This window comes from Delftia sp. DLF01 (assembly GCF_014852125.1).
Classification (GTDB): domain Bacteria; phylum Pseudomonadota; class Gammaproteobacteria; order Burkholderiales; family Burkholderiaceae_C; genus Comamonas; species Comamonas acidovorans.
Map to the genome: position 1 here is coordinate 337,028 of NZ_JACVAZ010000002.1, position 57,030 is coordinate 394,057.

Here is a 57,030-nt window from a genome sequence, read left to right on the forward strand (position 1 = left end):
GAAGCGAAGGGGTCGCGGACATCCGGGTCGCCTTTTCTTGGCCTACGTTCTTTTGGCGAAGCAAAAGAAGGTAGGTCGGCTGCCGGGCCGAGACCCGGCCTCGAAAAACCACCACCCGGCAGGGTCAAAAACTAACCCGTTGCAGGGAAAAAACCAGCTCACTGCAAAGAGGGCCGCGCCCTCTCAGGCACCCGAGCCCCCAACGCAGCCGGCACATAAGCCGCATCAAAACTACACCCCACCCCAAACTTGGCCTCATTCCCCACACAAGCAGCAGCAATCCCCGCCGCAGTCGGCTTCACCCCCGCCTCCACCCACTGCATCAACGCAGTCATCAACGTGGGATAGGTCGCATCGCTGATATAGCTGTGCGTCCCCTGCCGCGTAAAGGTCTGCACCAGCCGGTCCCCACTGCCGCCCTGCTGCATCACCGCACGAAACCGCGCATCCAGCTCCACGAAGGCCGTGGGGTCGCTGATCCACTTGGCCGAGAGGACCGGCACGCCAATCTTGCCCACGGGGTCGGTGTCATCGGCGAACTTGCGGTAGGCCGCAGGGTCGGCGCGGTAGCGCAGCACGCCGGCATTGAGTGCGGCATCGTCGGCCGAGCCGGCATAGACCGCACCCTCGTTGCCGAAGGGGCTGGCGCCGCCCGTGCGCTTGGCCGAGATGTCCTGGAAGTGCATGGTTCCCCAGTTCATGTGCGACTGAATGGCGCTTTCGGGGATCTTGATGACCTTGGTGATGGTGTCGATCTTCGATTGCTGCGCGGCCGTGCGCTGGGCGGCGGGCTTGTCCAGCGCCAGGCATTCGTTCACGCGCAGGGCCACGTCGGCCTGGCGCATCTTGGCGTCTGCGGGCAGGCCCAGGTTGAGCGCGTACTGCGGCTCATTGGGGCGCGGGTGGTTGCCGCACAGGTACTGGTAGACCACGCGCAGGTCGGTGCGGAAGTCGTAGGCATGGGTGCCGCCGCCCAGCACGCCGCTGGTCAGCAGCACGCCGTCGTAGGGGCGCTCGCCCACGGTCTGCTCGTTGAACATTTCCGCGCCCTTGGCCGCCACGCCCGCACCCCAGGACTGGCCGTGCAGGATGGTGCGCTGCGGCTTGGCCACATGCTGGCGGAAGATGCCGCGCAGGCGCTCGGTGTCCTCGGCGGCGGCGCGCACTTCCACGCCGCCCTGGCGGTAGGTGGAGCCGGCCCAGGCATAGCCTGCGCGCACCATGATGGACCAGCGCACCAGGTCTTCGGCCGCACGGTCGGCGGTGGGCGCGGCCAGGTCCGGGCCGCCGTGGGCGTGCAGCACCAGGGTGCCGTTCCACTGCGCGGGCTTGGCGATCAGGTAGTAGGCGCCCTTGGAGTCCTGCCCGGCCCAGCAGCTGATGCCCGCAGGAATCTCGGCAGGGCAGGCCGTGCTCTTGGGCGCGGTCTCGATGGAGGTGACCGGCCCGTGCAGCACGGCCGAGCCGCCGCCGCAGCCGGCCAGGGCGAGCGCGGCCAGCAGCGAGGCGCTGGCGGGACGCAGGGGGAAATACGCGGATGCTTGCATGTCTTGTCTCCTGTCTTGGCTTCTTGTTGGAAGTCACCTGCCGCGCCGCGGCAAGCGGTCGCATCGGTGACTGGATGGGATTCTGTAGAGGCTTGTCCAATATTTCAAAGATTTTTAGGATATCGGCTGGATACTTTTCACATATATGGAACTGCGCCATCTCCGTTACTTCCTGGCCGTGGCCGATACCGGCCACATCACGCGCGCGGCCGAGCTGCTGGGCATGCAGCAGCCGCCGCTGTCGCAGCAGATCCGCGCGCTGGAGGAGGAGCTGGGCATTGCCCTGTTCCGGCGCCACCCCAAGGGCGTGGACCTGACCGACGCGGGCCTGGAGCTGCAGGGCGAGGCCACGCGGCTGCTGGCCGACTTCACCGCCATGCGCGACCGCATGCAGGCCTTTGCGCGTGGCGAGCGCGGGCGCATCCATGTGGGCTTCACCAGCTCGGCGGCGGCCCATGCCTTCACGCCCGAGGTGCTGCGCCTGTGCCGTGGCCGCCATCCCGACATTGCGCTGGATGTGAGCGAGAACAATGCCGCCGAGATCACCGAGGCCGTACAGGCCGGGCGCATGCACTGCGGCTTTCTGCGCGTGCCCGTGGCCCGGCCCGAAGGCCTGGTGTTCGAGACGCTGCTGCAGGAGCCCGCGCTGCTGGCCATTCCCGTGGACCATCGCCTGGCGCGCGATGCATCGAAGCCCGTGGCGCTCAGGCAGCTCGATGGCGAGCGCCTGATCCTTGTGCGGCGCACGGGCGCGCCGGGGCTGTATGCGAACCTGCTGGCGCTGTGCGCCCGGCACAAGGTACAGGTGGAGGTGGCCGCCGAGGTGGAACGCATGATGACCAATGTGAACCTGGTGGCGGCGGGCGTGGGCCTGTCCATCGTGCCGGCCTCGGTGCGCGGCGCCCATCCCGAGGCCGTGGTCTACCGCGCCTTCGAGCCCGCCGTGCGGCTGAGCGCCCCGCTCACCCTGGTGCACCGCGAGGCCGGCACGGAAACCGGCGGCGCAGGACCCGCGGCCACCTTCATCGCCCTGGCGCGCGAGCTGGCGCAGCGCCACCAGGCCCCGGGCGGCTGAGGCATGCGGGCACCGCAAGGCACCGATACCGGCCGGCGCGCCCTGCTGGCGGCGGGTGCCTGCGCGCTGGCCTGGCCCGCCCAGGCATTGCCGGCCCGGCCCGCCTGGCCGGGCGCCAGCGTTCGGATCGTGGTGGCCTACCCCGCAGGCGGTGTCAGCGACATGGTGGCCCGCGCCCTGGCCGAGCAACTGGCGCAGCAATGGGGCACGCCCGTGATCGTGGACAACCGCCCCGGCGCCAGCGGCACCGTGGCGCTGGAGCTGCTGGCGCGCAGCGCGCCCGACGGCCGCACCCTGGTCTTTGCCGCCGCCACCGCCGTGGGCCTGGCCGCAGCCTCCGTGACGCCCGTGGCCGGCGTGATGCGCACGCCCATGCTGCTGGTAGGCACGCCGGCGCTGAAGGCCGCAGATTTCGAGGGCATGCTGGCCGAGGCGCGCGGCATGCCCGGCGGCATACGCTGGGCCACCACGGGCGAGGGCACGACGGGCCACGCCGTGCTGCAGCGCATAGAGCAGGCCACGCGCATTCCCATCGTGCATGTGCCCTACAAGGGCGGCGGCCAGCAGCTCAACGATGCGCTGGCCGGGCATTTCGAGCTGCTGTCCACCAATGTGGCGCCGCTGCAGCTGCAGGCGCTGCGCGCGGGCCGCCTCAAGGCCCTGGCCGTGGGCGCGCCGCAGCGGCTGGCAGCCCTGCCCGATGTGCCCACGCTGGCGCAGCTGGGCCATGCGCAGGCCAACCTGGATTCGCTGTTCGGCCTGTTCGCGCCGCCGCAGATGGCGCCAGCGCTGGCCCAGCGCATCAATGCCGCGGTGGCCCAGGCGCTGCGCGCGCCGGCCATCCGCAGCCGGCTGGAGGCGGCCAGCAACCAGCCGTTCGAGGGTTCGGCCGCAGAGTTCGCGCAGCAGGTGATGCGCGAGGCCGGGCGCTGACCGCCCTGCATCGCTCCCCCCGCACCACGCCCCGCACCACGCCGGACGGGCTCAGCGCGCGTACTTCTTCGCCCCGGCCACGCAGACCACGGCGGCCATGGTGACCAGCACCATGCCCCAGCTCACCTGCTCGTGCAGCAGCAGGGCCGCCAGGCCCAGGCCCATGAAGGGCTGCAGCAGCTGGATCTGGCCCACGGCCGCAATGCCGCCCTGGGCCAGGCCCCGGTACCAGAACACGAATCCGATGAGCATGCTGAACAGCGAGACATAGGCCAGGCCCAGCCATGCGGGCCGGCCCACATCGGCCAGCGATGCCGGCATGCTGATCAGGGCGGCCGGCAGCATGACGGGCAGGGCCAGCACCAGCGACCAGCTGATGACCTGCCAGCCGCCCAGCGTGCGCGACAGGCGCGCGCCCTCGGCATAGCCCAGGCCGCAGACGATGATGGCGGCCAGCATGAGCAGGTCGCCGCGCAGCGAGCCCCCGGCCCCGCCCACGGCCGCATAGCCGGCCACGAAGGCCGCGCCCGCCAGCGAGAACAGCCAGAAGGCCGGGCGCGGGCGCTCGCCGCCGCGCAGCACGGCGAACACGGCCGTGGACAGGGGCAGCAGGCCCACGAAGACGATGGAATGCGCCGAGGTGACGTACTGCAGCGCCAGCGCGGTCAGCAGCGGAAACCCCACCACGCCGCCCAGCGCGCTCAGCGCCAGCGAAGGCATGTCGGCACGCGCGGGCCGGGGCTGGCGCAGCGCCAGCAGCATGGCCAGGGCCAGCAATGCCGCGATGCTGGCGCGCGCACAGGTCAGGAAGGTGGGGTCCAGGTCGGCGACCGCCACGCGGGTGGCCGGCAGCGATCCCGCAAAGATCGCCACGCCGATGAATCCGTTGATCCACCCGCTGCTTGTCTTGTCCATCAAAAAGCTCCTTGGTTTGCAGCAGGCAGTGGGCCATTGCACGGCCGGATCTTCCATAGACAGTCCAATACAATTCAAAAGAACTGTTATGCACACAAATCCACTACAGAAGAGAGAGCAGCCATGCGCAGCGGCACACGCATCCAGGCGGTGATGGAAGAGATCCAGTCGCGCATCGCCGCGCGCACCTACCTGCCCGGCACGCGCCTGCCCTCGGTGCGCGCGCAGGCGCAGGCCATGCAGGTGTCGGTGTCCACGGTGGTGGAGGCCTATGAGCGGCTGGCGGCCGAGGGGGTGATCGTCTCGCGCCCGGGCTCGGGCTTTTTTGTGGCGGGGCCGGTGGCGCCGCTGGCGCTGGGCGGTATCGGGCCGCGCGTGGACAGGGAGGTCGACCCCCTGTGGCTGGCCCGCCAGTCGCTGCAGGCAGATGCCCACGCGCTCAAGCCGGGCTGCGGCTGGCTGCCGCCTTCATGGCTGTACGAGGAAGGCGTGCGCCGCGCGCTGCGCTCCCTGGCGCGCTCGGGCACGCTGGAGCTGACGGAGTACGCAACGCCGCTGGGCCACCCGGCACTGCGCCGCCTGCTGGCGCGGCGCATGGCCGCCATGGGGCTGGAGACCTCGCCCGAGCAGATCCTGCTGACGGAGTCGGGCACGCACTCCATCGACCTGGTCTGCCGTTTCCTGCTGGAGCCCGGCGATACGGTGCTGATCGACGACCCCTGCTATTTCAATTTCCATGCGCTGCTCAAGGCGCACCGCGTGCAGGCCGTGAGCGTGCCCTACACACCGCAGGGGCCCGACGTGGCCCGGTTCGCCGACGCGCTGCAGGCCCATTCGCCACGCCTGTACATCACCAATTCGGCCATCCACAACCCGACGGGCGCCACGCTGTCGCCACTGGTGGCGCACCGCATCCTGAAGCTGGCCGACAGCTCGGACCTGGTGATCGTGGAGGACGACATCTTCTGCGACCTGGAGACCCATGCGGCGCCCCGGCTGGCGGCCTTCGACGGCCTGTCGCGCGTGATCCAGATCGGCAGCTTCTCCAAGACGGTGTCGGCCTCGCTGCGCTGCGGCTTCATCGCGGCGCGGCCCGACTGGACGCAGGACCTGGCGGACCTGAAGATCGCCACCAACTTCGGCGGCGGGCGCATGGCCGCCGACATCGTGCTGCGCACGCTGACCGACAGCGGCTACCGCAGGCACATGGAGTCCGTGCGGCTGCGGCTGGCGCAGGAAATGGAACGCACGGCCGCGCGGCTGCAGGCCCTGGGCATGAAGCCCTGGCTGGTGCCGCAGGCCGGCATGTTCCTGTGGTGCCAGTTGCCCGGGGGCATGGATGCCACGGCGCTTGCGCGCACCTGCCTGGAAGATGGCGTGGTGCTGGCGCCCGGCAATGCCTTCAGCCAGTCGCAGAGCGCGGGCGACTTCCTGCGCTTTAATGTGGCGCAGTGCTCGGATGCGCGGATCTTCGAGGTGCTGGCGCGGGCGCTGAAGGGCTAGGCCGTTTCAGCCTGCAGCAGGCCGCGCACCCGTGCCTGCACGTGTTCCAGGGACGGCGGCAGGTCGAACAGCACGCGGTAGACGATGGGCGCGGCCAGCGCGTCGATCAGGGTGTCCGCAGCGGGCATCGCCTCGCCACGCCGCGCTGCGCGCTCGCCGATCTGCGCCAGTTGCCCGCGCAGGATTTCCACGCAGGCGCAGGGCGTGTGCTCGTTGCCCGCTGCGGCGGCCATGTCGCGCAGCATGGTGCGGCCCAGCGGCGAGGCCGATTCCTCCAGGAACTGCTCGGCCCAGGCCAGCAGGTCGCCCTCCAGCGTGCCCGTGTCCAGCGGCGGCGCCGTGGGCCGGATGATTTCCACGGCCACATCGGCCAGCAGCTGCTGTATGTCGCCCCAGCGCCGGTAGAGGGTGGACGGCGTCACGCCCGCCTGGGCGGCGATGAGCGGAAAGCTCAGTTCCTCGCGCGGCATGGTTTCCAGCAGGCCCTTGACGGTCTGGTAGACCGTGGCCTGGATGCGCGCGCTGCGTCCGCCGGGACGGGCGGGACCGCCTGTTTTGGAAAGGGATGGGACTTGCGTGCTCATGGTTATTAAAGCTAAAAATTTGCGTTAACAGCGCACAAGCGCAGAATTCGCTAACGCAAAAACTTTGCATTAATTGTGCAGCAGGGCTCTTAACCATGTCGGTACTGCAACCATCCAACTCCACTCCCGCTGCCCGGCCTGGCCGCAGCCTGGCCGTCCTGGCCTTCGGCCTGGGCAGCTTCTTCGCGGCCTCCAGCGCGCCCACGCCGCTATACCGGCTCTACCAGCAGGACTGGGGCTTTTCCTCCGGCATGCTGACCCTGGTCTTCGCGGTCTATGCGCTGAGCCTGCTGCTGGCCCTGCTCACCACGGGCGCGCTGTCGGACCACCTGGGCCGCAAGCCCGTGATCCTGGCGGCGCTGGTGCTGGAGATCGTCTCGCTGGCGGTGTTCGCCCGCGCGGGCGACGTGCAGGCCCTGGTGCTGGCGCGCGTGCTGCAGGGCTTTGCCACCGGCATGGCCAGTGCGGCCATGGGCGCGGCGCTGCTGGACCTGCACCGCGAGCGCGGCACGCTGGTGAGCACCATGGCGCCCATGGTCGGCATGGCGGCGGGCATTGTCGTGGCGGGCGAGTTCGCGCAGCTGTGGCGCCAGCAGCTGGGCCTGGTGTTCTGGCTCATGGCGCTGATCTTCGTGGCCGTGGCCGCCGCCATGGCCGTGCTGCCCGAGACGGGCGCACGCCGCCCCGGCGCACTGGCCGCCATGCGCCCGCGCGTGCGCATTCCGGGCCAGGCCCGGGCCGACTTCATGCGCGTGCTGCCCATGAGCATCACGGTGTGGGCGCTGGGGGGCTTTTACCTGTCGCTGGGCCCGTCGATGATCCGCTCGGTCACGGGCTCGGAGATCGCCGCCAGCTTTGCCGTGTGCATCAACACGCTGAGCGCCGCCGCCGCCATCTGGACGCTGCGCAGCCGCGCGCCGCGCGCCATGCTGCAGTTCGGCGGCAGCGGCCTGCTGGCCGGGGTGGCCCTGCTGCTGGTCGGCGCCCATCTGCAAAGCCTGCCCCTGGTGCTGGGCGCCTCGGTGGTGGCGGGCGCGGGCTTCGGCGTGGGCTTCCAGGGCGCGCTGCGCAGCGTGATCCCGCTGGCCGAGCCGCACGAGCGCGGCGCCCTGATCTCGGCCATCTACATCGCCAGCTACCTGGCGTTCAGCGTGCCGGCCATCGCGGCGGGCATGGCCGCCGCGCGCTTCGGCCTGTTGCCGGTCACCTATGCCTACGGCCTGATGCTGATGCTGTTCGCGGGCCTGGCGCTGGCGGGGACGCGCCAGCCCAGGCCGGTGGTGGTGTCCTGAGGCATTGGTCGAAAATAAAACCATAGCAATCCAGCCTTATTCCACCTGGTGATAAACGGGAAATAACGGAGAAAATCTCAGCGGCAGCGCAAAAAAAGTCCAGCCGAACTTGCAGGATCGGCAGGGCTTGTTCGGCATACGGGGAGTCACACCACTTTTCCCAGCCCCATGCCCCGCACCTACCCCCACCAGCCCCAGGACGGCCTTGCAGCCGCACGGGGCTGGCCTGCGTCCATGGGGATGGCTGGGGTGGCAGCGGTGCTGGGGGTGGCGATGCTGGTTGCCACGGCAACGGACTGCGTCCATGCGGCGCCGTCCGCCCAGGCCGCCCAAGCCGGCCAGCGCAGCTTTTCGATTGCGGCCGGCCCGCTCACGCATGTGATCGCGCAGTACGCCAACCAGGCTGGCGTTGCGCTGTCGTTTGATGCCGCGCAGCTGGGCCGGCTGCAGTCCCCGGGGCTGCAGGGCAGCTATGGCGTGGAAGACGGTTTTGCCAGGCTGCTGCAGGGCACGGCGCTGCAGGCCGTGCGCGAGTCCAGCGGCGTCTATACGCTGCGGCCGCTGCCAGCGGCGGCCTCGGGCACGGGCGGGCAGACGCTGGGCACGGTCACGGTCCGGGCCACGGCGCCGGCCAGTGCCACGACCGAGGCATCGGACAGCTACGCGGCCAGCCTGGTCACGGGCTACAAGGGGCTTCAGTCGGTGCGCGACATCCCGCAGCCCGTGACCGTGCTCACGCGCCAGTGGCTGGACGAGCAGGCCCTGCCCGACCTGCATGCCGTGCTGCAGCACACGCCGGGCGTGACGGTGGAGTACATCGACAGCGAGCGCATCGCCTATTACTCGCGCGGCTACCAGATCGATTCGCTGCAGGTGGACGGGCTCAATGTGAACCAGGTGGCCTCGGCCTCCACCTTCATCCAGCCCGATACGGCCATGCTGGACCGCGTGGAGGTGCTGCGCGGCGCCACGGGCCTGCTGCGTGGCGCGGGCTCGCCCTCGGCCATGGTGAACATGGTGCGCAAGCGGCCCACGGCGCAATGGCAGGGCTCGGCCGCGCTGACGCTGGGCTCCTGGGACCGCCAGCGCATGGAGGCCGACCTGTCCGGCCCTCTGAACGCAGCCGGCACGCTGCGCGGCCGGCTGGTGGCGCTGGCGGACGACAAGGCATCGTTCCAGACCGCGCGCAAGGAAAAGCGCCTGGGCCTGTACGGCGTGCTGGAGGCGGACCTGGGGCCGCGCACCACGCTCACGGCCGGCCTGCAGCACACGGACCTGCAGGCCACTGGCTCCTGGGGCGGCCTGCCCGCCGCTGCCGACGGCAGCCAGCTCGGCCTGCCGCGCAGCACCTACCTGGGCACGCCCTGGAACACCTGGGACCGCCACAACCAGCAGGCCTTTGCCGAGCTGGAGCACCGGCTGGACAGCGGCTGGCAACTGAAGGCCCAGGCGGCGCACACGCGCTTTCGGTCGGACGGGTTCAAGCAGACCTCGTTTTCCAGGGCCAGCGACAGCAATCCCTACCTGTTCGACGTGAGCACCTCCATCTATGGCGGCGACGGCAGCACGCAGAACGCGCTGAGCCTGCTGGCCAGCGGCCCCTTCGAGGCCCTGGGCCGCAGGCACGAGCTGTCGCTGGGCGCCGACCTGCAGCGCATCCGCAGCACGGGGGCCACGGGCTACTGGGGCGTGAGCCCGCTGCGCAATGTGGACATCCGCGGCTGGAATCCGTACACCAGCTACCCCGAGCCGTTCTACAGCGAGGGCAACGGCAACGCCTATTCATCGCCCGTGTCCCACATCCACCAGTACGGCGGATTCGCGCGGGCCCGGCTGTCGCTGACCGACTCGCTCACCGCCATTGCCGGCGCGCGCCTGAGCTGGTGGAGCTATCTCGAACCCGGCAATGCCCAAAGCGGCTACAGCGTGCGCCGCGAGCTGACGCCCTATGCGGGCCTGGTGCATGCGCTGTCGGACACGCTCGACGCCTATGCCAGCTACAGCGAGATCTTCAGCCCCCAGGACAAGAAGGCCGCCGACGGCAGCATCCTGGCGCCCGCCCGGGGCGAGGACCTGGAGGCCGGGCTCAAGGGCAGTTTCATGGACGGCCGGCTGCAGGCCAGCGTGTCGGTGTTCCGCATCCAGCGCGTGGGCAGCGCCATGCAGGACACGGCATCGGCCATGCCCTGCCTGCCGTACTACCCGACCAGCCACTGCTTCATGGCCGGCGGCAAGAGCCGCAGCCAGGGCTGGGAGCTGGAGCTGTCCGGCGAGCCCGCGCCAGGCTGGCAGGTGCTGGCCGGCTACACCTACACCCAGGCCAGGTACCTGCGCGACACCTCCGAGGCCAACGTGGGCCAGCCGCTGCGGCCCGTGGACCCGCGCCATGCGCTGCGCCTGTTTGCCAGCCACCGCTTCAAGGGGCCCTTGCAGGGATGGACCGCAGGCGCCGGCGTGCGGCTGCAAAGCGATGCCTACGCCAGCGTGGGCGATGTCACCACCCGCCAGGGTGGCTATGCGCTTTTTGACGCGCTGCTGGCCTACCGCCTGGACGACACCTACTCGCTGCAGCTGAACGTGAGCAACCTGCTGGACAAGCGCTACTACGCCAAGTTCTCGCCCAACAGCACCTACTTCAACAACTACTACGGCGATCCGCGCAACGTCACGGTGTCGCTGCGCGCGCGCTTCTAGGGCCACGGCCGGCCTGCCCTCCTTTCCCGGCTTTTCTTCCCCGGTTTTTCCTCCCGCTTTTTCCAACCTTTGCACATGACTGCCATGACGCACCACAGCACTCCTGCGGACTTCCGCTTCGCTCCCCACCCCCTCACGCGCCTGATCCGCCAATGCCTGGGCGCCGGCCTGGCCCTGGCCGCCGTGGGCGTGGCGGCCCAGACGGCCGAGGGCCCGGCCCTCAAGGAGGTGACGGTGAGCGACCAGGCCGAGGCCATTGGCGGACTGCAAAAGACCTATGCCGGCGGCCAGATCGCGCGCGGCGGCGACCTGGGCATTCTGGGCAAGACCGACCAGATGAACGTGCCCTTCAGCACGACCAACTACACCTCGGAGCTGATCGAGAACCAGCAGGCGCTGACCATCGCCGACGTGGTGATGAACGACGCCTCGGTGCGCACGCTGCAGGCGCGCGGCGGCTATGGCGATGACTTCCAGGTGCGGGGCTTTTCCCTGTCCATGCGCGATGTGTCGGTGAACGGCCTGTACGGCCTGTCGCCCTCCACGCGCCTGCCGCTGGAGGTGATCGAGCGCGTGGAAGTGCTCAAGGGCCCCGGCTCGCTGACCAATGGCGTGGGCCCCAGCGGCAGCATCGGCGGCAGCATCAACGTGGTGACCAAGCGCGCGGGCGACGTGCCGCTGAACCGCCTGACCGCCACCTACATGGGCAAGGCCCAGTTCGGCACCCACCTGGACGTGGGCCGCCGCTTTGGCGAAGACAACCAGTGGGGCGTGCGCGTGAACGGCGTGTGGCGCAATGGCGAAGGCAACATCGACGGCGGCCGCCAGCGCCTGGGCCTGGCCTCGGTGGGCCTGGACTACGAAGGCCAGGGCCTGCGCTGGTCGCTGGACGCGCTGACCACCAGCGGCAAGACCACGGAGTTCCGCCCGCAAAGCGCCTTCCTGGCCGGCATCACCCAGGTGCCCGCCGTGCCCGACAGCCGCACCAACTTCAACCCGGGCACGGAGCTGCTGGACAAGGCCAAGACCGTGATCTCGCGCGTGGAATACGACATCAACGCCAACACCTCCGTCTACGGCGGCGTGGGCTACAGCGATGTGTCCAGTGACCAGAGCTTCCCCACGGCCGTGCAGCGCATCGACTCGCTGGGCAACTTCACCGTGCGCAACGGCTTCTACGACGAGTTCAACAAGACCACCTCGGCCGACGTGGGCATGCGCACGCGCTTCAAGACCGGCGCCATCGGCCACACCGTGGTGGCCGCGGCCAACTACATGGACCGCGAGAGCGGCTACTTCTACCAGCTGACCACCAAAGCCGTCCCCTCCAACATCTACAACCCCTCGCCCCTGCCTGCCATCGACTTCGTGCGCGGCGCGCCCACCAAGAATGCCGAGCTGACGCAGCACAGCCTGGCGCTGGCCGACACCATGGCGCTGTTCAGCGACCGCGTGCTGGTGACCGTGGGCCTGCGCGACCAGACCATCGAACAGAAGAACGCCAGCGGCACCACGCTGTACAAGGCCAGCGCCGTGACGCCGCTGGCCGGCGTGGTGTTCAAGCCGCAGAACAATGTCTCGGTCTACGCCAACTACACGGCAGGCCTGTCGGCAGGCGGCACGGCCGGGCCCAACACGGCCAATGCCGGCCAGGTGTTCGCGCCGCAGAAGTCCAAGCAGTACGAAGTGGGCGTGAAGGTGGACTGGGGCCGCATGACCACGCAGGCCGCGCTCTACCAGATCCAGCGCCCGGGCTCCATGACCGACCCGGTGACCAATGTCTACAGCTTCGGCGGCGAGACGCGCAACCGCGGCCTGGAGCTGACCGCCTACGGCGAGATCCAGAAAGGCCTGCGCCTGCTGGCCAGCGCGGCCTTCAACAACGCCAAGCTCTCGCGCACGGCAGGCGGCGTGAACCAGGGCAACGATGCCAACGGCGTGCCCGAGCGCACCTTCAACCTGGGCCTGGACTGGGATACGCCCTGGGTGGAGGGCCTGAGCCTGAGCGGCCGCGTGATCCACACCTCGTCCATGTACTACGACGCGGCCAACATCCTGCGCATGCCCGGCTGGACACGCCTGGACCTGGGCGCACGCCTGCGCACCCATGTGGCCGGCAAGCCCGTGGTGCTGCGCGCCAGCCTGGAGAACGTCAGCAACAAGAGCTACTGGGTGACTGCCGCCGGCTACACCACCACGGGCGCGCCGCGCACGCTGATGCTGTCGGCACAAGTGGACTTCTAAGCCCCCGGCCACCGGCAACCGCCCCGCCCCCGGCATGGCGCCGGGGGCGCGGTGATGGCGGGGGCCCCAGGCCCCCTTCTGTCAGAGAAAAAAACACCCCATGCAAAGCCACACGATCAAGACCTGGGCCTGGTTGCACAAATGGAGCAGCCTGGTCTGCACCGTCTTCATGCTGCTGCTGTGCCTGACCGGCCTTCCGCTGATCTTCCACCACGAAATCGGCCACCTGCTGGGCACCGAGGTGGAGGCCCCGCCCATGCCCCAGGGCACGCCCCATGCCAGCCTGGACAAGGTGCTGGAGGTGGCCCGCGCCCAGCACCCGGACCGCGTGGTGCAGTTCGTCTCCAAGTCCGACGACACCGACGACCTCTGGTTCGTCACCATGACGCCCACGCCGGCGCCCACGGACGATTTCCGCTCCGTGGTCATCGATGCGCGCACGGCCGAGCTGCTGGCCCAGCCGCGCTTCGACCAGGGCTTCATGTGGGTCATGTTCAAGCTGCACGTGGACCTGTTCGCGGGGCTGCCGGGCAAGCTGTTCCTGGGCTTCATGGGGCTGCTGCTGCTGATCGCCATCGTCAGCGGCGTGGTGCTGTACGCGCCCTTCATGCGCAAGCTCGATTTCGGCACCGTGCGCCGCACGCGCCAGCCGCGCCTGAAGTGGCTGGACCTGCACAACCTGCTGGGCATCGTCACCCTGGTGTGGCTGTTCGTGGTGGGCGCCACCGGCATGATCAATACCTGGGCCGACCTGCTGATCAAGTACTGGCAGCATGACCAGCTCAGCAGCGTGCTGGCGCCCTACCAGGGCCAGGACACGGTGCCGGTGGCGGAGCGCGCCTCGCTGCAGCAATCGCTGCAGGCCGCCCAGCAGCAGGTGCCAGGTACCAAGCTGTACTTCATCGCCTTCCCCGGCACCACGTTCTCCAGCCCGCACCACCACACCTTCTTCCTGCGTGGCAACGAGCCCCTGACCTCGCGCCTGTTCCTGCCCGTGCTGGTGGACGCCAAGACCGCCCAGGTCACGGCCGCGCCCGCCCTGCCCTGGTATCTGACGGCGCTGCTGGTGTCCCAGCCGCTGCACTTCGGCGACTACGGCGGGCGGGCCATGCAGATCCTCTGGGCGCTGCTGGACATCGCCAGCATCATCGTGCTGGGCACGGGCCTGTACCTGTGGGTCAAAAAGGGCAAGAGCGTGCCGGCCCCGCAGCCCGCGCCGCGCGGCAAGGAGGTCTCGGCATGAGCGGCGCGCAACACCGGGGCTTTCTCGCCCTCTGGGGCTGGCCCATCGCGCTGGGCGTGCTGACGGCCATCGGCCTGGTCTCGGCCCTGTTCAGCGACGGCGGCCTTGGCGACATGCTGGCCGGCGTCTGCCTGGCCATTCCCACGGCGGCGGGAATCTGGCACGGCTGGGTGCGGCGCAGCCCGCCGCAATGACGACTGGATGGCGGAATAGCGGGCGCGGTGTCAGCCGCGCCGGGGCAGCTGGCCCGCGCCGTCCAGCATTCCCAGCAGGGCCGCGCCCAGTTGCCGCCAGGCATCGGTGGCGCCCGCCCAGTCGCTGGCCAGGCAGGCCTGCTCCAGCGTCTGCGCCAGGCCGCTGGCCTGCTCGTGCCCCAGCAGGCGCAGCACGCTTTTGAGGTTGTGCGCCAGCCGGCGCAGCGCCGCGGCGTCGCGCGCGGCCAGCAGGTTTTCGCCCAGCGCCACATCGTCGGGCAGCTGCGCAAGACAGCTGGCGCGGTAGCTGTGGAACAGGGCGGCATCGCCGCCGAAGTAGCTGGAGACGGCGGCCGGGCCGCCATCCGCCGGCATATCCGACGGCATATCCGACGGCATATCCACCGGCACATCCGCATCGGCAGCCTGCACGCTGGCCGGCGCGGGCGAGCCGGCCGGTTGCGCCGCCAGCACCGATTCCACGCAGTCCACCAGTTGCGCCACCGACACGGGCTTGCGCAGCACGCCCCAGACCTGCAGTTGCTCCAGCCGCAGCGCCACGTCGGCCCGCACGCCGGCGCTGAAGACCACGGCGCTGCAGCCGGCCTGCGGGGAGCTGCGCAGCCATTCGATGAGCTCGACCCCGGAGGCGCCGGGCAGCATCAGGTCGGTGATCAGCAGGGCAAAGGGCTGGCTCTGCAGCAGGCTCTGCGCCTGCTCCGCACTCGCGCAGGACACCAGGTTGAGGGGCATGCCCTCCAGCGCCAGCGTGACGAATCGCGCAATCGAGGCATCGTCCTCCACCAGCAGGACCGCAGGATGGGCCGGATTCACGCTGCCTGCCTGCCCAGCAGTTCGCCCAGCGCCTCGGGCAGCTCCTGCACGAGCTGGGGTTTGTGGATCACGCGCGCGCCGCCCAGTGCAAAGGCGTAGGCCTCGCGCTCTGCCGCATCCAGCGAGGTAACCACCAGCAGCTTGCAGCGCGCGAACTGCTCATGCGTGCGCAAGGTGGTGATGAGGGCGGCGCCGTCGATGTCGGGCAGCAGGATGTCCACCAGCAGCACGTCGGGCTGGATCTGCCCGTACAGCGCCATGCCGGTGATCCCGTCGTGCGCCACGTGCAGCTGCACGTCGGGAAAGTGGCGCTGCACCAGCAGGCGCACCAGGTTCTGGAAGTGCACGGAGTCCTCGATCAGCAGCACGCGCGGGCCCGTGCCGGCCTGCGCGGGAGCGGGCGCGGGGGCCGCAGCCGGCGCCCCGGACGTGGTGGCCGCATCGCCCTGCCTGCCGCGCCAGCGCTCCACAGAGGCGCGCGTGATGCGCCGGTGCCCCCCGGGGGTCTTCCAGGCCTCCAGATCGCCGCGATCGACCATGAGCTGAACCGACCGCACCGCCATGCCCAGCAGCTTGGCCACCTCAGCGGTCGTGTAGTGCGGAATTTGGCCTGGTGGGGTGCTGTTCTCGGACATGGCAGCAATTTTGCATCAAATACGATTAAAAAATTCAATACAAATTTGATGAATTTGATATTTATGATTGAATCCAACGCAGAACCCTTCAACTGCGTTGCGAAAGGCCCGCCATGAAGAAGATACTGATCGCCGAAGACCAAGCCGACATCCGCAAGCTGTTGCGCATGACGCTGGAGTCCAGCGCATACGAAGTCATGGAGGCGCCGACCGGTGACGAAGCCTGGGCCCTGGCCCAGCGCAGCCAGCCCGATGTCGTGCTGCTGGACATGATGATGCCGGGGACGCTGGACGGCCTGGAGGTGTGCTGCCGCATCAAGACCTCCTACGACCTGCGGCACACGCGGGTGATCCTGCTGACGGCCCGGGGCAGTGCGCAGGACCGCGAGGCGGGCTTCAATGCCGGTGCCGACGAATACCTGCTCAAGCCCTTCAGCCCGAACCGGCTGCTGGAGACCCTGGCCAGTCTTTACAGGAGCGACTGATGACGATGCACACGCAGGCCGCCGCGGGCCGATGGCAGATACCGTCCGGGAACGCCGCGCGCCTGTCCGCGCTGGTGCGGGCCGCCGTGCAGGCCGTTGTGCTGCCCGCTGTGCAGGCGCTGCTGCTGGCACTGGTTCCGGTCTGGGTGGCGGTGCTGGCCATGGGGCCTGGCGCAGCACGGGCCGGCGAGGTGCTGGACCGCGTGGCCAGCAGCCACACGCTGAAGGTCTGCATCTGGCCCGACTACTACGGCATCACCTACCGTGACGCACGCACGGGCAGGCTCACGGGCATCGACGCGGAGCTCTCGGCAGAGCTGGCCAAGGACCTGGGCGCGCGGCTGCAGCATGTGGACTCGTCCTTCTCGCGGCTGGTGCCCGACCTGCTGGAGTCGCGCTGCGACGTGGCCATGTTCGCCGTCGGCATCCTGCCGCAGCGCCAGCAGCAGCTGCGCTTCACCCAGCCCTACCTGAGCAGCGATATCTACGGCATCACCACCAAGAGCAACCCCGCCGTGCGCAGCTGGGCCGACATCGACCAGCCCGGCGTGCAGGTGGCCGTGCAGCGCGGCACCTTCATGGAGCCGGTCATGCGCGAGTCGCTCAGGCATGCGCACCTGGTGCTGGTGGAGCCGCCGCAAACCCGCGAAAAGGAACTCATGGCCGGGCGCGTGGACGTGTTCATGACCGACTACCCGTACAGCCGCAAGCTGCTGGACAGCTCGGACTGGGTGCAGCTGATCGCGCCGCCCCAGCCCTTCCATGTGCTGCCCTACGGCTATGCGGCCAGCCCTGCCGACGCCCAGTGGCTGGCGCGCCTGAACCAGTTCGTCTCGGACATCAAGCGCGACGGCCGCCTGGCCAGGGCCGCGCGCCACAACGGCCTGACCGCCATCGTCGCGCCCTGAAACTTCCGATGGAGCACCTTCATCATGTCTGAACGAGCTGCCGCGCATCATTTTCTCGGAGCCCGGCGCAGTGCCCACATCAAGGCGCTGGTGCTGACCTTTGCACTGTGCGTGCTCGCCGGACTGGTGCTCTTCGTCTGGAGCCAGCTGCATGCCGATGCGGACCAGAGCAAGTCCCAGGCCTCGCTGCTGGCCCGCGTGCTGGAGGACCAGACGGCCAAGACCTTCGAGAACACCGAAATGGCCCTGGCCAGCCTGGCGCACAACCCGGCCATCGTGGCCGCAGGCAGTGGGCGCGGCACGCGCGAGGCCGCCATGGCCCTGCTGATCGCCCAGTTGCCCTACCTGCGCAGCATGGCGCTGATCGACGACAAGGGCCTCATCCTGGCCAGCACCCAGGCCGGGGAGGCCGGCCAGCAGATCAACACGCAGGATCTGCTGCACGACAAGGCGGCCGTCCTCGTCCCCGGCAAGCCCCAGCTGGGCCGGCTGGTGCCCGGCCGCAGCCTGTCGTCGCTGGCGCCACGGGCGCATCCGACGCCGCGCGGCGTGTCCTTTCTGCCGCAGTTGCTGACCTTCCACCAGGACAACGGCATGCCCGCCGTGCTGGTGGCCCTGATCAATCCCGACGCCGTGGCCAACTTCTACCAGTCCACGCTGGAGACCCTCAGCTACGAGGCCGTGCTGCTGACCTATGACGGCCGACCCCTGGCCAGCACCAATGAGGGCACGGGCGTGCAGGCGGCCGCCGCGCTGCAGACGCCGCTGTTCCAGGAATGGCTGCCGCACAGCGAATTCGGCTCCTACATCGGCGCGGGCATGCTGGGGCGCCACCAGATCGTGTCGTTCCGCACCGTGCGCAACTGGCCGCTGCTGCTGGTGGTGGAGGAGCCCTATGCGGCCATGGTGGCGCGCTGGCGGGACAACGCCTTTGCCTTCTTCGTGGCCGGCGTGGCCCTGCTGGCCCTGGTGCTGGGACTGAGCTGGTCGGTGCTCAAGACCCGCAGGGTCCAGAAGTCGGCACTGCAGGCCATGGAGCAGGCACAGGCGCGCCTGGCGCGCAGCGAGCATGAGATGGCCGTGCTCATGCGCAGCGTGCAGGAGCTGATCTTTCGCACCGACAGCCAGGGACTTCTGACCTTCGTGAACGCGCGCTGGGAGCAGCTGACCGGCCAGCCCAGCGCCGAGGCCGTGGGCCAGCCGCTGGAGAACATCGTGGACGGCTCGTACCTGGCGCAGATCCAGGCCCTGCTCGATCCCCTGGCCCGGCTGGCACCGCGCAACTGCCAGGCCATGTTCCGCCTGCCGGGCAACCGGGAGATGCTCTGCGACATCGCCGTGGTTCCCCTGCTGCGCGACGGCCGGCTGGTGGGCTTTGCCGGCAGCGCCGTGGACGTGACCGCCCGCTGGAAGGCCCAGCAGGAGCTGCAGACCCAGCTGGCCTTCCAGCATCTGCTGTTCGAGACCACGCCCCTGCCCATGCTGGTCACCGACGCGGACCAGCGCGTGGCCCTGGTCAACAAGGCCTGGGAGGACTTCTTCGGCCGGGGCCGCTACGCCGTGCTCGGCCACGAGATCAAGGGCCTGCACGCGCGCGACGATGCCCTGCTGCAGATGCGCAGCAACCAGGTCGTGATGCGCTCGGGCCAGCGCATGATGGTGGAGGCCCGGCTGCCCCATGTGGACGGCAGCTACCGCGATGTGCAGATCTCCAAGGCAGCCGTCAAGAATGCCCAGGGCCAGATCACCGGCGTGCTCAGCATTTTTGTGGACGTGAGCGAATTCCGCGCAGCCGAGCATGCCACCCGCGAAGCCCGCGACGCGGCCGAAGAGGCCTTCCGCGTGAAATCGGAATTCGTGGCCAACATGAGCCACGAGCTGCGCACCCCGCTGCAGTCCATCATGGGCTTTGCCGAGCTCGGCGGCCTGCGCTCTCGCGGCAATCCCGCCATGGCCGACATGTTCAACGACATCCACGAGGCCGGCATACGCATGCTGGCCTTGGTCAACGACCTGCTGGACGTGGCCAAGCTGGAAAGCGCCGTGGGCACCATCCACGTGGAGCGCACCGACCTCAGGAGCCTGATCCGGCCCGTGGTGCGCGAGCTGGAGCCGCAGCAGCAGCAAAAGCTGATCGACCTGCGGCTGGAGCTCGACGACACGCCGCTGATCGCCAAGGCCGACCCCGTGCGCTTTCAGCAGGTGGTGCGCAATGTGCTGGCCAATGCCATCAAGTTCTCGCCCATTGGCGGGCGCATCGATGTGCAGGGCCGCATCGATGAACAGGGCGATATCTGCATCGCCGTCTCCGACCAGGGGCCGGGCATTCCGCCGCAGGAACTGGACAAGATCTTCCAGCCCTTCGTGCAGTCCAGCAAAACCCGCAACGGCTCGGGCGGCACCGGCCTGGGCCTGGCCATCTGCCGCAAGATCATCGACGCCATGGACGGCACCATCGCCGCCAGCAACCGCTCCGAAGGCGGGTCGCTGTTTCGCATCACCCTGCCCTGCCGCACCGGCGCATCGGAGACGCGGCCGGCGGAGTTGCTGTAGCGGAGCCAGACAGGGCTGAGAGCGCGTGGGCATTCGGCAACAAATGAGAAAAAGTCTCATTTAGAATGCCACAACCCTGCTCCCTGAACCTGCCGGTCGGCACGCCCGGCCTCCATTCCCGTTCGTATGACACGCCATCCGACTCCCGCAGCCTGGCTGGGCCTGGACCTGCGCTGGGCCTACGGCAGCCTGCTGCCCGCCATCTGGCGCAGCACGCGCTGCATCCACCGTGCGCAGGATGTGCTGCATGACGCCTTCGTGCGCTACGCCCTCAGCGGCAGGCATGAAGGCATCGCCCAACCGCACGCCTATCTGCGCGTGGTGGCGCGTACCGTGCTCGCGGACCAGATGGCGCATGAACGCCGCTTCGTGCCCCTGCCCGACCTGGCAGGCGAGCCGGACTCCACGGCCCCCGGCAGGCGCGCGGACGCCATCGCCGTGCAGGAAGCATTCACCGCGCCTTCCGCCGAGGTGCTGGCCGATCTGCAGCAGCGCCTGGCCGCTGCGCAGCGGGTCATCGAAGGGCTTCCCCCGCGCTGCCGCGAGGTGTTCTGGCTGTGCAAGGTGGAAGGCCATTCCCAGCCCAGGATTGCCGCCACGCTGGGCATCAGCCTGAACATGGTGGAGCGCCACCTGATGCGCGCCCTGCTGGACCTGCGCGCCGCGCGCGAGCTGCTCGCGCCATGACCACGCCGCGCGAAGAGGCCGCGCGCTGGTTCATACGCATGCACCGGGATGCGGGAGCGCAGCCCGGCGCCGCCGACGCCGCCGCCTGGCGCACCTGGATGGACGCCGACCCGCGCCACGCCGCCGAATACGCCGCCTTCGAGGCGCTGTGGCAGGACTTCGACTCCACGCCCCGCACCGAGGCCCTGGCCACGGCCGTGAACACCGCCGCACGCCAGCGCCGCAACACGCGCCGCGCAGCCATCACCCGCGGCGTGCTGGGCGTTGCCGGCCTGGGCACGGCGGGCCTGCTGGCATGGCGCGGCTGGCTTGAATGGCAGGACACCACCGTGTTCGCCCTGGCCCGCGACAGTGCGATTGGCGAACGCATCGTGCTGAACCTGCCCGACGCCAGCGTGCTGACCCTGGGACCGGCCAGCCGCATCGCCACGCGCTACACGCGCCGCCAGCGCGCCGTGGTGCTGGAGCAGGGCGAGGCCCTGTTCGACGTGGCCAGGGATGCAGACCGCCACTTCACCATCGACGCAGGCCAGGCGCGCATCACCGTGCTGGGCACGCGCTTCACCGTCAACCGGCTGCCGGGCCTGGTGCGGGTGAGCGTGGAGCATGGCACGGTGCGTTTGGCGGTGAAAGGTGCTGAAGGAGCACCGTCCTTGCTGCTGCAGGCGGGCGAAGTGGGGGAACTGCCGGACGAAAGCGCCGGTGCCGCACCCGGTGCCGCACCCGGTGCCGATGGCGCCCACGCCAGCCCCCGCCCCCGTCGCGTGCAGCGCGATGCGCGCGACAGCTTCTCGTCCATCGAACGCGGTCTCATCGTCTTCGACAGCGCCGGGCTGGGCGAGATCGCCGCCACGCTGTCGCGCTGGCGCCGCCAGCCCGTGCGTGCGGCCGTAGCCGACGGCACGGGCGGGCCGCGCATCACGGCCGCCGTGCAGCGCGCCGATGTGGAGAGCTTCCTGGACGCGCTGCCGCGCATCGCCGCCGTGCGCGTGCAGGAGCGCGACGGCGCCACCTGGCTGGCCCCGCGCAGCACGGCGCCGGAAAAAATCCGGAAAAACTGAAAAAAAGCGGTCAACACACATCAGGGATCCGGCGGGCTGCCCCGTCATACAGGCGAGCACAACCGATTTCCAGGAGAACGTTCCCGCCATGCCCGCCCGCCCTCTTTCCTCCCGCCCGGCACGCGCCTGCCTGTCCCTGCTCGCCTGCGCGGCGGCACTGGCCTGCACGCCAGCCCTGGCCGCCCCTGCCGACATCGACCTGCCGGCCCAGCCGCTGTCCGACGCCATCAAGGCCCTGGCGCGCGCCACCGGCACCAGCATCGCGGCCGACAGCGCCCTGCTGGCAGGCAAGACCGCGCCCGCCGTCCAGGGCCGCCTGGAGCCGGCCGAGGCACTGCAGCGCCTGCTGGCCGGCAGCGGGCTGCAAGCCTCTGCCCAGCCCCAGGGCGGCTGGCTGCTGCGCCCCGCCCCGGCGCGCCCGCAGACCGCGCTGGACGAAGTGCGGGTGACGGCCACGGCCCTGCGCGACGGCCGCACGGAAGGCACGGGCAGCTACCGGGCGCCCTATGCCAGCGCGGCCACCAAGATCGAGCTGACGGCCCGGGAGACGCCGCAGTCCGTGTCCGTGATCTCGCGCGCGCAGCTCGATGACCAGAACTTCGTGGAGCTCACCGAAGCCGCCAAGGTGGTGCCCGGCATCGTCGTGCGCCGGCAAAGCAGCACAGGCGGGCGCAGCGACATCCTCTCGCGCGGCTACCAGTCGTCCACCTACCAGTTGGACGGTCTCACCGTCAGCGGCAACCCGGCCACCCAGGAAACGCTGGACCTGGCCCTGTTCGACCGGGTCGAGGCCCTGCGCGGGCCGGCCGGGCTGTTCTCGGGCGCGGGCGAGCCCAGCGTCATGCTCAACCTGGTGCGCAAGCGCGCCCTGCCGGACTACCAGGGCCAGGGCGCCATCGGCCTGGGCTCGCGGGGCCGCAAGCGGGCCGAGGTGGATGTCACCGGCCCGCTGTCCGAAGATGGCCGCCTGCGTGGCCGGGTGGTGGCGCTGCACGAGAACTTCGGCAGCCCCGTGATGGCCATGGACGGCCACAAGCAGGCCCTGTATGGCACGGTGGAGCTGGACATCACTTCCCAGAGCACGGTCTCGGTGGGCGCCACCTGGCAGCGCGGCCGGGGCAACTACGACACCGGCCTGCCCGCCCACGCCGACGGCAGGCTGGCCCCCATTCCGCGCGACGTGGCCATTGCCGCCGACTGGGGCCGAGCCGCGCCCGAATCGCTGGCCGGCTTCATCGAGTCGGAGACGCGGCTCGACGGCGGCGGCCTATTCAAGGTGGCCGCGCGCCGTGTGCTGCGCCAGCAGCGCGACAAGTACATCAACGGCTACTCGGCCGTCTCGGACACCGGCATCAGCCGCTTCACCCAGGCCCAGACCGTGGACCGCGACTACGCCGACACCACGGCCGACATCTACTACAGCACGCCCTGGCAATGGGCCGGGCAGACGCACCATTTCATCGCGGGCGCGGACTACCGCAGCTCCAACATGCACCTGCGCATGCTGCGCGGCGCCATGAACACGCCGGCCGACCTGTTCCACTACGACCCCTCCTCCATCCCCGAGCCCAGCTTCAAGCCCTTTGCCGACGACATCACGCGCACCAGCCTGCGCGGCGTCTACGGCCAGTTGCGCATCAAGCCCACGCAGGCCCTCACCCTGGTGGCGGGCGCGCGCAAGAGCTGGTGGAAGACAGAAACCTCGGACCGGCTGCAGAACACGCGCTCGGGCTACGAGGTCGATGGCCAGTTCACGCCCTTCGGCGCCGTGCTCCTCGATCTGAACGACAGCTGGACGCTCTACGCCAGCCAGTCGCGCATCTTCCAGCCGCAAAGCGGGCGCCTGGCCGGCGGCGGCCAGATCGCCCCGCGCGAGGGCCGGCAGGTGGAGGCCGGCATCAAAGGCAGCCTGCTGGACGGACGCCTGAGCGCCACCGCCGCCATCTACCGCATGCAGGACACCAACCGCGCGCTGGCCGATCCTGGCGATGCCGCCTTCGTCATCCCCGCAGGCAAGGTGCGCTCCGAAGGCTTCGAGGCCGAAGTGGTCGGCTCGCTGTCGCCGCGCTGGGACGTGGCGGCCAGCTACGCCTACATGCGCTCCAAATACCTGCAGGGCACCGTCACGCAGACGGGCACCGACTTCAGCACCATGTCGCCGCGCCACAGCGTGAACCTGTGGGCGCGCTACCGCGTGGCCGGCCCCGTGGCCCAGGGGCTGGAGCTGGGCGCGGGCGTGCGCGCCGTCAGCGAGTTCTACGACACCCTGGGCACCGTGCGCTGGCGCGCGGGTGGCTACGGCGTCTGGTCCGTCTATGCCGCCTACCCGCTCACCCCCAAGGTCAAGCTGGCCGTGAACATCGACAACCTCTTCGACCGCGTCTACTGGGAGCGCGTGGGCACGGCCACGCGCAGCAACTACTACGGCCTGCCGCGCAGCATCATGGTCACGCTGCGCAGCAGTTTCTGATCCCGTCGCCAGAGGGCGTGCGCCGCAGAAGGCTGCCGCGCCCCCTGCCTGCCGCGCAGGCATTCAATACATCGATACCATCGAATGATTTCTCACAAATAATTCAATAGATCCACACAATGCATGGATTTACGCTTGTGTCCATCGCCGGCAGCCGCCGCCAGCCAAGACACACGCCATTGCCATGCAAGACCGTTTCCTGATCGAGCGCATCGAGGCGCGGATCCTCGACATTCCCACCATCCGTCCGCACAAGCTGTCGTTCGGCTCCATCAGCCGGCAAAGCCCGGTGATCGTGCAGCTGTGGCTGCGCAATGGCGCCACGGGCTTTGGCGAGGCCGCCACCATCGGCGGCCCGTCGTGGAACGAGGAATCGCCCGAGAGCATCCACCACGCCATCACCAACCACCTGGCGCCCAGCCTGATCGGCCAGGACGGCGCGCGCTTCGAGGCCTGCCTCTCGCGCATGGACCTGGCCTGCAAGGGCAATGCCTTTGCCAAGAGCGCCGTGGAAATCGCGCTGCTGGACGCCGTGGCGCGCAGCCTGCAGCTGCCGCTGTGGCAATTGCTGGGCGGCAAGCAGCGCGACAGCCTGCCCCTGGCCTGGACGCTGGCCAGCGGCGACATCGAGCGCGACCTGGCCGAGGCCCATCTGCGCCTGGAACAAAAACGCCACCGCATCTTCAAGATGAAGATCGGCGCGCGCACGCCCGAAGCCGATGTGGCCCATGTGAGCGAGATCGCACGCGGCCTGCAGGGACGCGCCACGCTGACCGTGGACGTGAACCAGGCCTGGGACGGCGCCACGGCGCGGCGCTTTCTGCCGCAGCTGATCGATGCCGGCGTGACCCTGATCGAGCAGCCCGTGGCCGGCTGGAACGTGCCCGCGCTGCGCGAGCTGACGGCCACGCTGCAGGGCGCGCTGGTCATGGCCGACGAGAGCGTGTGCACGCCCTACGACGCCATGCGCCTGGCGCGCGAGCAGGCCAGCCATGTGTTCTCGCTCAAGGTGGCCAAGCACGGCGGCCTGCTGCGCACGCGCAAGGTGGCGGCCATTGCCCAGGCGGCCGACATCGGCTGGTACGGCGGCACCATGCTGGAGACCTCGATCGGCTCGGCCGCCTCGGCCCATGTCTTTGCCACGTTGGGCGGGCAGCACTACAACTGCGAGCTGTTCGGCCCCCAGCTGCTGGTGGACGACATCGTCACCGAGCGCATGGCCATCAGCGACTTCGAGCTGCAACTGCCCGACGGGCCCGGCCTGGGCGTGGAGATCGACCTGCAGCAGCTGGACCGCTTCGACCGCGCGCTGGCCGGCAGCCAGCCGCAGCACTTCGACATGGGGCAGGCCCGGACCGGGGCTGCGACCTGAATTCCTTTCATTCCTCCTGGAGACAAACATGCTTTATCTGGTCCGCATGGACGTGAAGATCCCCCACGACCTGCCCGCCGACGTGGCAGCCGAGATCAAGGCCCGCGAGAAGGCCTATTCCCAGCAGCTGCAGCACGACGGCCGCTGGCCCCACATCTGGCGCGTGGTGGGCGAGTACGCCAACTACAGCGTGTTCGACGTGGCCTCCAACGACGAGCTGCACGAGCTGCTGCAGGGCCTGCCGCTGTTCCCCTACATGGACATCCAGGTCACGCCGCTGGCCCGGCATCCCTCGGCCATCGCCTGAGCACAGCCCAGACCAAGACCAAGACCAAATTTTTCGGAGACAACTGAAGTGAATGTGAAACGCCGTTTTCTGACCGCCGCAGCCGCAGGCCTGTGCCTGTCCGCCGTGATGCCCGCCGCGCACGCCCAGGCCCCCGAGGCCAACTGGCCCAGCAAGCCCATCCGCTGGATCGTGCCCTTCCCGCCGGGCGGCGCCATGGACGCCATTGCGCGCACCCTGGGCGAGAAGGCCGGCCGCACGCTGGGCCAGCCCTTCGTGATCGAGAACCGTCCCGGCGCCGGCGGCAACATCGGCGCCGACTTCGTGGCCAAGCAGCCCGGCGACGGCTACACGCTGATGATCACCTCCATCGGCATGGCCACCAACAAGCCGCTGTACCGCAAGCTCAGCTACGACCCGATCAAGGACTTCGCCCCCGTGGGCGTGCTGGCCGTGGTGCCCAACATCCTGGTCACCAACTCCACCCAGCCCAACGTCAAGAGCGTGGCCGACGTGGTGGCCGCCGCCAAGGCCTCGCCCGGCAAGCTGACCTATGCCTCGGCCGGCAACGGCACCTCCATCCACCTTGCAGGCGAAGTGTTCAACTCGCTGGCCGGCGTGGACATCCTGCACATCCCCTACAAGGGATCGGGCCCGGCGGTGTCCGACCTGCTGGGCGGACAGGTCAACTACATGTTCGACTCCATCACCTCGGCGCGCCCGCACATCCAGTCGGGCAAGCTGCGCGCCCTGGCCGTGACCACGGCCAAGCGCTCGTCCAGCATGCCCGACGTGCCCACCATGGAAGAGGCCGGCATCAAGGGCTACGAGGTCTCGCCCTGGTTCGCCGTCTTCATGCCCGCCAGCACGCCGCCGGCCATCGTCAAGAAGCTCAACCAGGTCTTCGTGGCAGAGATGAAGCAGCCCGACGTGCTCGAACGCTTCAAGGCCATCGGCGCCGAAGTCGTGGGCTCCACGCCCGAGGAAGCGGCCAAGCACCTGCAGGCCGAGTCCGTGCGCTGGACCAAGGTGATCACGGAGCGCAACATCAGCATGGATTGAGCGCTTCTCTTTTCCAGGACATCCCATAAAACCACGAGGAGACAAACATGTCCGAACTGTCCCAGGACCAGCTGCTGAATCTGGTCAACAGCAAGCAGATCGCCCCTGGCAGCGACCGCGTGCGGGCGCTGACCCAGCGCATCGTCAGCGATCTGTTCCACACCATCGACGAGATGGATGTCACGCCCGACGAATTCTGGGCCGCCGTGGACTGGCTGGGCCGCCTTGGGAGCAGCGGCCAGCTGGGCCTGATCACGGCAGGCCTGGGCTTCGACCGGCTGCTGGACATCCGCAGCGACGAGGCCGATGCGCGTGCCGGCCGTGCGGGCGGCACGCCGCGCGCCATCGAAGGCCCGCTGTTCGTGGCCGGTGCACCGCTGTCGCAAGCGGAGGCGCGCCTGGACGAGGGCGAGCCCCAAGGCGAGGTCTTCGTGATGGAAGGACGGGTGCTGGACCTTGACGGCCAGCCTCTGCCGCATGCGCTCATCGATGTCTGGCATGCCAATGTCCAGGGCGGCTACTCGCACTTCTTCCCGGGCATGAAGCCCTACGAGCTGCGCCGCCGCATAGAAGCCGACGACCAGGGCCGCTACCGCTTTCGCAGCTATGTGCCGCCCGGCTACTCCATACCGCCGAACAGCCCCACCTCGGAACTGTTCGACGCGCTGGGACGCCACGGCCATCGTCCCGCCCACATCCACTTTCTCGTGGTTGCACCCGGCATGCGCACGCTGACCACCCAGGTCAACCTGCCCGGCGATACCTACCTGGACGACGACTTCGCCTTCGCCACGCGCGACGGCCTGATCGTCGAGCTGGAGCGCGGCGTGGCGCCGGCCGGCTATGAGTCGCTGGGCGTGAACGCGCCTTTCGTACGCACGCGCTTCGACTTTGTGCTGCAGCCCGCAGTCAGCGAAGGCGAGTCCTTGCCGCTGACACGCATGGAGCGTGTGCGCGCCTGAGGCTCCGCCACCTTCCGGGGCCTTCCGGCCTGCCATTTTTTCGATTCGTCCGTTCCACAGCAGGCCGCCCCTTGGAGTGCGGCCTGCTTCACCGTACCCGCTTCCCGCACCATGTCCAGCCTGCATCGCATCGCCGCAACCCTGCTGACCGCCACCGTGGCCCTCGTGCCCGCCCTGGGACACGCCCAGGCTCCGGCAGCCTTTCCTTCCAAGCCGGTGAACATCGTCGTGCCCTACGCGGCCGGCGGCCCCGTGGACAACCTGGCACGCGCGCTGGCCACGCGCCTGAACAAGGTCTGGTCGCAACCCGTGGTCATCCTCAACCGCACAGGCGCCAACGAGATCATCGGGGCCGAGTACGTGGCCAAGAGCGCACCCGACGGCTACACGCTGTTCGCCGCGACCGAAGCGTCGCTGACCATGAACCCGCACCTGTACAGGAAGCTGCCCTACAACCCGCAAAAGGACTTCGCCCCCATCTCCCGCCTGATCAGCGTGCCCATGGTCTTCTTCGTGCCCCAGAGCTCCAAGGCCGGCACGCTGCAGGAGTTCATCGCTCAGGCACGCCAGGCAGGCAAGACCAAACCGCTGACCTATGGCTCATCGGGCGCGGGCGGCATCGTGCACCTGCCGCTGGCCATGTTCGCCAAGCAGGAAGGGCTGGAGATGGTGCACGTGCCCTACAAGGGCGCTGCACCGCTGATCCCCGAAGTCATCGCCGGCCAGATCGACGCAGCGGTGCTGGGCGTGTCGGTGATCGAGCAGCACATCAAGTCGGGCAAGCTCAAGGCCCTGGCCGTGTCCTCGGAGACACGCAGCATCGCCTTGCCGGATGTGCCCACCTTCAAGGAAGCCGGCGTGCGCGACATCCAGGCTGTCTTCAACATCGGCCTGCTGGCACCGGCTGGAACGCCGGCTCCCCTGGTGGAGAAGATCGCCGCCGATGTGCGCCGCGTGCTGCTGGAGCCCGAATTCCGCAAGACCCAGGTGGACGCGTTCTCCTACGTGGCCGTGGCCTCCAGCCCCGCCGAATACCGCGACTTCCTGGCGCGCGACTACCAGGTGCAGGGCGAGCGCGTGCGCACCTCGGGCGCCTCGCTGGATTGAACCGGACGGGGTCCGTTCAGCTCTGGACTGCGGTGCGCTTGGCAACCACGTGCACCGCAGCCGCAGGCCTGCGCCCCCAGTTCATCAGCGCCGTGCCGGCCACGGCCATGCCGCCGCCCAGCACGATGCTGGCATCGATGCTCTCGCCCAACCACAGCGCCGACAGCGCCACGCCGATCACGGGCACCAGGGTGATGTAGCCAGAGGCCGCGCCCGCGCCCAGCGCCTTGACGCCATCGAAATACCAGGCATAGGCAAGCGCCGTGGCGCCGAAGGCCAGGAAGGCCAGCGCACCCCAGGCGGTGCCGTTGCCAAGCACGGCAGCCTGCAGGCCGGCCGGCCCCTCGACCACCAGACTGGCCACCAGCAGCATGGCCGCGCCCATGGTCGAGGTCACGGCCGTGGCCGACAGCGCATCGACACCCGTGAGCAGCCAGCGGCCGATCAGGGTGTAGGTCACCCAGCACACCACGCAGCCCAGGATCAGCAGCTCTCCGGCGCCCACCGATCCCTGCAGCAGCGCCAGCGGCTGGCCATGCGAGATCACCACCACGGCGCCGCAGGCCGCCAGCGCCATGCCCAGGGCAATGGTGCGGTTGAGCCGCTCGCCGAACAGCCATACCGCCAGCGCCAGCGTGAGCACGGGGTTGAGCGTGATCACCAGGGCCGCCTTGCCGGCCGGCACATGCTGCAGCCCCATGAGGAAAAAGGCCGCATAGCCGAACACGCCCGTCGCGCCAGCGGCCGCCATGCCCAGCCAGCGTTTGGCGCTCCAGTGCCTGAGACCGGCCATGCCACCGGCCCAGTACAGCCACGGCAGCAACACGGCGGCGGCCAGCAGGAAGCGCAGGCTGGCGGCTGCCAGCGGCGGCATGTTCTGTGCCACCACGCGGCCCGCAGGCCAGGAAGCGCCCCACAGCAGTGCCATGCCGACAAGCCGCAGGTGGGGACCGAAGAAGCGTTGAAAATTCATGGCGCGTACTATGTGCTCATATCGATTCATAGACAAATGAGCGAATGCTCATGACCTGGACACCGTGATCCCATGACCTTCACCCAGCTCGAAGTGTTCGCGGCGCTGGCCCGCGCCGGCAGTTTCTCGCGCGCGGCCGCGCTGCTGGGCATTACCCAGAGCGCCGTCAGCCATGCCCTGCGCGCGCTGGAAGGCGAGCTGCAGGTGCAGTTGGTGCGGCGCGAAGGCCCTCACTCCCCGCTGACCGACGCAGGCACGCGGCTGCTGCAGCGCGCCAACGACATCCTCCAGCAAAAGGAGGCCTTGCGGCAGGAGGCCGATGCCGAGCGCGGCATGGCGCGCGGCACGCTGCGCGTGGCCTCGTTCGGCGCCACCTCTTCGCTGCGTCTGCTGCCCCCGCTGATCACCGAATACCGCCGCCGCCAGCCCGCCGTGCTGGTGCAGATCGACGAGCAAAACGACGACACCGTGGTCAAGTGGCTGCTGGAGCGGCGTGTGGAGATCGGCTTCGTCGTGCTGCCCGACGAGCGCTTCGAGACCGTGCCCCTGGTGGAAGACGAACTGGTGGCGCTGCTGCCCGCATCGCACCGGCTGGCGGCCCAGCGCAGCATCCGCGCAGCCGATCTGCAGGGCGAGGCCTTTGTGCGCACCTCGGCCGGGTCGGGCGCGCACATCGACCGCTTCCTGGCCGAGGCCGGCGCCCAGCCTGCGGCCATCTACCACTTCGAGCAGATGTCCTCCATGCAGGGCTTCGTGGCCCAGGGCCACGCCATTGCGATTGCCGCACGCCTGGCCGTGCCCGAGCAGGCGCCTGAAGGCATGGTCTACCGCAGCCTCGCGCCCCGCCAGCGCCGCGTCACCGGCCTGGCCGTGCGCAGCATGGAGCGCCTGTCGCCGGCCGCTGCCGGCTTTGTGGAGCTGGCGCGGGAGATGGCGAAGAAGAAGCGGTTTGGCTAAGCCTGCGCCGCCGACGGCAAGGTCAGCGGATGCAGCACCAGCGCCTCGCGCACGATGGGCTTGAGAGCCTGGGCCTCGTCGGGGCTGGCCAGCACGCGGGCCAGTTCGGCGCGCATGCGGGGCTCCCAGAATTTGCGGATGTGTTCGGCGATGCCCTGCAGGGCCTCGTCACGCTCGGGCATGGCCTCGAAGAACTCGCCGATGCGGTTGGCCATGCGGACCAGGTTGGCGCTGTCCATCACTTGCCTCCCGCCACGGCCATGCTGCCTGCCTGCGCGGCTTGCAACAGGCCGATCTGCTCTTCATGCATGCGCGCAAAGCCGCGCTGCCAGTCGGACGGCTGGGCGTGCTGGGGGACGGGCAGCACCTGCACGGCCGTGACCTTGTATTCGGGGCAGTTGGTGGCCCAGTCGGAGCTGTCGGTGGTGATGACGTTGGCGCCGGATTCGGGAAAGTGGAAGGTGGTGTAGACCACGCCGGGCTGTATGCGCTCGGTGACGGTGGCGCGCAGCACGGTCTCGCCCGCGCGGCTGGCGATGCCGACCCAGTCGCCGTCGCGTATGCCGCGGTCCTCGGCGTCATGCGGATGGATTTCCAGCCGGTCCTCGCTGTGCCAGTGGCTGTTGTGCGTGCGCCGGGTCTGGGCGCCCACGTTGTACTGCGACAGGATGCGCCCCGTGGTCAGCAGCAGCGGAAAGCGCTGGGTGACCTTCTCGTCGGTGGCCACGTACTGGGTGATGATGAACCGGCCCTTGCCGCGCACGAAGCGGTCCCTGTGCATGATGGAAGTGCCGGCCTCTTCGGTGCTGTCATTGCAGGGCCATTGCACGCTGCCCAGCCGGTCGATCTTGTCGTAGTTCACACCTGCAAAGCTGGGCGTGAGCGCGGCGATCTCGGCCATGATTTCGCTCGGGTGCGTGTAGTGCATGGCGTAGCCCAGCGCATTGGCCAGCAGCTGGGTGACCTCCCAATCGGCATAGCCGGCCAGCGGCGCCATGACCTTGCGCACGCGCGAGATGCGGCGCTCGGCATTGGTGAAGGTGCCGTCCTTTTCGAGGAAGGAAGCGCCCGGCAGGAAGACATGGGCGTACTTGGCGGTTTCGTTGAGGAAGATGTCCTGCACCACCACGCATTCCATGGCCGAGAGCGCGGCCGTCACATGCTGGGTGTTGGGGTCGGACTGCACGATGTCCTCGCCCTCGCAGTACAGGCCCATGAAGCTACCGGCCAGGGCCGCCTCGAACATGTTGGGAATGCGCAGGCCGGGCTCGGGGCTGAGCGCCACGCCCCAGGCCCCCTCGAACTCGGCGCGCACCGTGCTGTCCGAGATGTGGCGGTAGCCGGGCAGCTCATGCGGGAAGGAGCCCATGTCGCAGGAGCCCTGCACATTGTTCTGGCCGCGCAGCGGGTTCACGCCCACGCCTTCGCGGCCCACGTTGCCCGTGGCCATGGCCAGGTTGGCAATGCCCATGACCATGGTCGAGCCCTGCGCATGCTCGGTCACGCCCAGGCCGTAGTAGATGGCCGCGTTGACGGGGCGGCCCGCTGGATGGTCCTCGGCGCCCAGCGCATACAGGCGCGCGGCGCCGCGCACCAGGTCAGGCGCCACCCCGGTGACCTCGGCCATGGCCTCGGGCGAGTTCTCGGGCCGGGCCACGAATTCCTTCCACTGCGCGAAGGACTTGGCATCGCAGCGCTCGGCGATGTAGTCCTCGGCCAGCCAGCCTTCGGTGACGATGACATGGGCCAGCGAGGTGATCATGGCCACGTTGGTGCCGGGCCGCAGTTGCAGGTGGTAGTCGGCGCGGATGTGGGGCGACTTGACGAGCTCGATCTCGCGCGGGTCGATGACGATGAGCTTGGCGCCCGCACGCCGGCCGTCGCCGCGCAGGCGCTTTTTCATGCGCGAGCCGAACACCGGGTGCGCGGCCGTGGGATTGGCGCCGATGACCATGACCACGTCCGTGTGCTCGATGGACTTGAAGGTCTGCGTGCCGGCCGAGGTGCCATAGGTCTGGCCCAGGCCATAGCCCGTGGGCGAATGGCACACGCGCGCGCAGGTATCGACGTTGTTGTTGCCGAAGGCCGTGCGCACCAGCTTTTGCACCAGGTAGGCCTCTTCGTTGGTGCAGCGCGAGGAGGTGATGCCGCCAATGGAATCCTTGCCGTGCTTCGCCTGGATGCGGCGGAACTCGCTGGCCGTGTGGGCAATGGCCTCTTCCCAGCTCACTTCGCGCCAGGGGTCGGTGATCTTCGCGCGGACCATGGGCCGGGTGATGCGGTCCTTGTGCGTGGCATAGCCCCAGGCAAAGCGGCCCTTGACGCAGGCATGGCCCTCGTTGGCCTGGCCGTCCTTCCAGGGCACCATGCGCACGACCTGCTCGCCCTTCATCTCGGCCTTGAAGCCGCAGCCCACGCCGCAGTAGGCGCAGGTGGTGATGGCGCTGTGCCCGGCCTGGCCCAGCTCGGTCACGGTCTTTTCCTGCAGCGTGGCCGTGGGGCAGGCCTGCACGCAGGCGCCGCAGCTGACGCAGTCGCTGTCCATGAAGCTGCCGCCCTGCCCCGCCGTGACGCGCGACTCGAACCCCCGGCCCGAGATGGTCAGCGCAAACGTGCCCTGCGTCTCCTCGCAGGCGCGCACGCAGCGGTTGCAGACGATGCACTTGCTGGGGTCGTAGCTGAAGTACGGGTTGGAGTCATCGACCTCGGCGCGCGCCTGGCCCTTGAAATGGTTGGCGCCGTCGAAGCCGTAGCGCACCTCGCGCAGGCCCACGGTGCCGGCCATGTCCTGCAGTTCGCAGTCGCCGTTGGCGCTGCAGGTCAGGCAGTCCAGCGGATGGTCGGAGATGTACAGCTCCATCACGCCGCGGCGCAGCTCCTGCAGTTGCGGGCTTTGCGTGCGCACCTTCATGCCCGGCTCGGCCGGCGTGGTGCACGAGGCCGGAAAGCCCTTGCGGCCTTCAATCTGCACCAGGCACAGGCGGCAGGAGCCGAAGGGCTCCAGGCTGTCGGTGGCGCACAGCTTGGGCACGCTGACGCCGCCTTCCATGGCCGCGCGCATCAGCGAGGTGCCCTCGGGAACGCAGACCTCGCGGCCGTCGATCTCCAGGGTGATCAGGCGTTCGGACGGGCTGGCGGGCGTGCCCCAGTCGGCTTGCTTCAAATGGTCGAGCATGGTGTTCTCCGTTCAGGCAGCCGCTGCGGCCGTGGTGGACTCGATGCCGAAGTCCTGGGGGTAGTGGTTCAGCGCCGAGCGCACGGGATACGGCGTCATCCCGCCCATGGCGCACATGGAGCCGTGCTGCATGGTGTCGCACAGGCTTTCCAGCAGGGCCACCTGGCCGGCGTGGGCGGCAGGGTTGCTGCCGGCGCGCACGATGCGGTCGATGACCTCCACGCCGCGCGTGGAGCCGATGCGGCAGGGCGTGCACTTGCCGCAGGACTCGATGGCGCAGAACTCCATGGCGTAGCGCGCCAGCTGCGCCATGTCGGCCGTGTCGTCATGCACGACGATGCCGCCGTGTCCCACCACGTTGCCCTTGGCGGCATAGGCCTCGTAGTCCAGCGGCGCATCCCAGTCGGCCGGCGCCACATAGCTGCCCAGCGGGCCACCCACCTGCACGGCCTTGATGGCGCGGCCGGTGGCCGTGCCGCCGCCAAAGTCTTCCACCAGCTCGCGCAGGCTCAGGCCGAAGGCCTTTTCCACCAGGCCGCCGCGCGCAATGTTGCCGGCCAGCTGGAACGGCAGCGTGCCTCGCGAGCGGCCCATGCCAAAGCCCTGGTAGAAAGCCGCGCCGCGCGCCAGGATCAGCGGCACCGTGGCCAGCGTGATCACGTTGTTGATCACCGTGGGCCGGCCCCACAGCCCCGCTATGGCCGGCAGCGGCGGCTTGGCGCGCACGATGCCGCGCCGGCCCTCGATGCTCTCCAGCATGGCCGTTTCCTCGCCGCAGACATAGCTGCCTGCGCCCTTGCGCACCTCCATGTGGAAGGCCCGTCCGCTGCCGGCCACGTCGCGGCCCAGCCAGCCTGCGGCCTCGGCGCGCGCAATGGCCTCGCGCAGGGTGGCGATGGCATGCGGATACTCGCTGCGCACATAGACCAGGCCCTGCGTGGCGCCCACGGCCAGGCCCGCGATGGCCATGCCTTCGATCAGCGTGTAGGGATCGCCCTCCATCAGCAGCCGGTCGGCGAAGGTGCCCGAGTCGCCCTCGTCGGCGTTGCAGGCAATGTACTTTTGCGGCCCCGCTGCGGCGGCCACGGTCTTCCACTTGATGCCGGCCGGAAACGCCGCACCGCCACGGCCGCGCAGGCCCGAATCCAGCACCTCCTGCACGATGGCCGCGGGCTCCATGCGCGCCGCGCGCTCCAGCCCCTGCCAACCGCCATGGGCCCCATAGTCGACCAGGTTCAGCGGGTCGATGACGCCCACGCGCGCAAAGGTCAGGCGCTCCTGGCGCGCCAGGTAGGCAATGGCCTCGGTCAGTCCATGGCACAGCGCATGGCTGCCGCCCTGCAGCATTCCGGCATCGATCAGGCCCGGCACCGCATCGGCCGTGACCGGGCCGTAGGCCACGCGGCCTTCGGGCGTCTCGACTTCCACCAGGGTCTCCAGCCACAGCAGGCCGCGCGAGCCGTTGCGCACGATCTGCACCTGAAGGCCGCGCGCCTCGCACTCGCGCTGCAGGGCGCCGGCCACGGCGTCAGCGCCCACGGCCAGCGCGGCGGCATCGCGGGGCACATAGACGCGCACGCCGGGGCCTGCCCCTGCCCCTGCCCCTGCATGCGCAGGCTGGGCCACCGGCTCGCCGGCCTGCTCCGGCTGGCGGCATTGCGCGATGAGTGCATCCAGGCCGTTGGCCGAGACATGCGCATGGGGCTGGCCATCGAGCATCACGGCAGGCGATGACGCGCACAGGCCCAGGCAGTAGACCGATTCCAGCGTGACGGCGCCATCGGCACTGGTTGCATGCCCATGCCCGTGCCCACTCGATCCGCAGCCCAGCGCCTGGCCTGCGTGGGCCAGCAGCGCGTCCGCACCGCGCGACTGGCAGGCCTCGGCGCGGCAGACCTGCAGCACATGGCGGCCCGCTGGCGTGCTGCGGAAATGGGGGTAGTAGGAGATGACGCCATGCACCTCGGCACGCGAGAGGTTCAGCGCATCGGCAATGCGCGGCACGGCGGCTTCGGGGATATGGCCCAGCATGTCCTGCACGGCGTGCAGCAACTCGATCAGGGGGCCGGGGCGCCGGGCATGGACGGCAATGGCGTGCTCGACGGCCTCGCGCTCATGGGCGCCGAGTGCACTGCCGGCAACAGCGGCATTGAGGACGGCGATGGGAATGATCTTCCCTTGTGTGGCTGGCATGGGTGTCCCTGCTGGCTTTCGTTGTGGGGAGCGGCGCGGTCCGGTCCGCTGGCGCTTTGTCTCTCATGCCATTTCAAGGCCTGCCGGGCAAGCCGTCAAATTCAAACGGATGATTGCGCCATTCAATCGGCAAATGAGCCGCCGGGCAGTGCTGCGCCTGCTGCCTCAGGTCTTGCGGATGCCGCAGCCAGCACGGGTTTGCGCCACTTGGCAAATGCGCCCGGCTTGTCGCAAATCACACGGTATTTGGTATGAATTTTGATAAGCTCACGCGCACCATGAACCACCCGCCATCAGCCATGACGCCACAGGATGGCTATCATTTTTCAGACCAGATCGGCCACCTGCTGCGGCGTGTCTATCAGCGCCACACTGCACTCTTCCAGCAATACATTCCCGACTCGCAGCTCACGGCTGCGCAATTCGTGGTGCTGTGCTCCGTGCGCGACAACAGCGGCAGCTCGCTGGCAGACATCGTCAAGGCCACCGTGATCGACCAGGCCACCATCCGCGGCGTGGTGGACCGGCTCAAGCAGCGCGAACTGGTGCAGGTGGACCATGACCGCATCGACCGCCGCAAGGTCGTCATCAACCTCACCGAGGCCGGCCAGGACCTGGTGCGCGACATGGAGCCCTTCGCCAAGCAGATCACCGAAAGCACCTACGGCAGGCTCAATCCGGCCGAGCGCCTGGCGCTGGATTTTTTGCTCAAGAAGATGCTGGAAGGTGGCGAGGCCGACTGAGCCGTTGCAGCCTCCCCAAAAAAACAAAGGCCAGAAGGAAAAATCCTTCTGGCCTTTTTGCTGAGCCGACCTTTCAGTCAGCTCAGGCCGTCATCAATCCAGCGCCCGGTTGCGCGATTCCACATCCACGGCCCAGATCGACAGGGCACCGCCCACCAACATGGCGGACAGCACGGCCAGCGCCAGGGTGAAGTGGGTGGCCATGATGGGCGCAATGATGGCCGGGGCGAACAGGCCGCCGAAGCGCGCCACGGCGCCGGCCATGCCCATGCCGCTGGCGCGCAGGTCGGTGGGGTAGACCTCGGGGGTGAACGCATACAGCGCGCCCCAGGTGCCCAGCAGCGAGAAGCTCATCAGCAGGGTGGAGCCGATGACCACGAAGGGCGACGAGCCCAGGCTGTAGAACATGCAGCCGACGGCGCTGAGCAGCAAAAAGCCGATCAGCGTGGGCTTGCGGCCCCAGCGCTCCACGCCATAGGCCGACAGCGCAAAGCCGGGCAGTTGCACCAGGGCCAGCACCACCAGGAAGACTTGGCCGCGCATGAAGGCGAAGCCCTCGCTGCTGAGCTTGACGGGCAGGTAGACGAAGACACCGTAGTAGGCGATGGAGATCAGCGCCCAGGCCAGGAACAGCGAGAAGCTGCGGCGGCGCAGGTCGCCGTTGAACAGCGCGAGGATAGATTTGCGCTCCTGCTTTTCAGGCTGCAGGGCGGGGATTTCCGCGGTGGTGCCGTTGACCTTGGCCACCCGCTGCAGCACCTTGCGGGCCTCTTCGGACTTGCCGTTGCGGTTGAGGAACATGGGCGACTCGGGGATGTAGAAGCGCAGCACCACGCCGATCAGCGCCGGCAGTCCGGTCACGAAGAAGATCACGCGCCAGGCATCGTCACCCCAGGACACGGCCACCAGCGCCAGGATGGCCAGGAAGATGGTGCCCACGGCCCAGAACGATTCCAGCAGCACCAGCCAGCGGCCGCGGCGGTCGCTGGGCAGGAACTCGGCCATCATGGTGTAGTCCACGGGCAGCGTGCCGCCCACGCCGATGCCGGTGATGAAGCGCAGCACCAGCAGCCAGGCGAACTCGGGCGCAAAGGCCGAGGCCACGCCCGCAAAGGCGTCGATCACCACGGCCATCATCAGCACCGGGCGGCGCCCGATGCGGTCGGCCAGGCGGCCGAAGACGAAGGCGCCGATCAGCATGCCGATGAAGAAGAAGGTGCCGGTCTGCAGCGCCTCGGGCACGGTCTTGCCGAAGGTCTTGGCAATGGACGGCGCGCTGAAGCCGATGGACAGCACCTGCATGGCATCGGCCAGCCAGACCAGCCCGAAGATGACGAACAGCCGATATTGGAACTTGCCGACACCCGCTGTCTGGATGCCTTTTTCCACCGAAATGTATGTAGATGACATGCAGGGACTCCTTTTCTAGCCATCGCAATTGTTGAATCTGTCTTTTCCCAGGCAAGGCCGTTCAGCTTGTGTTGCCGTCTCCTGCCGTGCCTTCCACCCTTCACACATCCGGAGCGAACCGCTCCCTCGGCGCCATCTCCATGGCCCGATGAAAAATTTCCGGATGTCGGTCTCTGCATCCGGGCGATGGGCGCATTGCGGACAGGCTGCACATCGACAGCGCCGCCCGTTGTTGCCCATCACCCGTCCCCAGCATCAGATGTCAGGACCCAGGCCCTGGAGAGATTCCAGGGCAAGGTGTCCATATCCGCGGCATCGCCCCTGCCGCCGCCCATTGCTGCCCATTGCCGCCCTCAGTGCGCATGCGCCTGTGCCTGCATGCGCAGCCGGTTAATCGTCTTCGTGTCGTCTGGCCAAGCTTTTTCCTCCGGTGCAAATCGTTCGCGCAAATATCCGAGCAGGTCCGCGATCTGCCTGTCGTCCAGGCTGTCCCCGAAGCCGGGCATGTAGCCCAGCGCATCGTCGGCCGGCGCCTGTATGCCGTTCAGGATCACCTGGACCAGGTTGTCGGGGCTGGCCGCGTGCAGGTTGGTGTTCAAAGCCAGCTGCGGCTTGACGCCGAACAATGTGGGACCGCTGCCCGCCTCATGGCAGACCGCGCAGGCGTTCTGGTAGATGCGCTCGCCATTGGCATGGCGGTCCAGGGCCCTGGCATGTTGTGCGACCGCAGGCGCCGCCGCCTGCACGGCGGCCGGTGCCGGCATGGCCTGGGCGGCCTGTGGGGCCTGTGGGGCCTGGCCCGGCAGTTCCATCAGATAGGTGGCCATGGCGCGCACATCGGCTTCGGGCAACTGGGCCAGGCCGTGGATGACGGGCGCCATGGGGCCTGCCGCCACGCCGTGGCGGGCCGAGAAGCCGGTGCGCAGGTACTGGTACAGCTCTTCGCGGCTCCAGGGCAGCTTGCCCCCGGCCAGTTGATTGAGCGCGGGCGCCGTCCAGCCTTCGGCCTCGCCGCCGCCCAGGTAGTGGATGCCGGTCTTTTCGGCACCCAGCGCATTGCGCGGCGAGTGGCAGGCCGCGCAGTGGCCCGCGCCTTCGACCAGGTAGGCACCCCGGTTCCATTCGGCGCTGCGCGCGGGGTCGGCCTTGAAGGGCGTGGCGTCGTGGAACAGCAGGTTCCAGCCCGCCATGGCCGGGCGCAGGTTGTAGGGGAAGGCCAGCTGCGTCTCGGGCGCCTTGGCCTTCACGGCGGGCTGGGACATCAGGTAGCCGTAGAGGGCCTGCAGGTCGCCATCGCTGAGCTTGGCGAAGGCCGTGTACGGGAAGGCCGGATACAGCTGGCGCCCATCCTGGTGGATGCCGTGGCGCATGGCGCGCTCGAAGGCCGCGTAGGACCAGCGGCCGATGCCGGTTTCGTTGTCGGGCGTGATGTTGGTGGAGTAGATGGTGCCGAACGGCGTCTCCAGCCCGAAGCCGCCGGCATTGGCCGCGCCGCCCGGGGCCGTGTGGCAAACCACGCAGTCGCCCGCAGCCGCCACCAGGCGGCCGCGCTCCAGGGCCTGCGGCGAGTACAGGGAAACATCGGGTCCGTCGGTCAGCGGCAGGGCTGGCTTCAGCGGCCAGGCCATGGCCGCCATGCCGGCAAGGCCTGCGGCGCCTGCGGCCAGCCAGCCCCAGCCACGGCCGGGCCGCGCCGCACCGGGCTTGCCGGCACCCTCGCCCGCCAGGGCCAGGCGCAGTTGCTCTGGCTGGAAGGGCACTTCGCGCAGGCGCACGCCTGTCGCATGGTGAATGGCGTTGGCAATGGCGGCGGCGGCGGGCAGCGTGGCCACGCCGTCCAGCGCCAGATCGCCCTGGCGGATGACCGCGACATCGCCGGGCGCATGCTGCGCCAGGTCGGAGCCGGGCTTGGCGATCACATCGAAAGAAGCAGCGGAAGCTGTGGACCCTGCCCAGTCGTCAAAAGCGGGGGCCGCGCCCAGCAGCCGGCGCGCGTCGGCCAGCAATTGCGGGTCCTGCTGGACGATCTCGGGCCGCGTGCTGGCGGCCTGCGCCGCTTGCAGGCTGCGGCTGTCATGGCCGGCCACGACGCGGGTCACTTCGATCTCGCCCGTTTGCGGGTGCACGGCCACCTCGGCCACCCAGGCGCTCCAGGCATGGAGATCGGCGCCCTGCGCGTCCAGGGTCTGCAGTTGGGCGGTGGCAAAGCCCCGGCCCAGCAGGCGGCCGTCGGCACCCTGGTGGGATGGTGCCTGCTGCGATGCCTGCGCACGCTCGGCTACCTGCCGGGCCAGATCGCGCACCGGGCCTTCGGGCAGGTGCTGCAGCCGCCATTGCAGCGGATCACGGCCCTGGTCCAGCGCCTGCTCATGCCAGTGGCTTTCGCGGGCGAAGACCTGGGCGGCATTCAGATCATCGACGCCGGCATGCCGCAGGCTGGCGGCCAGCCTGCGTTCATGCACTTCGCCGGCATCGAGCACGGTGGCCAGGGCCGCGGCGCGCGCCAGCTCGGGCTGGCTCAACAGGCGCGCCATGCTGGGGCGCACGGCCCAGGGCGTGTCGGACAGCAGCAGGTCTGGCTGTGGCGATGCATTGCCCGGCTGAGGCTGCACCACCGTGTCGGCTTCAAGCCCTTGCGAAGGCTGCGCACCCACGCGCAGCACCAGCTCCCGGCTGTCTGCGCTGCCTGCAGCAGTCCAGGCCTCGCAGGCCACGCTGACAGGCCGGCCCACGGCCTGGGACAGCAGGGCCGCATCGGCCGCAGCGTCCATGAGATCCAGCACATGCGGGGTGCCGGCCGCCGTGGCCGGCAGGCTGAACAGCCGCAGCGCGGACTCGGGGCATTGCAGCAATGCGGCCAGTTCACGGCCGATCATCTGCCGCACATCAGCGTCACAGGGCGGCAGCCAGACGCTGGCATGGCCGTCCAGGCACCACACGGCTGCGCGTGCGGCACCCTCGCAAGACACGGGCGCCGCCATGCGCCAGACATAGCGGCCGGCATCGGGCAGGTCGGCCTTGTCGGCCTTGTCGGCTCTGTCGGCAGCACGGGGCGCGCTGGCGGCCCTGGCTTCCTGCCGGTCGTCCCAGGCAGGGGCCAGGCCGGCAGCGGCCTGCCGGGCATGGACAGGCGCCACGGCCACCACGCCCAGAAAATGCCCGCGCTGCACCGCAGCCACCACGCCGGCCATGGCCTGGGCGTCCTGCAGCCGTGCATGCAGGGGCACGCTGCCCCGGTAGCGCAGACCGTCCCAGGCCGCGACGGGCGGGCGCAGCGCCAGGCCGTGCAGCAGGTCGGAAGGCAGGGCGGGAGTGTTGCCGGTCGGGCTCATGGCTGGACCTCGCCCGCGCTGGAAGATGGAAAACCGGAGGGTGCCTGCAGCGCGGCGCGTTGCGCCCGCAGCTGCACGGCACGCAGGGCGGCCTGCATGATTTCCACATGCGTGCCGCAGCGGCACAGGTTGTGGTGCAGCTCGTTGCGCAGCTCCTGCTCGGTGGGATTGGGGTTGCGGCGCAGCAGGGCCTCCACGGTCATGATCATGCCGTTGAGGCAGTAGCCGCACTGGGCCGCCTGGCAGTCGATGAAGGCCTGCTGCGTGGGGCCGGGGCACTGGCGCGAGCCCAGGCCTTCCAGCGTGGTGACCTCGCGGCCCACGGCCGCCCGCACGGGGATCACGCAGGAACGCGCGGCCACGCCATCGATCAGCACCGTGCAGGCGCCGCATTCGCCCAGGCCGCAGCCGTACTTGGGCCCGTTCAGCTCCAGGTCATTGCGCAGCACATGCAGCAGCGCCGTCCCGGGCGCTGCCGGCACCTCGCATGCGCGTGCATTGACCTGCAGGCGGATGGGGCTGGGGGTACTGCTTGGATGGACTGGGGTTCCCATGGGACGAGGCTCTTGCAACTTGGCTGCGGTTCAGGATGTCGGCGTTCTGCGGCCGGACAGGAGGGGGGGGATTCCCTCCCCTCCCCTCGTCCGGCAAGGCAGCGAGTATCAGGCCGCTGCCTTGACCTTGGGCTCGACCAGGGGCACGTTGAACACGTCGTAGCCGAAGCACCAGGACGGATCTTCGTTGGTGCGCAGCCAGGTGTTGTCGTGCGAGATGCGCTGCACCTTGCTGGCGCGCTCGGCACGGTTGGCTTCGTACAGGGCGAAGGCCAGCTCATGGTTGTGCGCGCCGACTTCCTTGAGGCAGCGCGCCAGCATGGCGCCGTCCTCGATGGCCATGGCCGCACCCTGGGCCATGTGGGGCTTCATGGGGTGGCAGGCATCGCCCAGCAGCACCAGGCGGCCACGGCTCCACAGCGGCAGCGGATCGCGCTCGAGCAGCGACCACTTGGTCACTTCCACGGTGGCGTCGATCAGTGCCTGCACGGTGGGATGCCAGCCCGAGAAGGCCTCGCGCATCTCTTCCTTGCTGCTTTCCAGCCAGCGGTCGTTGAGATCCCACTTCTCGACGGGCACGCCGGTCACGTAGTACAGCTCGTCGGCCTTGCCCGTGACGAAGTAGGTCATCATGTGGCGGTCATCGCTCCACCACTTCACGCAGGCGTCGAAGGGCAGCATGCCGGCCTTGACTTCGGGCGTGGGGAACACGGCGCGGTGGGCCAGGTAGCCCGCGTACTTGGGCAGCTCCGGGCCCAGCAGTTCCTCGCGGATGCGGGAGTTCACGCCATCGGCGCCGATGACGATGTCCGCCTCCTCGGTCGTGCCGTCCGCGAAGTGCATGACCACCACGTTGCCGCGGTCCTCCACCTTGGTCAGGAACTTGCCGTAGGCCATCACGCTGTCGGGCAGGGCCTCGACCAGCAGCGCATGGAAGTCGCCACGGTGCACGGTCAGGTAGCTGGCGCCGTATTCCTTGACGGCGTAGTCGCCCAGCGGAATCTGGGCCAGCACGTCGCCCGTCTGCCAGTGGCGGCTGTACCAGTAGTCGGGATGCGAGCCCTGCTCGTTGAGCGCGTCCTCGATGCCGATGCGGCGCAGGATCTTCATCACATTGGGCCCGACGTGGATGCCGGCTCCCAGGCGCGAGAAGCTGGGCGCCTGCTCATAGACGCGGACATTGAAGCCTTCCTGGAGCAGCAGCTTGGCAGCTGCAGCCCCGCCGAGACCGGCGCCGACAACGGCGATTCGAGGGGATTGAGACACAGTTTTCTCCTTGCAGGAATGTTGAAAGCCAGACGGGGCAACCGTTGCTTCGGCGCGTCCTTGCAGGGTGTACAGCAGGAAGCGTGCCAGGCAACAAAACACTTAATTCAGGTGTATGCACTTGAATTTTTCAAATCGACGCATGCACCATAGGGCGGCAGAATAAATTGAATTTCGCCATTTTTGGTGCAATTTCTGCACCAAATCAGTACAAACCCCGAGCAAATTCTCATTTGCAAGGCGGCACGTCTTTTGCAAGAATAAAGCGTACACACTCAGTTGATTCTGATCAGAAACCCTCGAAACTTCGCAAAGGCAAGTCCATGACCAAAACGTTCCGCATCGGCCAGATCGTCCCCAGCTCCAACACCACCATGGAGACCGAAGTGCCGGCCATGCTGCAGGCCCACTCCACGCTGCGCCCGCAGGACCGCTTCACCTTCCACTCCAGCCGCATGCGCATGAAGAAGGTGCAAAAGGAGGAGCTGGCCGCCATGGACGCCGAAAGCGACCGCTGCGCGCTGGAGCTGAGCGACGCGCGCGTGGACGTGCTGGGCTATGCCTGCCTGGTGGCCATCATGGCCATGGGCAAGGGCTACCACCGCGTCTCGCAGCAGCGCCTGACCGAGCGCACGGCCAGCAATGGCGCCACCGCCCCGGTGATCACCAGCGCCGGCGCGCTGGTGGAGGCGCTCAAGGTCATGGGCGCCAAGAAGATCGCCCTGGTGGCGCCCTACATGATTCCGCTGACCCAGCTGGTCATGGACTACGTGGCCGCCGAAGGCTTCGAGATCGTGGACTGGCGCGCGCTGGAGATCCCCGACAACCTGGACGTGGGCCGCCACGACCCCGCCAAGCTGCCCGGCATCGTGGCCGGCATGAACTACGCCGACGCCGACGTGATCGTGCTGTCGGCCTGCGTGCAGATGCCCTCGCTGCCGGCCGTGGCCCAGGTCGAGGCCCAGACCGGCAAGCCCGTGCTGACCGCCTCCATCGCCACCACCTATGCCATCCTCAAGGAACTGGGGCTGGACCCCGTGGTGCCGGGCGCGGGCGCGCTGCTGTCGGGCGCCTATCCCTACGACACCGGCACCAGCGCAGCCAAGGCCTGAGGAACACACGCATGACCAGCCACTCCAGTTCCCCCACCCCCAGCACATTCCGCTACGGCGGCAACGTCCACGCCAACGGCATCCGCCAGCACTATCTGCGCTACGGCGGCGCCGAGGGCGAACGCGCGCAGCGCGACGCCGTCATCCTGATCCCCGGCATCACCAGCCCGGCCGTGACCTGGGGCTTCGTGGCCGAGCACCTGGGCCGCCAGTTCGACACCTATGTGCTGGACGTGCGCGGGCGCGGCCTGTCGTCCTCCGGCCCGGGCCTGGACTACAGCCTCGATGCCCAGGCCGCCGACGTGGCCGCCTTCGCCCAGGCCCTGGGCCTGCAGCGCTGGGCGCTGGTCGGCCACTCCATGGGCGGGCGTATTGCCGTGCGCGCCGCACGCAGCCAGCCGGCCGGGCTCACGCGCCTGGTCATCGTCGATCCGCCGGTCTCCGGCCCCGGCCGCCGCGCCTACCCGGCCGCCCTGCCCTGGTATGTGGACTCCATCCGCCAGGCCACACTGGGCATGGATGCCGAGGCCATGCGCGCCTTCTGCCCCACCTGGACCGAAGAGCAGCGCCAGTTACGCGCCCAGTGGCTGCACACCTGCCACGAGCCGGCCATCGTGCAGAGCTTCGAGGACTTCGGCCGTGACGACATCCATGCCGACCTGCCCCGCATCCAGCACCCGCTGCTGCTGGTCACGGCCGAGCGCGGCGACGTGGTGCGCAGCGAGGACGTGGCCGAGTGGCAAGGCCTGGCACCCCAGACCGAGCATGTGCGCGTGCCCAATGCCGGCCACATGATCCCCTGGGACAACGAGGCCGGCTTCTACGCTGCGCTCGGCGATTTCCTCGGCGCGCGGGTGGACTGAATGTCCAACCGCAGCCCACTCCCATCCATCGCGACACCAAGGAGCCGACCATGTCCGTCAGCGATATCGATCTGATCCACGCCTGGAAGCAGGTGCTCACGCTGTCCCGGCTCGAAGCCGGCCAGACCGTCACCGTGCTCACAGGCGCCGACACGCACCCGCAGACGCTGCGCTGCGCCATTGCCGCCTCCAGCGAAATGGGTGCGCGCGTCAACCGCCTGGACCTGCCGCCCGTCAATGCCGAAAAATCACTGAGCCGCGACTCGCTGGCCTACCTGGGCACGACGCCGCTGACCGGCAACCCCGCCGCCATCGCCGCGCTCAAGGCCAGCGACCTGGTGCTGGACCTGATGACCCTGCTGTTCTCGCCCGAGCAGCACGAGATCCTGCAGACCGGCACCAAGATCCTGCTGGCCGTGGAGCCGCCCGAAGTGCTGTGCCGCCTGGTGCCCACCGAGGGCGACCGTGCGCGCGTGCAGGCCGCATCCAAGCTGATCGAGGCCGCCGGCCAGATGCACATCACCTCGGCCGCGGGCACCGACCTGCGCTGCCGCCTGGGCAGCTTCCCGGCCATCTGCGAATACGGCTTCGTGGACCAGCCCGGCCGCTGGGACCACTGGCCCAGCGGCTTCGTGCTGACCTGGCCCGACGAGGGCGAGAGCAACGGCCGCGTGGTGCTGGACCGGGGCGACATCCTGCTGCCCATGAAGGACTACGTGACCGAGCCCATCGAACTCGTCATCGAAAAGGGCTACGTCACGCGCATCAGCGGCGGCCTGCAGGCCGACATCCTCAAGGAGTACATGGCCTCCTACGAGGACCCCGAGGCCTATGCCGTCTCCCACATCGGCTGGGGGCTGCAGCCGCGCGCCCACTGGTCCATGCTGGCCCACTACAACAAGGAAACCCACATCGGCATGGACGCCCGCGCCTTCGAGGGCAACTTCCTGTGGTCCATGGGCCCCAACAACGAGGCCGGGGGCAGCCGCACCACGGCCTGCCACATCGACATTCCCATGCGCCACTGCTCGGTGGCGCTGGACGGCAAGCCCACGGTCATCGACGGCGTGGTGCAGGACGAGGAAGGACTGGCGCGCGCCGCCAAAAGGTCCAAGCAAGGAAAGGACATCGCATGACCACGACAACTACCGGCCAGGCCACCGGCGCGCAGAGCGTTCCCACCGAGGGCGTGCAGGGCGACATCTCTGCCTACGCGCGCCAGGGCTTCGGCACGCCGCTGCCGCTCAAGGCCCCGTTCGGCCTGCTCATCATCGACTTCGTCAACGGCTTTGCCGACCCGGCCGTGTTCGGCGGCGGCAACATCCCCGAAGCCATCGCGCAGACGCAGCACCTGCTGGCCCATGCGCGCGAGCGCGGCTGGCCCGTGGCGCACAGCCGCATCGTGTTCTCGGACGACGATGCCGACCACAACATCTTCTGCCTGAAGGTGCCCGGCATGCTGACCCTGAAGGAAGACAGCCCCAACAGCGCCATCGTGCCCCAGCTGGCCCCGGCCGCTGGCGAATACGTGGTGCGCAAGAGCACGCCCTCGGCCTTCTTCGGCACCATGCTCGCACCCTGGCTGGCCCAGCGCGGCGTGCAGACCCTGCTGGTGGCCGGCTGCGTGACCAGCGGCTGCGTACGCGCCAGCGTGGTCGATGCCATGCAGTCGGGCTTTCGCCCGCTGGTCGTGGCCGACTGCTGCGGCGACCGCGCCCTGGGCCCGCACGAAGCCAATCTGTTCGACATGGCCCAGAAGTACGCGGCGGTGATGCCGCTGAGCCAGGCCATCGCCGACACCGACGCCCTCGCCGCAGGTTGATCCCACCGCGCCAACGCGCCTATGGGGCCGGCCCTGCGCAGCCGGCCCCGGAGTGCATAACATGCACAGGGCACGCCTGAAAGCGTGCCCGCGAAGAACACCGCCCCATGAACCTGCCCCAGCCCCAAGCCCTGCACGCACAGCTGCTCACGCGAGCCGACACCCTGCTCGTGGTGCGCCAGCCCGTGGCGCCGCCGCGCCCTGCGCCCGGCCAGCCCGGCACGGCCACCGACTATGTGCAGTCCACGCCCGAGGTCTTCGTGGCCGTGCTGGCCGACGAAGCCGCGCCCCAGGGCTGGCGCGCCCTGGCCTTCAACGGCCATGTGGACCTGGGCACGGGCATACGCACGGCCCTGGCGCAGATCGTGGCGGAAGAGCTCGAAGTGCCTCTGGAGCGCCTAGACATGGTGCTGGGCCACACGGCCGCCGCGCCCAACCAGGGCCCGACCATTGCCAGCGCCAGCATCCAGATCTCGGCCGTGCCGCTGCGCCGCGCCGCCGCCCAGGCGCGCGAGCAGCTGCTGGCACTGGCCGCGCAGCAATGGAGCGTGGCGGCGGACCGGCTCCAGGCGCGCGAAGGCCTGGTGCGCTTTGCCGATGGCAGCGATGCCCGCGAACTCGGCTATGGCGATCTGCTGCGCGGCCAGCAACTGCAGCTGACGCTGGCCCCGCCCGATCAGGAAGTGAAGCTCAAGCCCGCTAGCGAATACCGGCTCGTCGGCCGTGGCGCGGCGCGCGTGGACATCCCTGCCAAGGCCACGGGCGAGCTGAGCTTTGTCCATGATGTGCGCGTGCCCGGCATGCGCCATGGCCGCGTCATCCGCCCTCCGCACCCGGGCCGCGACGGCGGCGATTTCATCGGCCGCTGCCTAGTGGCCGTGGAGCGCGACTCCGTGGCCCACCTGCCCGGCAACGTGCAGGTGGTCACCGAAGGTGATTTCGTCGGCGTGGTCGCCGACCGCGAGGAACAGGCCATTGCCGCCATGCGCGCGCTGCGCGTGCAATGGCAGGCCGTGCCGCCGGCGCCCGACCTGTCTGACTTGGCCGCAGCCATCCGCGCCAATCCGGCCCAACACCGTGCGCTAGTGGACCAGGGCACTGTGGACGATGCCTTCGCGGGCGTCGGCACGGGTGCGGCCACCGAACTGCGCCGCAGCTACGTCTGGCCCTACCAGATGCATGCCTCCATCGGCCCGTCCTGCGCCGTGGCCGATTTCAGCGGGGGCCGTCTCAAGCTCTGGGCCGGCACGCAGAACCCCCACATGCTGCGCACCGACCTGGACCGCCTGCTGCAACTGGGCGAGGACCGCATCGAGATCGTGCGCCTGGAGGCGGCCGGCTGCTACGGCCGCAACTGCGCCGACGATGTCTGCGCCGACGCCGCCCTGCTGTCCATGGCCGTGGGTGCGCCCGTGCGCGTGCAGCTCACGCGCGAGCAGGAACACCAGTGGGAGCCCAAGGGCACGGCCCAGCTCATGGACGTGAGCGCAGCCATCGATGCCCGGGGAGAACTGCTGGCCTACGACTTTGCCGTGCGCTACCCCTCCAACGACGCGCCGCTGCTGGCCCTGCTGCTCACCGGCCGCATCCCGGGCGAGCCGCGCACGCTGGAGATGGGTGACCGCACGGCCGTGCCGCCCTACCGCTATGCCAGCCAGCGTATCACCTGCCATGACATGGCGCCCATCGTGCGCTCGTCCTGGCTGCGCGGCGTCTCGGCCCTGCCAAATTCCTTTGCCCACGATTGCATGATCGACGAGCTGGCCCATGCGGCCGGTGCCGACCCCGTGGACTACCGTGTTCGCCACCTCGATGACCCGCGCGCCGTCGAGCTGATCGAGGCCACGGCCCGCCACGCAGGCTGGCAGCAAAACCAGCCGGGAAGCCGGGGCCGCCCCGGCGCCGACGGCCTGCTGCACGGGCGCGGCGTGGCCTATGCGCGCTATATCCACAGCCGCTTTCCCGGCTTCGGTGCGGCCTGGGCCGCCTGGGTCATCGACATCGACGTGGACCCCGCCAGCGGCCGCATCGCCGTGCGGCGACTGGTCGTGGGCCAGGACACGGGAATGATGGTCAACCCCGACGGCGTGCGCCACCAGATCCACGGCAACGTCATCCAGACCCTGAGCCGCAGCCTGATGGAGAAGGTCGCCTTCAACGAGCAAGGCGTGGCCAGCCGCGAGTGGGGCAGCTACCCCATCATCGGCTTCCGCGACCTGCCTCCCATCGAAGTGGTGCTGATGCCGCGCCAGGACGAGCCCCCCATGGGCGCAGGCGAATCGGCCTCGGTGCCCGGCCCGGCCGCGCTGGCCAATGCGCTGTTCGACGCCACCGGCCGGCGCTTCTATGCCGCGCCGTTCACGCCCGACGTGGTGCGCGCCGCACTGAATGCCGCGCCGAACGCCACGCCAGAGACTGCGCTGGCAGGGCAGAGGGCACAGCCGGCCTAGTTTTTCAGCGCCCCCGCATGCCGCAGGCACTGCGCACGCCAACCGGCGTCGTCCTGCAGTTGCAGCGCCGCCTGCAGAGCGCGCGTGGGTGCCACGCCCTGCTGGGCCATGAAGCCTATGGGCGTGACCAGTTCGGGCGAGCGCAGCGGCCGGGCCACCAGGCCCGGCATGTGGCGCACCGTGGCCACCATGGCGCCGGGCAGCACGGTGGTCATGCCATCCGTTCCTTGCGCCACGGCCATCACCAGGGTCAGCACGGAGTTGGTTTCCATGGCGGGCTGCACGGCCATGTCCACGGCGGCGAAGGCCTCGTCGATCACCGTGCGGTTGTGCATGTCGGGCGTGAGAAGGCACAGCGGCATGCCGGCCACGTCGCGCCAGGCGATGTCGGCGCCAAAGGCAAAGGGCCGGCCCTCGCCCTGCCCATCGCGGCACTCGCGGCACAGCAGGTAGTAATGCTCCTCGTACTGCGGCCAGGACTGCAGGCGCGGGCCGCGCGGCGGCATGCGCGCGCTGTAGCCCAGGGCCAGGTCCAGGGACAGGTCTTCGAGCCCGCTCTCGATCTCGGCCGAGCTCATGGACAGCACCACGGGCGTGATGCCCGGATGGTGCTCGCGCAGCAGGGCCGCAAAGCGCGTGAGCATGGGCATGGCCGTGGGCACGGCCGCCATGCGCAGCTGCCCGCGCAGCGCGCCGGCGGCGGCGCTCAGTTCCTGGCGCAGGCCTTCCTCGGCCCGCAGCATGGCCAGGGCCGTGGCCAGCACCTGATCGCCCTCGGGCGTGAAGCCCGCGAACGAGCGGCCCCGGCGCACGATGACCGTGCCGAACTCCTCCTCCAGCGCGCGAAGCGCATTGGACAGCGCCGGCTGGGTGATGTGGCATGCCAGCGCCGCGCGGCCGAAATGGCGGTGCTCGTTGAGCGCCGCCAGATACCGCATCGAGGTCAGCAGGTTCATGCCGGCAGCGCCAGAAGGGTCAGGTTCCCTGGCTCACCGTGATGGTGGGGAACTTGCTCGTGAAATCGCGTGCCTTGAGCGCCACCTTCACGGCCAGGTCGCGTGCCACCTTCTTGTAGATCTGCGCGGCCTCGCTGTCGGGCTCGGCCACCACGGTGGGCTTGCCGCTGTCGGCCTGCAGGCGGATCTGCAGCGACAGGGGCAGGGCGCCCAGGTAGTCGATGCCGTACTCGGCCGCCATCTGCTTGCCGCCCTCGGCGCCGAAGATGTGCTCCACATGGCCGCAGTTGGTGCAGACGTGGGCCGCCATGTTCTCCACCAGGCCCAGGATGGGCACGCCCACCTTCTCGAACATCTTCACGCCCTTCTTGGCGTCGATCAGGGCAATGTCCTGGGGCGTGGTGACGACCACGGCGCCCGTCATGGGCACGCGCTGGGCCAGCGTCAGCTGGATGTCGCCGGTGCCGGGCGGCATGTCCACCAGCAGGTAGTCCAGATCCTTCCAGTTGGTCTGGCGCAGCATCTGCTCCAGCGCCTGCGTGGCCATGGGGCCGCGCCAGATCATGGCCTGGTCGTTGTTGACCAGGAAACCGATGGACATGACCTGCACGCCATGGCTTTCCATGGGCTCCATGGTCTTGCCGTCGGGGCTTTCGGGGCGGCCGGAGATGCCCATCATCATGGGCTGGCTGGGGCCGTAGATGTCGGCGTCCAGGATGCCCACGCGCGCGCCCTCGGCGGCCAGCGCCAGCGCCAGGTTGGCCGTGGTCGTGCTCTTGCCCACGCCGCCCTTGCCGGACGAGATGGCGATGATGTTCTTGACACCCGGCAGCAGCTGCACGCCGCGCTGCACCGCATGCGCGGCGACCTTGGACGTGATGTTGACCGAGACATTGCCCACACCCTCGACGGTCTTGGCCGCCGCGACGAACTGGCCGCGCAGCGCCGGCACCAGGCTTTGCGCCGGATAGCCCATCTCCACGTCGAAGGCCACGTCGGCCCCCGTGACCTGCAGGTTGCGCAGGGCGCGGGTGCTCACATAGTCCTTGCCGGTGTGGGGGTCGAGCACGCTGGAGAGCGCGGCCAAGAGCGCTTGTTCTGTGACTGCCATTGCTTTGATTACTCCTAGAGCCGGATAGTCTATCCAAGGCACCATCCCCTCGCTCACGCGAGACAATGCGGGCCTTGCTGCCTTTGCGGCCCCTGTTCCCGCCTTTTTCCGCGAAAGATCCGCCCCGTGAAATTCAAGATGGCCCACAACTCCCTGTTCGCGATCCTGCTGCGCTCGCGCTGGTGGATCAGCATCGCGCTGGCCGCGCTGGTGACCCTGGTGTCCACGGCGCTGCTGCCCAAGGACATCGCGCCGTTCGCCGCCATCACCGCCCTGCCCTTCTTCGGCATAGGCTGCGTTGCCGCCTGGCGCCAGCTGCGCGCGCCCAGCCCCGCCAAGGTGGAGCAGGCCCTGGAGATTGCGGCCCAGCAAAGCTGGCGCGAGTTCGCCGATCGGCTCGATCGCGCCTGGCAGGCCGAGGGCTACACCGTGACCCGCCTGTCCGACAAGGACGGCGCCGACTTCGTGCTGGAACGCGAAGGCCGCACCACCGTGGCCAGCGCCAAGCGCTGGAAGGCCGGCGTGCACGGCATGGAGCCGCTGCGCGCCCTGCTGGCCGCAGGCCAGGCGCGCGATGCGGCCACGGTCTGCTACCTGTCGCTGCAGCCGCCGGCCGAGAATGCGGCCGCCTGGGCCAAGCAGCAGGGCATCGCCCTGATCTCCGGCAAGGACCTGGGCTCCCTGCTGGCCAAGGCCTGATCCCTTCGGGGTCATCCCCTGATCTGATGACGGCCGGCGCGCGGCACACTCCAGGCATGCCCGATGCCGCGCCCTCACCCGACTCCAGCCTCCCACCCCCCAGCACCGGACTGCTGCTCAGCGGCGGCGGCGCCCGCGCCGCCTACCAGGCCGGCGTGCTGGAGGCCATTGCCGAGATACGCCGCGCCTGCGGCCAGCAGCATGGCCCCAATCCCTTCCCCATCCTGGTCGGCACCTCGGCCGGCGCCATCAACGCAGCGGCCCTGGCCTGCGGCAGCGACCATTTCGACCGGGCCGTGCGCCGCATGTCGCGCATCTGGCGCAACCTGCGGCCTGAGGACATCTACCTGTCCGACTCGCTGAGCGTGCTGCGCAGCGGCGCGCGCTGGCTGACCCTGCTGTCGCTGGGCTGGGCCCTGGCGCGCTGGGGCCGCATGCGCCCGCGTTCGCTGCTGGACAACCAGCCGCTGGGCCGGCTGCTGTCGCGTGGCCTGGTTCCGCTGGAACGCCTGCCGCAATTGATCGCGGACGGCCACCTGCGCGCGCTGGCGGTGTCCGCCTCCAGCTACACCACCAGCGAGCACGTGACCTTCTGCCAGGCGCAGGACCAGCTCCAGCCCTGGGTGCGCAACCAGCGCAAGGCCGCGGCCGCCCAGATCACGCACGCGCACCTGCTGGCCTCCTCGGCCATCCCCTTCATCTTTCCGGCCACGCCGCTGCCGCTGGACGGCGCCACCGAATACTTCGGCGACGGCTCCATGCGCCAGACCGCGCCGCTGGCGCCCGCCATCCACCTGGGCGCCGAGCGCATCCTCGTCGTGGGCGCGGGCCGGCGCACCGAGCCGCCGGCCAGGCCGCCGCCAGAAGGCGCAAGCTACCCGTCGCTGGCCCACATCGCGGGCCACACGCTGTCCAGCATCTTCCTGGACGCCCTGTCCCTGGACGTGGAGCGCGCCGAGCGCATCAACCAGACCCTGGCCCTGATCCCCCCCGCCGACCGCGAACGCAGCCGGCTGCGCCCGCTGCAGCTGCTGGTCATCTCGCCCTCCGAGCGCATAGACGCCATCGCCGCGCGCCATGTGGGCCAGTTGCCGCTACCCATGCGCACCCTGCTGGGCGCCCTGGGCGTGCGCCAGGACGCCAGTGACCCGCGCGGCGCCGCCCTGGCCAGCTACCTGCTGTTCGAGCGCAGCTTCACCCGCGAACTCATGGCCCTGGGCCGGCGCGACGCGCTGGCGCGGCGCAGCGACATAGAGCAGTTCCTGGGCTGGCAACGGCCGCTGGTCGCCAACTGACGGCCTGCAGCCAACAGGCCTAGCGCAGCGAAGGCCCGCAACAACTCCCTGGTATGTCGGCCTGCACGGAAAAGCCATCGCCGCCCCACAACCGCCCAGCCCTTCTAGAATGTCAGGTTCCCCCGAGAAAGCCGCCATCCATGACCGCACGCAAACTCTTCGTCACCACCGCCCTGCCGTACGCCAACGGCAACTTCCACATCGGCCACATCATGGAATACATCCAGGCCGATACCTGGGTGCGTGCGCAGCGAATGCAGGGCAACGCGGTCAACTTCGTGGGCGCCGATGACGCCCACGGCGCGCCCATCATGATTGCGGCCGAGAAAGCCGGCAAGACGCCCCAGCAGTTCGTGGCCGACATCGCCGCAGGCCGCAAGCAGTACCTGGACGGCTTCCACATCGCCTTCGACAACTGGCACAACACCGACGCGCCCGAAAACCATGTGCTGGCCCAGCAGATCTACAGGGACCTGAAGGCTGCCGGCTTCATCGAGACGCGCACCATCGAGCAGTTCTTCGACACCGAGAAGAACATGTTCCTGCCCGACCGCTTCATCAAGGGCGAATGCCCGCGCTGCCATGCCAAGGACCAGTACGGCGACAACTGCGAGGTCTGCAGCGCCGTCTACGCGCCCACCGACCTGATCAATCCCTACTCGGCGCTGTCCGGCGCCAAGCCCGTGCTCAAGAGCTCGGAGCATTTCTTCTTCAAGCTGTCGGACCCGCGCTGTGTGGAGTTCCTGACCGAGTGGACCCAGGACGGCCAGCATGTGCAGCCCGAGGTGGCCAACAAGATCAAGGAATGGTTCGGCGTGCGCACCAACCCGGACGGCACGACCAGCGAGGGCCTGGGCGACTGGGACATCTCGCGCGACGCGCCCTACTTCGGCATCGAGATCCCCGATGCGCCGGGCAAGTACTTCTACGTCTGGCTGGACGCGCCCGTGGGCTACCTGGCCTCGCTCAAGAACCTGCTGGACCGCCGTGGCGAGGACTACGAGGCCTACATGGCCGACCCCACGCTGGAGCAGTACCACTTCATCGGCAAGGACATCATCACCTTCCACACGCTGTTCTGGCCCGCCATGCTGAAGTTCAGCGGCCGCAAGACGCCCACCAAGATCTGCGTGCACGGCTTCATGACCGTGAACAACGGCGAGAAGATGAGCAAGAGCCGCGGCACCGGCCTGGACCCGCTCAAGTACCTGGGCCTGCAGATGAACCCCGAGTGGCTGCGCTACTACCTGGGCGCCAAGCTCAACGGCAAGAATGAAGACATCGACTTCAACCCCGATGACTTCATGGCCCGCGTCAATTCCGACCTGATCGGCAAGTACGTGAACATCGCCTCGCGCGCGGCCGGCTTCATCGCCAAGCGCTTCGGCGGCCAACTGGGCACGGTCAGCGAAGACGGCCAGGCCCTGCTGGCCCAGCTGCGCGGCCAGAGCGAGGCCGTTGTCCAGGCCTTCGAGAACCGCGACACGGCCCGCGCCGTGCGCGAAATCATGCAGCTGTGCGACCGCGTCAACGAATACGTGGATGCCAACAAGCCCTGGGAGCTGGCCAAGCAGGAAGGCATGGACGCCCGCCTGCAGGACGTGTGCACCACCTGCATCGAGGCCTTCCGCCTGCTGACCATCTACCTGAAGCCCATCCTGCCGGCCGTGGCCGAACAGGTGGAAGGCTTCCTGAACGTGGCGCCGCTGCAGTTCGCCGACGCACAGAGCCTGCTGGGCGCCGGCCATGCCATCGGCCTGTACAAGCACCTGATGCAGCGCGTGGACGTCAAGCAGCTGGAGGCCCTGTTCGAGGCCCCCGAGCCCGTGGTCGAGAAGGTCCTGCCCGGCGGCGAGGAGATTGCCGAAACCATCAGCATCGACGACTTCGCCAAGGTGGACCTGCGCATCGCCAAGATCGTGGAATGCAAGCCCGTGGAAGGCTCGACCAAGCTGCTGCAGCTCACGCTGGACGTGGGCGAAGGCAAGACACGCAACGTGTTCTCCGGCATCTCCAGCATGTACCAGCCCGAGCAGCTGCAGGGCAAGCTCACCGTGATGGTGGCCAACCTGGCGCCGCGCAAGATGAAGTTCGGCATCTCCGAAGGCATGGTGCTGGCAGCCAGCCACGCCGATGAGAAGGCCAACCCCGGCATCTACGTGCTGGAGCCCTTCCCCGGTGCCACACCTGGCATGCGTATACATTGAAATGCCCCCTGAGTCGCTTCGCGCCTTCCCCCTGAAGGGGGGCATACGGGCACCCGGCGACACCCTCGGTGCGGGGCGGCCCTTCCTCGGCGTCCCTGACTTAGGCTCTGCCGGTTTCAAAGATTGCGCACAGTGTGTTGGACGACAATCATGAAGTCTGCAAAGTCCCGCAAGCCCTCACGGTCCCCGGCCCTGGGGGCTTTTCTTTGCCTGTGCGCCACCGCCCTGCTGTCCGGCTGCACCGTGGTGGCCGTGACCGCCACGGCGGTCAGCGTCACGGCATCTGCCGTGGGGCTGGCCGCGGATGCGGCCGTGGGCACGGTCAAGATCGTCGGCAAGGGAGTGGGCAAGGCCGTCGATGCGATGAGCGATGACGGGGCAGCCGCAGACAACAGCGGCATCACGGTCCGCTACCGCACGCCCGATGGGCAGCCTTTGACGCCCTGAGGCTACTGCCCCGCGTAGCGCCCGGGCCGGTGGCTCACGGCCAGGAACACGCCCATGACCACGGCCGCCAGCACCGACCAGGCCACGCGCTCGAAGGGCACGACCCACAGCGCCAGCAGCACCACGCAGCAGTCGATGGCCATCTGCACCTTGCCGGCGCGGATGCCGTAGCGGTCCTGCAGATAGAGCGAGGCAATGGTGGCGCCGCCCAGGCTGGAGCGGTGGCGCGCCAGGAACAGCAGGCCCGAGCCCATGAGCAGGCCGCCCGCAATGGCGGCAAAGGCCGGGTGCAGGTAGTCGATGTGGATGAGGCGCGGCCCCATTTCGGTGATCAGCGACAGCGCGCCCACGCAGATGAAGGTCTTGACCGTGAAGGTGCGGCCCACGCGCGTCCAGGCAAACCAGTAGAACGGAATGTTGATCGCGAAGAAGACCAGGCCGAACGGCCAGCCCGTGGCGTAGTGCAGCACGAAGGCCAGGCCCGCCGTGCTTCCCGTCAAAAGCCCCGCCTGGGCGAACATCATCATGGCGATGCCCACGAACAGGGTTCCGGTGAAGAGGGCCTGGACATCCTCGAAGAGGCCATGGCGCAGCGAAGCGGTGGCCGGGACAGGCGCAGCGGGCGCGGCAGCGGGTAGGGAAGGCGTGGACATTGTCGGGGTGATGACAGATCTATCGTCGCAAAGGCCCCGGTTCGGGGCCTTCACCGTACCCATGGGGTGTCATAGGTACAAACCCGGATTCTAGAGATTGTTGCCCCGGCGCGCTGTGGCGTGCAGGGTACAGCGCATCGCAGGATGCTTGCAGGAACTTGCAAGG

The 57,030-nt window shown here is 69.0% G+C and carries 46 protein-coding genes; 30 read left to right on the forward strand and 16 right to left on the reverse strand.

Annotation, left to right across the window (positions count from 1 at the left end):
* Positions 1-158 precede the first annotated feature (158 nt).
* Positions 159-1,547 carry a hypothetical protein gene (locus IB269_RS09950; protein WP_192367076.1) on the reverse strand — a complete coding sequence of 463 codons (1,389 nt, stop codon included), beginning with the start codon at positions 1,545-1,547 and terminating at the stop codon, positions 159-161.
* A gap of 145 nt (positions 1,548-1,692) precedes the next feature.
* Between IB269_RS09950 and IB269_RS09955 the strand changes: the two genes are divergently transcribed.
* A complete protein-coding gene (locus tag IB269_RS09955) occupies positions 1,693-2,622 on the forward strand; it encodes a LysR family transcriptional regulator (protein WP_013803867.1) in 930 nt (309 codons plus the stop codon).
* A gap of 3 nt (positions 2,623-2,625) precedes the next feature.
* Positions 2,626-3,555 carry a tripartite tricarboxylate transporter substrate binding protein gene (locus tag IB269_RS09960; protein ID WP_097203289.1) on the forward strand — a complete coding sequence of 310 codons (930 nt, stop codon included), beginning with the start codon at positions 2,626-2,628 and terminating at the stop codon, positions 3,553-3,555.
* Positions 3,556-3,606: 51 nt separating this feature from the next.
* Here IB269_RS09960 and IB269_RS09965 read toward each other — a convergent pair whose 3' ends face one another.
* Positions 3,607-4,470: a DMT family transporter gene (locus IB269_RS09965; protein ID WP_043825296.1), complete on the reverse strand. Its 864-nt coding sequence runs from the start codon at positions 4,468-4,470 to the stop codon at positions 3,607-3,609.
* Between the two features lie 123 nt (positions 4,471-4,593).
* On the opposite strand from IB269_RS09965, the gene IB269_RS09970 reads away from it, so the two are divergent.
* Positions 4,594-5,973 carry a PLP-dependent aminotransferase family protein gene (locus IB269_RS09970; RefSeq protein ID WP_192367077.1) on the forward strand — a complete coding sequence of 460 codons (1,380 nt, stop codon included), beginning with the start codon at positions 4,594-4,596 and terminating at the stop codon, positions 5,971-5,973.
* On the opposite strand, the gene IB269_RS09975 is transcribed toward IB269_RS09970, so the two are convergent.
* Complete coding sequence (locus IB269_RS09975; RefSeq protein ID WP_012203814.1) at positions 5,970-6,557, reverse strand: TetR/AcrR family transcriptional regulator; 588 nt, start codon at positions 6,555-6,557, stop codon at positions 5,970-5,972. The genes IB269_RS09970 and IB269_RS09975 overlap by 4 nt on opposite strands.
* Positions 6,558-6,652: 95 nt before the next feature.
* Between IB269_RS09975 and IB269_RS09980 the strand changes: the two genes are divergently transcribed.
* From IB269_RS09980 to IB269_RS10000, 5 genes are all read left to right on the forward strand, one after another.
* On the forward strand, positions 6,653-7,849 hold the full coding sequence (locus IB269_RS09980; RefSeq protein ID WP_192367078.1) for an MFS transporter: 1,197 nt from the start codon (positions 6,653-6,655) through the stop codon (positions 7,847-7,849).
* Between the two features lie 168 nt (positions 7,850-8,017).
* Positions 8,018-10,543 carry a TonB-dependent siderophore receptor gene (locus IB269_RS09985; protein WP_192367079.1) on the forward strand — a complete coding sequence of 842 codons (2,526 nt, stop codon included), beginning with the start codon at positions 8,018-8,020 and terminating at the stop codon, positions 10,541-10,543.
* 75 nt (positions 10,544-10,618) lie between these two features.
* Entirely contained in the window at positions 10,619-12,787 is a 2,169-nt protein-coding gene (locus tag IB269_RS09990) for a TonB-dependent receptor (protein WP_192367080.1), read from the forward strand.
* A 100-nt stretch (positions 12,788-12,887) separates the two neighbouring features.
* On the forward strand, positions 12,888-14,030 hold the full coding sequence (locus IB269_RS09995; RefSeq protein WP_088166276.1) for a PepSY-associated TM helix domain-containing protein: 1,143 nt from the start codon (positions 12,888-12,890) through the stop codon (positions 14,028-14,030).
* Entirely contained in the window at positions 14,027-14,224 is a 198-nt protein-coding gene (locus IB269_RS10000) for a hypothetical protein (protein ID WP_063327065.1), read from the forward strand. The genes IB269_RS09995 and IB269_RS10000 overlap by 4 nt, the downstream gene beginning before the upstream one ends.
* Before the next feature lie 30 nt (positions 14,225-14,254).
* Here the strand turns inward: IB269_RS10000 and IB269_RS10005 are convergent, their stop codons facing one another.
* Both IB269_RS10005 and IB269_RS10010 read right to left on the reverse strand, forming a co-directional pair.
* Positions 14,255-15,058, reverse strand: a complete 804-nt coding sequence (locus IB269_RS10005) for a response regulator (RefSeq protein ID WP_192367081.1) — start codon at positions 15,056-15,058, stop codon at positions 14,255-14,257.
* Positions 15,055-15,693 carry a response regulator gene (locus IB269_RS10010; protein ID WP_012203799.1) on the reverse strand — a complete coding sequence of 213 codons (639 nt, stop codon included), beginning with the start codon at positions 15,691-15,693 and terminating at the stop codon, positions 15,055-15,057. The genes IB269_RS10005 and IB269_RS10010 overlap by 4 nt, the downstream gene beginning before the upstream one ends.
* A gap of 113 nt (positions 15,694-15,806) precedes the next feature.
* Here IB269_RS10010 and IB269_RS10015 point away from each other — a divergent pair, with 113 nt between their 5' ends.
* The 11 genes from IB269_RS10015 to IB269_RS10065 all read left to right on the forward strand — a co-directional run bounded on the left by IB269_RS10015 (position 15,807) and on the right by IB269_RS10065 (position 28,646).
* Positions 15,807-16,178 (forward strand): response regulator transcription factor, encoded by a 372-nt coding sequence (locus IB269_RS10015; RefSeq protein ID WP_012203798.1) that lies wholly within the window; start codon positions 15,807-15,809, stop codon positions 16,176-16,178.
* Positions 16,178-17,086, forward strand: coding sequence for an ABC transporter substrate-binding protein (locus tag IB269_RS10020; protein ID WP_180317892.1), 909 nt, complete (start codon positions 16,178-16,180; stop codon positions 17,084-17,086). Before IB269_RS10015 ends, IB269_RS10020 begins: the two co-directional genes overlap by 1 nt.
* Positions 17,087-17,110: 24 nt before the next feature.
* Entirely contained in the window at positions 17,111-19,639 is a 2,529-nt protein-coding gene (locus IB269_RS10025) for an ATP-binding protein (RefSeq protein ID WP_013803879.1), read from the forward strand.
* A 126-nt stretch (positions 19,640-19,765) separates the two neighbouring features.
* Positions 19,766-20,326 (forward strand): RNA polymerase sigma factor, encoded by a 561-nt coding sequence (locus IB269_RS10030; protein ID WP_013803880.1) that lies wholly within the window; start codon positions 19,766-19,768, stop codon positions 20,324-20,326.
* Positions 20,323-21,387 carry a FecR family protein gene (locus tag IB269_RS10035; protein WP_192367082.1) on the forward strand — a complete coding sequence of 355 codons (1,065 nt, stop codon included), beginning with the start codon at positions 20,323-20,325 and terminating at the stop codon, positions 21,385-21,387. The genes IB269_RS10030 and IB269_RS10035 overlap by 4 nt, the downstream gene beginning before the upstream one ends.
* Before the next feature lie 88 nt (positions 21,388-21,475).
* Positions 21,476-23,857 (forward strand): TonB-dependent siderophore receptor, encoded by a 2,382-nt coding sequence (locus IB269_RS10040; protein ID WP_192367083.1) that lies wholly within the window; start codon positions 21,476-21,478, stop codon positions 23,855-23,857.
* Positions 23,858-24,041: 184 nt separating this feature from the next.
* Positions 24,042-25,229, forward strand: coding sequence for a muconate cycloisomerase family protein (locus IB269_RS10045; RefSeq protein WP_192367084.1), 1,188 nt, complete (start codon positions 24,042-24,044; stop codon positions 25,227-25,229).
* Between the two features lie 28 nt (positions 25,230-25,257).
* The gene (gene catC, locus IB269_RS10050) at positions 25,258-25,536 is read left to right on the forward strand and encodes a muconolactone Delta-isomerase (RefSeq protein ID WP_012203794.1); all 279 of its coding nucleotides are present in this window, start codon (positions 25,258-25,260) and stop codon (positions 25,534-25,536) included.
* A 48-nt stretch (positions 25,537-25,584) separates the two neighbouring features.
* Positions 25,585-26,577 carry a Bug family tripartite tricarboxylate transporter substrate binding protein gene (locus IB269_RS10055; protein WP_012203793.1) on the forward strand — a complete coding sequence of 331 codons (993 nt, stop codon included), beginning with the start codon at positions 25,585-25,587 and terminating at the stop codon, positions 26,575-26,577.
* Positions 26,578-26,624: 47 nt separating this feature from the next.
* Positions 26,625-27,539, forward strand: a complete 915-nt coding sequence (locus IB269_RS10060; RefSeq protein ID WP_043790605.1) for a dioxygenase — start codon at positions 26,625-26,627, stop codon at positions 27,537-27,539.
* Between the two features lie 111 nt (positions 27,540-27,650).
* On the forward strand, positions 27,651-28,646 hold the full coding sequence (locus IB269_RS10065; protein ID WP_012203791.1) for a Bug family tripartite tricarboxylate transporter substrate binding protein: 996 nt from the start codon (positions 27,651-27,653) through the stop codon (positions 28,644-28,646).
* A gap of 16 nt (positions 28,647-28,662) precedes the next feature.
* On the opposite strand, the gene IB269_RS10070 is transcribed toward IB269_RS10065, so the two are convergent.
* A complete protein-coding gene (locus IB269_RS10070; protein ID WP_192367085.1) occupies positions 28,663-29,619 on the reverse strand; it encodes a DMT family transporter in 957 nt (318 codons plus the stop codon).
* A gap of 72 nt (positions 29,620-29,691) precedes the next feature.
* Between IB269_RS10070 and IB269_RS10075 the strand changes: the two genes are divergently transcribed.
* Positions 29,692-30,576: a LysR family transcriptional regulator gene (locus IB269_RS10075; protein ID WP_043824565.1), complete on the forward strand. Its 885-nt coding sequence runs from the start codon at positions 29,692-29,694 to the stop codon at positions 30,574-30,576.
* On the opposite strand, the gene IB269_RS10080 is transcribed toward IB269_RS10075, so the two are convergent.
* The 3 genes from IB269_RS10080 to IB269_RS10090 are packed head-to-tail and all read right to left on the reverse strand — an operon-like array spanning position 30,573 to position 35,944.
* Positions 30,573-30,815: a formate dehydrogenase subunit delta gene (locus IB269_RS10080; protein WP_013803888.1), complete on the reverse strand. Its 243-nt coding sequence runs from the start codon at positions 30,813-30,815 to the stop codon at positions 30,573-30,575. The genes IB269_RS10075 and IB269_RS10080 overlap by 4 nt on opposite strands.
* Positions 30,815-33,751: a formate dehydrogenase subunit alpha gene (gene fdhF, locus IB269_RS10085; RefSeq protein WP_192367086.1), complete on the reverse strand. Its 2,937-nt coding sequence runs from the start codon at positions 33,749-33,751 to the stop codon at positions 30,815-30,817. Before fdhF ends, IB269_RS10080 begins: the two co-directional genes overlap by 1 nt.
* 12 nt (positions 33,752-33,763) lie before the next feature.
* On the reverse strand, positions 33,764-35,944 hold the full coding sequence (locus IB269_RS10090; RefSeq protein ID WP_192367087.1) for a formate dehydrogenase subunit gamma: 2,181 nt from the start codon (positions 35,942-35,944) through the stop codon (positions 33,764-33,766).
* Between the two features lie 299 nt (positions 35,945-36,243).
* Between IB269_RS10090 and IB269_RS10095 the strand changes: the two genes are divergently transcribed.
* Positions 36,244-36,687 (forward strand): MarR family winged helix-turn-helix transcriptional regulator, encoded by a 444-nt coding sequence (locus IB269_RS10095; RefSeq protein ID WP_174549389.1) that lies wholly within the window; start codon positions 36,244-36,246, stop codon positions 36,685-36,687.
* Positions 36,688-36,780: 93 nt separating this feature from the next.
* On the opposite strand, the gene IB269_RS10100 is transcribed toward IB269_RS10095, so the two are convergent.
* The 4 genes from IB269_RS10100 to IB269_RS10115 all read right to left on the reverse strand — a co-directional run bounded on the left by IB269_RS10100 (position 36,781) and on the right by IB269_RS10115 (position 43,249).
* A complete protein-coding gene (locus IB269_RS10100) occupies positions 36,781-38,097 on the reverse strand; it encodes an MFS transporter (RefSeq protein ID WP_063327080.1) in 1,317 nt (438 codons plus the stop codon).
* A gap of 353 nt (positions 38,098-38,450) precedes the next feature.
* On the reverse strand, positions 38,451-41,429 hold the full coding sequence (locus IB269_RS10105; RefSeq protein WP_192367088.1) for a cytochrome c: 2,979 nt from the start codon (positions 41,427-41,429) through the stop codon (positions 38,451-38,453).
* Positions 41,426-41,983 (reverse strand): (2Fe-2S)-binding protein, encoded by a 558-nt coding sequence (locus tag IB269_RS10110; RefSeq protein ID WP_012203779.1) that lies wholly within the window; start codon positions 41,981-41,983, stop codon positions 41,426-41,428. The genes IB269_RS10105 and IB269_RS10110 overlap by 4 nt, the downstream gene beginning before the upstream one ends.
* A gap of 108 nt (positions 41,984-42,091) precedes the next feature.
* Positions 42,092-43,249, reverse strand: coding sequence for an FAD-dependent monooxygenase (locus tag IB269_RS10115; protein ID WP_012203778.1), 1,158 nt, complete (start codon positions 43,247-43,249; stop codon positions 42,092-42,094).
* A 323-nt stretch (positions 43,250-43,572) separates the two neighbouring features.
* On the opposite strand from IB269_RS10115, the gene IB269_RS10120 reads away from it, so the two are divergent.
* The 5 genes from IB269_RS10120 to IB269_RS10140 all read left to right on the forward strand — a co-directional run bounded on the left by IB269_RS10120 (position 43,573) and on the right by IB269_RS10140 (position 49,496).
* Positions 43,573-44,361: an Asp/Glu racemase gene (locus IB269_RS10120; protein ID WP_012203777.1), complete on the forward strand. Its 789-nt coding sequence runs from the start codon at positions 43,573-43,575 to the stop codon at positions 44,359-44,361.
* An 11-nt stretch (positions 44,362-44,372) separates the two neighbouring features.
* Complete coding sequence (locus IB269_RS10125; protein WP_192367089.1) at positions 44,373-45,224, forward strand: alpha/beta fold hydrolase; 852 nt, start codon at positions 44,373-44,375, stop codon at positions 45,222-45,224.
* A gap of 50 nt (positions 45,225-45,274) precedes the next feature.
* Positions 45,275-46,360, forward strand: coding sequence for a hypothetical protein (locus IB269_RS10130; RefSeq protein ID WP_012203775.1), 1,086 nt, complete (start codon positions 45,275-45,277; stop codon positions 46,358-46,360).
* Positions 46,357-47,046: an N-carbamoylsarcosine amidohydrolase gene (locus IB269_RS10135; protein WP_063327083.1), complete on the forward strand. Its 690-nt coding sequence runs from the start codon at positions 46,357-46,359 to the stop codon at positions 47,044-47,046. Before IB269_RS10130 ends, IB269_RS10135 begins: the two co-directional genes overlap by 4 nt.
* Positions 47,047-47,153: 107 nt before the next feature.
* Complete coding sequence (locus IB269_RS10140) at positions 47,154-49,496, forward strand: xanthine dehydrogenase family protein molybdopterin-binding subunit (protein ID WP_192367090.1); 2,343 nt, start codon at positions 47,154-47,156, stop codon at positions 49,494-49,496.
* Here IB269_RS10140 and IB269_RS10145 read toward each other — a convergent pair.
* A complete protein-coding gene (locus IB269_RS10145; protein ID WP_192367091.1) occupies positions 49,493-50,452 on the reverse strand; it encodes a LysR family transcriptional regulator in 960 nt (319 codons plus the stop codon). The two genes, IB269_RS10140 and IB269_RS10145, sit on opposite strands and share 4 nt — an antisense overlap.
* A 19-nt stretch (positions 50,453-50,471) precedes the next feature.
* Entirely contained in the window at positions 50,472-51,563 is a 1,092-nt protein-coding gene (gene apbC / locus IB269_RS10150; RefSeq protein ID WP_012203771.1) for an iron-sulfur cluster carrier protein ApbC, read from the reverse strand.
* A gap of 138 nt (positions 51,564-51,701) precedes the next feature.
* Here apbC and IB269_RS10155 point away from each other — a divergent pair, with 138 nt between their 5' ends.
* From IB269_RS10155 to IB269_RS10170, 4 genes are all read left to right on the forward strand, one after another.
* A complete protein-coding gene (locus IB269_RS10155) occupies positions 51,702-52,262 on the forward strand; it encodes a restriction endonuclease (protein ID WP_034398227.1) in 561 nt (186 codons plus the stop codon).
* A gap of 56 nt (positions 52,263-52,318) precedes the next feature.
* Positions 52,319-53,557 (forward strand): patatin-like phospholipase family protein, encoded by a 1,239-nt coding sequence (locus tag IB269_RS10160; protein ID WP_013803901.1) that lies wholly within the window; start codon positions 52,319-52,321, stop codon positions 53,555-53,557.
* Between the two features lie 140 nt (positions 53,558-53,697).
* Positions 53,698-55,764, forward strand: a complete 2,067-nt coding sequence (gene metG, locus IB269_RS10165; protein WP_192367092.1) for a methionine--tRNA ligase — start codon at positions 53,698-53,700, stop codon at positions 55,762-55,764.
* A 150-nt stretch (positions 55,765-55,914) separates the two neighbouring features.
* Positions 55,915-56,211: a hypothetical protein gene (locus tag IB269_RS10170; protein ID WP_192367093.1), complete on the forward strand. Its 297-nt coding sequence runs from the start codon at positions 55,915-55,917 to the stop codon at positions 56,209-56,211.
* A 2-nt stretch (positions 56,212-56,213) separates the two neighbouring features.
* On the opposite strand, the gene IB269_RS10175 is transcribed toward IB269_RS10170, so the two are convergent.
* Positions 56,214-56,864 (reverse strand): YitT family protein, encoded by a 651-nt coding sequence (locus tag IB269_RS10175; protein ID WP_013803904.1) that lies wholly within the window; start codon positions 56,862-56,864, stop codon positions 56,214-56,216.
* Between the last annotated feature and the right edge of the window lie 166 nt (positions 56,865-57,030).

What these genes read in the sequence shown, in the direction of transcription:
- IB269_RS10120 (WP_012203777.1), top strand. Translation starts at nt 43,573, where the DNA reads ATGACCAAAACGTTCCGCATCGGCCAGATCGTCCCCAGCTCCAACACC.
- IB269_RS10170 (WP_192367093.1), top strand. Translation starts at nt 55,915, where the DNA reads ATGAAGTCTGCAAAGTCCCGCAAGCCCTCACGGTCCCCGGCCCTGGGG.
- apbC (WP_012203771.1), bottom strand. Translation starts at nt 51,563, where the DNA reads ATGGCAGTCACAGAACAAGCGCTCTTGGCCGCGCTCTCCAGCGTGCTC.
- IB269_RS10145 (WP_192367091.1), bottom strand. Translation starts at nt 50,452, where the DNA reads ATGAACCTGCTGACCTCGATGCGGTATCTGGCGGCGCTCAACGAGCAC.
- IB269_RS09985 (WP_192367079.1), top strand. Translation starts at nt 8,018, where the DNA reads ATGCCCCGCACCTACCCCCACCAGCCCCAGGACGGCCTTGCAGCCGCA.
- IB269_RS10140 (WP_192367090.1), top strand. Translation starts at nt 47,154, where the DNA reads ATGAACCTGCCCCAGCCCCAAGCCCTGCACGCACAGCTGCTCACGCGA.
- IB269_RS10090 (WP_192367087.1), bottom strand. Translation starts at nt 35,944, where the DNA reads ATGCCAGCCACACAAGGGAAGATCATTCCCATCGCCGTCCTCAATGCC.
- IB269_RS09970 (WP_192367077.1), top strand. Translation starts at nt 4,594, where the DNA reads ATGCGCAGCGGCACACGCATCCAGGCGGTGATGGAAGAGATCCAGTCG.
- IB269_RS10035 (WP_192367082.1), top strand. Translation starts at nt 20,323, where the DNA reads ATGACCACGCCGCGCGAAGAGGCCGCGCGCTGGTTCATACGCATGCAC.
- IB269_RS10000 (WP_063327065.1), top strand. Translation starts at nt 14,027, where the DNA reads ATGAGCGGCGCGCAACACCGGGGCTTTCTCGCCCTCTGGGGCTGGCCC.
- IB269_RS10100 (WP_063327080.1), bottom strand. Translation starts at nt 38,097, where the DNA reads ATGTCATCTACATACATTTCGGTGGAAAAAGGCATCCAGACAGCGGGT.
- IB269_RS10065 (WP_012203791.1), top strand. Translation starts at nt 27,651, where the DNA reads ATGTCCAGCCTGCATCGCATCGCCGCAACCCTGCTGACCGCCACCGTG.
- IB269_RS10060 (WP_043790605.1), top strand. Translation starts at nt 26,625, where the DNA reads ATGTCCGAACTGTCCCAGGACCAGCTGCTGAATCTGGTCAACAGCAAG.
- IB269_RS10080 (WP_013803888.1), bottom strand. Translation starts at nt 30,815, where the DNA reads ATGGACAGCGCCAACCTGGTCCGCATGGCCAACCGCATCGGCGAGTTC.
- IB269_RS10160 (WP_013803901.1), top strand. Translation starts at nt 52,319, where the DNA reads ATGCCCGATGCCGCGCCCTCACCCGACTCCAGCCTCCCACCCCCCAGC.
- IB269_RS09960 (WP_097203289.1), top strand. Translation starts at nt 2,626, where the DNA reads ATGCGGGCACCGCAAGGCACCGATACCGGCCGGCGCGCCCTGCTGGCG.
- IB269_RS10010 (WP_012203799.1), bottom strand. Translation starts at nt 15,693, where the DNA reads ATGTCCGAGAACAGCACCCCACCAGGCCAAATTCCGCACTACACGACC.
- IB269_RS10095 (WP_174549389.1), top strand. Translation starts at nt 36,244, where the DNA reads ATGACGCCACAGGATGGCTATCATTTTTCAGACCAGATCGGCCACCTG.
- IB269_RS10135 (WP_063327083.1), top strand. Translation starts at nt 46,357, where the DNA reads ATGACCACGACAACTACCGGCCAGGCCACCGGCGCGCAGAGCGTTCCC.
- IB269_RS10075 (WP_043824565.1), top strand. Translation starts at nt 29,692, where the DNA reads ATGACCTTCACCCAGCTCGAAGTGTTCGCGGCGCTGGCCCGCGCCGGC.
- IB269_RS09995 (WP_088166276.1), top strand. Translation starts at nt 12,888, where the DNA reads ATGCAAAGCCACACGATCAAGACCTGGGCCTGGTTGCACAAATGGAGC.
- fdhF (WP_192367086.1), bottom strand. Translation starts at nt 33,751, where the DNA reads ATGCTCGACCATTTGAAGCAAGCCGACTGGGGCACGCCCGCCAGCCCG.
- IB269_RS09980 (WP_192367078.1), top strand. Translation starts at nt 6,653, where the DNA reads ATGTCGGTACTGCAACCATCCAACTCCACTCCCGCTGCCCGGCCTGGC.
- metG (WP_192367092.1), top strand. Translation starts at nt 53,698, where the DNA reads ATGACCGCACGCAAACTCTTCGTCACCACCGCCCTGCCGTACGCCAAC.
- IB269_RS10045 (WP_192367084.1), top strand. Translation starts at nt 24,042, where the DNA reads ATGCAAGACCGTTTCCTGATCGAGCGCATCGAGGCGCGGATCCTCGAC.
- IB269_RS10025 (WP_013803879.1), top strand. Translation starts at nt 17,111, where the DNA reads ATGTCTGAACGAGCTGCCGCGCATCATTTTCTCGGAGCCCGGCGCAGT.
- IB269_RS10030 (WP_013803880.1), top strand. Translation starts at nt 19,766, where the DNA reads ATGACACGCCATCCGACTCCCGCAGCCTGGCTGGGCCTGGACCTGCGC.
- IB269_RS09990 (WP_192367080.1), top strand. Translation starts at nt 10,619, where the DNA reads ATGACTGCCATGACGCACCACAGCACTCCTGCGGACTTCCGCTTCGCT.
- IB269_RS09955 (WP_013803867.1), top strand. Translation starts at nt 1,693, where the DNA reads ATGGAACTGCGCCATCTCCGTTACTTCCTGGCCGTGGCCGATACCGGC.
- IB269_RS09965 (WP_043825296.1), bottom strand. Translation starts at nt 4,470, where the DNA reads ATGGACAAGACAAGCAGCGGGTGGATCAACGGATTCATCGGCGTGGCG.
- IB269_RS10155 (WP_034398227.1), top strand. Translation starts at nt 51,702, where the DNA reads ATGGCCCACAACTCCCTGTTCGCGATCCTGCTGCGCTCGCGCTGGTGG.
- IB269_RS10015 (WP_012203798.1), top strand. Translation starts at nt 15,807, where the DNA reads ATGAAGAAGATACTGATCGCCGAAGACCAAGCCGACATCCGCAAGCTG.
- IB269_RS10040 (WP_192367083.1), top strand. Translation starts at nt 21,476, where the DNA reads ATGCCCGCCCGCCCTCTTTCCTCCCGCCCGGCACGCGCCTGCCTGTCC.
- IB269_RS09975 (WP_012203814.1), bottom strand. Translation starts at nt 6,557, where the DNA reads ATGAGCACGCAAGTCCCATCCCTTTCCAAAACAGGCGGTCCCGCCCGT.
- IB269_RS10130 (WP_012203775.1), top strand. Translation starts at nt 45,275, where the DNA reads ATGTCCGTCAGCGATATCGATCTGATCCACGCCTGGAAGCAGGTGCTC.
- IB269_RS10070 (WP_192367085.1), bottom strand. Translation starts at nt 29,619, where the DNA reads ATGAATTTTCAACGCTTCTTCGGTCCCCACCTGCGGCTTGTCGGCATG.
- catC (WP_012203794.1), top strand. Translation starts at nt 25,258, where the DNA reads ATGCTTTATCTGGTCCGCATGGACGTGAAGATCCCCCACGACCTGCCC.
- IB269_RS10105 (WP_192367088.1), bottom strand. Translation starts at nt 41,429, where the DNA reads ATGAGCCCGACCGGCAACACTCCCGCCCTGCCTTCCGACCTGCTGCAC.
- IB269_RS09950 (WP_192367076.1), bottom strand. Translation starts at nt 1,547, where the DNA reads ATGCAAGCATCCGCGTATTTCCCCCTGCGTCCCGCCAGCGCCTCGCTG.
- IB269_RS10110 (WP_012203779.1), bottom strand. Translation starts at nt 41,983, where the DNA reads ATGGGAACCCCAGTCCATCCAAGCAGTACCCCCAGCCCCATCCGCCTG.
- IB269_RS10175 (WP_013803904.1), bottom strand. Translation starts at nt 56,864, where the DNA reads ATGTCCACGCCTTCCCTACCCGCTGCCGCGCCCGCTGCGCCTGTCCCG.
- IB269_RS10125 (WP_192367089.1), top strand. Translation starts at nt 44,373, where the DNA reads ATGACCAGCCACTCCAGTTCCCCCACCCCCAGCACATTCCGCTACGGC.
- IB269_RS10020 (WP_180317892.1), top strand. Translation starts at nt 16,178, where the DNA reads ATGACGATGCACACGCAGGCCGCCGCGGGCCGATGGCAGATACCGTCC.